This window comes from Sphingomonas sp. DC1600-2, assembly GCF_049897605.1.
GTDB lineage: Bacteria > Pseudomonadota > Alphaproteobacteria > Sphingomonadales > Sphingomonadaceae > Sphingomonas.
Genome location: NZ_JAFCWO010000002.1, coordinates 433,858 through 488,486, shown reverse-complemented (window position 1 = coordinate 488,486; position 54,629 = coordinate 433,858). Strand labels below are relative to the sequence as shown.

60 protein-coding genes (2 of these 60 only partly in view) are annotated in these 54,629 nt (G+C 64.8%); 30 read left to right on the top strand and 30 right to left on the bottom strand.

The features are described from left to right. On the top strand, positions 1–847 hold the 3' portion of the coding sequence (gene leuB, locus ACP7BL_RS05860) for a 3-isopropylmalate dehydrogenase (protein WP_426257841.1). It extends 206 nt beyond the left edge of the window; the window shows 847 of its 1,053 coding nt (coding positions 207–1,053); its start codon lies beyond the left edge, outside the window; it ends in the stop codon at positions 845–847. Beyond that, positions 844–1,944 (top strand): glycosyltransferase, encoded by a 1,101-nt coding sequence (locus ACP7BL_RS05855; RefSeq protein WP_426257840.1) that lies wholly within the window; start codon positions 844–846, stop codon positions 1,942–1,944. Before leuB ends, ACP7BL_RS05855 begins: the two co-directional genes overlap by 4 nt. Before the next feature lie 135 nt (positions 1,945–2,079). Here the strand turns inward: ACP7BL_RS05855 and ACP7BL_RS05850 are convergent, their stop codons facing one another. After that, positions 2,080–3,375, bottom strand: a complete 1,296-nt coding sequence (locus ACP7BL_RS05850) for a phospholipid carrier-dependent glycosyltransferase (protein WP_426257839.1) — start codon at positions 3,373–3,375, stop codon at positions 2,080–2,082. A 107-nt stretch (positions 3,376–3,482) separates the two neighbouring features. Between ACP7BL_RS05850 and ACP7BL_RS05845 the strand changes: the two genes are divergently transcribed. From ACP7BL_RS05845 to ACP7BL_RS05825, 5 genes are read left to right on the top strand one after another with little or no spacing between them, the layout of a single operon-like run. After that, entirely contained in the window at positions 3,483–4,688 is a 1,206-nt protein-coding gene (locus tag ACP7BL_RS05845) for a trans-sulfuration enzyme family protein (RefSeq protein ID WP_426257838.1), read from the top strand. Positions 4,689–4,701: 13 nt separating this feature from the next. Further along, positions 4,702–5,100, top strand: coding sequence for a Co2+/Mg2+ efflux protein ApaG (gene apaG, locus ACP7BL_RS05840; protein ID WP_209611409.1), 399 nt, complete (start codon positions 4,702–4,704; stop codon positions 5,098–5,100). Further along, a complete protein-coding gene (locus ACP7BL_RS05835) occupies positions 5,097–5,903 on the top strand; it encodes a LysR family transcriptional regulator (protein WP_426257837.1) in 807 nt (268 codons plus the stop codon). The genes apaG and ACP7BL_RS05835 overlap by 4 nt, the downstream gene beginning before the upstream one ends. Next, a complete protein-coding gene (locus ACP7BL_RS05830; protein WP_426257836.1) occupies positions 5,900–6,436 on the top strand; it encodes a GNAT family N-acetyltransferase in 537 nt (178 codons plus the stop codon). Before ACP7BL_RS05835 ends, ACP7BL_RS05830 begins: the two co-directional genes overlap by 4 nt. After that, the gene (locus ACP7BL_RS05825; RefSeq protein ID WP_426257835.1) at positions 6,433–6,699 is read left to right on the top strand and encodes a hypothetical protein; all 267 of its coding nucleotides are present in this window, start codon (positions 6,433–6,435) and stop codon (positions 6,697–6,699) included. The genes ACP7BL_RS05830 and ACP7BL_RS05825 overlap by 4 nt, the downstream gene beginning before the upstream one ends. Positions 6,700–6,703: 4 nt before the next feature. On the opposite strand, the gene ACP7BL_RS05820 is transcribed toward ACP7BL_RS05825, so the two are convergent. The 3 genes from ACP7BL_RS05820 to ACP7BL_RS05810 all read right to left on the bottom strand — a co-directional run bounded on the left by ACP7BL_RS05820 (position 6,704) and on the right by ACP7BL_RS05810 (position 10,761). Continuing rightward, complete coding sequence (locus ACP7BL_RS05820) at positions 6,704–7,792, bottom strand: tetratricopeptide repeat protein (protein ID WP_426257834.1); 1,089 nt, start codon at positions 7,790–7,792, stop codon at positions 6,704–6,706. Between the two features lie 143 nt (positions 7,793–7,935). Then, entirely contained in the window at positions 7,936–9,915 is a 1,980-nt protein-coding gene (gene parE / locus ACP7BL_RS05815) for a DNA topoisomerase IV subunit B (RefSeq protein WP_426257942.1), read from the bottom strand. A 135-nt stretch (positions 9,916–10,050) separates the two neighbouring features. After that, entirely contained in the window at positions 10,051–10,761 is a 711-nt protein-coding gene (locus ACP7BL_RS05810) for a GcrA family cell cycle regulator (RefSeq protein ID WP_426257833.1), read from the bottom strand. Positions 10,762–10,838: 77 nt separating this feature from the next. Between ACP7BL_RS05810 and ACP7BL_RS05805 the strand changes: the two genes are divergently transcribed. The 8 genes from ACP7BL_RS05805 to queE all read left to right on the top strand — a co-directional run bounded on the left by ACP7BL_RS05805 (position 10,839) and on the right by queE (position 17,729). After that, positions 10,839–11,687, top strand: a complete 849-nt coding sequence (locus ACP7BL_RS05805; protein ID WP_209611398.1) for an ABC transporter permease — start codon at positions 10,839–10,841, stop codon at positions 11,685–11,687. Then, a complete protein-coding gene (locus ACP7BL_RS05800) occupies positions 11,684–12,382 on the top strand; it encodes an efflux RND transporter periplasmic adaptor subunit (RefSeq protein ID WP_426257832.1) in 699 nt (232 codons plus the stop codon). The genes ACP7BL_RS05805 and ACP7BL_RS05800 overlap by 4 nt, the downstream gene beginning before the upstream one ends. A 109-nt stretch (positions 12,383–12,491) precedes the next feature. Beyond that, entirely contained in the window at positions 12,492–13,685 is a 1,194-nt protein-coding gene (locus ACP7BL_RS05795) for an aspartate aminotransferase family protein (RefSeq protein ID WP_126847026.1), read from the top strand. A 48-nt stretch (positions 13,686–13,733) separates the two neighbouring features. Next, positions 13,734–14,651 carry an ornithine carbamoyltransferase gene (gene argF, locus ACP7BL_RS05790; protein ID WP_426257831.1) on the top strand — a complete coding sequence of 306 codons (918 nt, stop codon included), beginning with the start codon at positions 13,734–13,736 and terminating at the stop codon, positions 14,649–14,651. 137 nt (positions 14,652–14,788) lie between these two features. Continuing rightward, the gene (locus ACP7BL_RS05785) at positions 14,789–15,712 is read left to right on the top strand and encodes an Hsp33 family molecular chaperone HslO (RefSeq protein WP_033964456.1); all 924 of its coding nucleotides are present in this window, start codon (positions 14,789–14,791) and stop codon (positions 15,710–15,712) included. Positions 15,713–15,804: 92 nt separating this feature from the next. Next, positions 15,805–16,233 carry a DUF3617 domain-containing protein gene (locus ACP7BL_RS05780; protein WP_033964457.1) on the top strand — a complete coding sequence of 143 codons (429 nt, stop codon included), beginning with the start codon at positions 15,805–15,807 and terminating at the stop codon, positions 16,231–16,233. 160 nt (positions 16,234–16,393) lie between these two features. Continuing rightward, complete coding sequence (queC, locus tag ACP7BL_RS05775) at positions 16,394–17,092, top strand: 7-cyano-7-deazaguanine synthase QueC (RefSeq protein ID WP_033964458.1); 699 nt, start codon at positions 16,394–16,396, stop codon at positions 17,090–17,092. A gap of 4 nt (positions 17,093–17,096) precedes the next feature. Beyond that, a complete protein-coding gene (queE, locus tag ACP7BL_RS05770) occupies positions 17,097–17,729 on the top strand; it encodes a 7-carboxy-7-deazaguanine synthase (RefSeq protein ID WP_033964459.1) in 633 nt (210 codons plus the stop codon). 19 nt (positions 17,730–17,748) lie between these two features. Here queE and ACP7BL_RS05765 read toward each other — a convergent pair whose 3' ends face one another. The 3 genes from ACP7BL_RS05765 to lipB all read right to left on the bottom strand — a co-directional run bounded on the left by ACP7BL_RS05765 (position 17,749) and on the right by lipB (position 19,634). Further along, positions 17,749–18,423: a hypothetical protein gene (locus ACP7BL_RS05765; protein ID WP_126847034.1), complete on the bottom strand. Its 675-nt coding sequence runs from the start codon at positions 18,421–18,423 to the stop codon at positions 17,749–17,751. 177 nt (positions 18,424–18,600) lie between these two features. Further along, positions 18,601–18,858 (bottom strand): hypothetical protein, encoded by a 258-nt coding sequence (locus tag ACP7BL_RS05760; protein ID WP_033964460.1) that lies wholly within the window; start codon positions 18,856–18,858, stop codon positions 18,601–18,603. Positions 18,859–18,947: 89 nt separating this feature from the next. After that, positions 18,948–19,634 carry a lipoyl(octanoyl) transferase LipB gene (lipB, locus tag ACP7BL_RS05755; RefSeq protein WP_426257830.1) on the bottom strand — a complete coding sequence of 229 codons (687 nt, stop codon included), beginning with the start codon at positions 19,632–19,634 and terminating at the stop codon, positions 18,948–18,950. A gap of 128 nt (positions 19,635–19,762) precedes the next feature. Here lipB and ACP7BL_RS05750 point away from each other — a divergent pair, with 128 nt between their 5' ends. Then, the gene (locus ACP7BL_RS05750; protein WP_171010582.1) at positions 19,763–20,602 is read left to right on the top strand and encodes a hypothetical protein; all 840 of its coding nucleotides are present in this window, start codon (positions 19,763–19,765) and stop codon (positions 20,600–20,602) included. Next, entirely contained in the window at positions 20,599–21,336 is a 738-nt protein-coding gene (locus ACP7BL_RS05745; RefSeq protein ID WP_137903117.1) for a hypothetical protein, read from the top strand. The genes ACP7BL_RS05750 and ACP7BL_RS05745 overlap by 4 nt, the downstream gene beginning before the upstream one ends. On the opposite strand, the gene ACP7BL_RS05740 is transcribed toward ACP7BL_RS05745, so the two are convergent. From ACP7BL_RS05740 to ACP7BL_RS05730, 3 genes are all read right to left on the bottom strand, one after another. Further along, a complete protein-coding gene (locus ACP7BL_RS05740; RefSeq protein WP_426257829.1) occupies positions 21,309–21,899 on the bottom strand; it encodes a GNAT family N-acetyltransferase in 591 nt (196 codons plus the stop codon). The two genes, ACP7BL_RS05745 and ACP7BL_RS05740, sit on opposite strands and share 28 nt — an antisense overlap. A gap of 16 nt (positions 21,900–21,915) precedes the next feature. Next, entirely contained in the window at positions 21,916–22,755 is an 840-nt protein-coding gene (gene hemF / locus ACP7BL_RS05735) for an oxygen-dependent coproporphyrinogen oxidase (RefSeq protein ID WP_126847042.1), read from the bottom strand. A 67-nt stretch (positions 22,756–22,822) separates the two neighbouring features. After that, entirely contained in the window at positions 22,823–23,272 is a 450-nt protein-coding gene (locus ACP7BL_RS05730; protein WP_126847044.1) for a tRNA (cytidine(34)-2'-O)-methyltransferase, read from the bottom strand. Positions 23,273–23,461: 189 nt separating this feature from the next. Between ACP7BL_RS05730 and petA the strand changes: the two genes are divergently transcribed. The 5 genes from petA (at position 23,462) to ACP7BL_RS05705 (ending at position 27,305) form a co-directional block, all read left to right on the top strand. Further along, positions 23,462–24,034 (top strand): ubiquinol-cytochrome c reductase iron-sulfur subunit, encoded by a 573-nt coding sequence (gene petA / locus ACP7BL_RS05725; RefSeq protein ID WP_126847046.1) that lies wholly within the window; start codon positions 23,462–23,464, stop codon positions 24,032–24,034. A 10-nt stretch (positions 24,035–24,044) separates the two neighbouring features. Next, positions 24,045–25,352: a cytochrome b gene (locus ACP7BL_RS05720; RefSeq protein ID WP_126847049.1), complete on the top strand. Its 1,308-nt coding sequence runs from the start codon at positions 24,045–24,047 to the stop codon at positions 25,350–25,352. A gap of 15 nt (positions 25,353–25,367) precedes the next feature. Then, positions 25,368–26,186, top strand: a complete 819-nt coding sequence (locus ACP7BL_RS05715) for a cytochrome c1 (protein WP_033964469.1) — start codon at positions 25,368–25,370, stop codon at positions 26,184–26,186. 100 nt (positions 26,187–26,286) lie between these two features. Beyond that, positions 26,287–26,823, top strand: a complete 537-nt coding sequence (locus ACP7BL_RS05710; protein WP_033964470.1) for an adenine phosphoribosyltransferase — start codon at positions 26,287–26,289, stop codon at positions 26,821–26,823. Positions 26,824–26,918: 95 nt separating this feature from the next. Then, entirely contained in the window at positions 26,919–27,305 is a 387-nt protein-coding gene (locus tag ACP7BL_RS05705; RefSeq protein ID WP_033964477.1) for a hypothetical protein, read from the top strand. Here ACP7BL_RS05705 and ACP7BL_RS05700 read toward each other — a convergent pair. Both ACP7BL_RS05700 and ACP7BL_RS05695 read right to left on the bottom strand, forming a co-directional pair. Continuing rightward, the gene (locus ACP7BL_RS05700; protein ID WP_033964471.1) at positions 27,302–27,763 is read right to left on the bottom strand and encodes a MaoC family dehydratase; all 462 of its coding nucleotides are present in this window, start codon (positions 27,761–27,763) and stop codon (positions 27,302–27,304) included. The genes ACP7BL_RS05705 and ACP7BL_RS05700 overlap by 4 nt on opposite strands. 38 nt (positions 27,764–27,801) lie before the next feature. Beyond that, positions 27,802–29,094 (bottom strand): ectonucleotide pyrophosphatase/phosphodiesterase, encoded by a 1,293-nt coding sequence (locus tag ACP7BL_RS05695; protein WP_426257828.1) that lies wholly within the window; start codon positions 29,092–29,094, stop codon positions 27,802–27,804. A 179-nt stretch (positions 29,095–29,273) separates the two neighbouring features. Here ACP7BL_RS05695 and ACP7BL_RS05690 point away from each other — a divergent pair, with 179 nt between their 5' ends. After that, a complete protein-coding gene (locus tag ACP7BL_RS05690) occupies positions 29,274–29,546 on the top strand; it encodes a hypothetical protein (RefSeq protein WP_126847061.1) in 273 nt (90 codons plus the stop codon). A 69-nt stretch (positions 29,547–29,615) separates the two neighbouring features. Here the strand turns inward: ACP7BL_RS05690 and ACP7BL_RS05685 are convergent, their stop codons facing one another. The 10 genes from ACP7BL_RS05685 to ACP7BL_RS05640 all read right to left on the bottom strand — a co-directional run bounded on the left by ACP7BL_RS05685 (position 29,616) and on the right by ACP7BL_RS05640 (position 37,342). Beyond that, positions 29,616–31,166 carry a hypothetical protein gene (locus tag ACP7BL_RS05685; protein ID WP_426257827.1) on the bottom strand — a complete coding sequence of 517 codons (1,551 nt, stop codon included), beginning with the start codon at positions 31,164–31,166 and terminating at the stop codon, positions 29,616–29,618. Between the two features lie 52 nt (positions 31,167–31,218). After that, entirely contained in the window at positions 31,219–31,530 is a 312-nt protein-coding gene (locus ACP7BL_RS05680) for a hypothetical protein (RefSeq protein WP_299105277.1), read from the bottom strand. A 38-nt stretch (positions 31,531–31,568) separates the two neighbouring features. Then, positions 31,569–32,669 (bottom strand): redox-regulated ATPase YchF, encoded by a 1,101-nt coding sequence (ychF, locus tag ACP7BL_RS05675; protein ID WP_137903119.1) that lies wholly within the window; start codon positions 32,667–32,669, stop codon positions 31,569–31,571. A gap of 75 nt (positions 32,670–32,744) precedes the next feature. Next, positions 32,745–33,350: a TIGR02466 family protein gene (locus ACP7BL_RS05670; protein WP_010403813.1), complete on the bottom strand. Its 606-nt coding sequence runs from the start codon at positions 33,348–33,350 to the stop codon at positions 32,745–32,747. After that, positions 33,347–33,922, bottom strand: coding sequence for an aminoacyl-tRNA hydrolase (gene pth, locus ACP7BL_RS05665; RefSeq protein ID WP_299105294.1), 576 nt, complete (start codon positions 33,920–33,922; stop codon positions 33,347–33,349). Before pth ends, ACP7BL_RS05670 begins: the two co-directional genes overlap by 4 nt. 122 nt (positions 33,923–34,044) lie before the next feature. Next, complete coding sequence (locus tag ACP7BL_RS05660; protein WP_033966177.1) at positions 34,045–34,689, bottom strand: 50S ribosomal protein L25/general stress protein Ctc; 645 nt, start codon at positions 34,687–34,689, stop codon at positions 34,045–34,047. Between the two features lie 244 nt (positions 34,690–34,933). Next, positions 34,934–35,797, bottom strand: a complete 864-nt coding sequence (locus ACP7BL_RS05655) for a TraB/GumN family protein (RefSeq protein WP_426257826.1) — start codon at positions 35,795–35,797, stop codon at positions 34,934–34,936. Next, positions 35,794–36,705 (bottom strand): TraB/GumN family protein, encoded by a 912-nt coding sequence (locus tag ACP7BL_RS05650; RefSeq protein ID WP_426257825.1) that lies wholly within the window; start codon positions 36,703–36,705, stop codon positions 35,794–35,796. The genes ACP7BL_RS05655 and ACP7BL_RS05650 overlap by 4 nt, the downstream gene beginning before the upstream one ends. Before the next feature lie 21 nt (positions 36,706–36,726). Beyond that, positions 36,727–37,161: a hypothetical protein gene (locus ACP7BL_RS05645; RefSeq protein ID WP_426257824.1), complete on the bottom strand. Its 435-nt coding sequence runs from the start codon at positions 37,159–37,161 to the stop codon at positions 36,727–36,729. Continuing rightward, complete coding sequence (locus ACP7BL_RS05640; RefSeq protein WP_426257823.1) at positions 37,136–37,342, bottom strand: helix-turn-helix transcriptional regulator; 207 nt, start codon at positions 37,340–37,342, stop codon at positions 37,136–37,138. Before ACP7BL_RS05640 ends, ACP7BL_RS05645 begins: the two co-directional genes overlap by 26 nt. Before the next feature lie 217 nt (positions 37,343–37,559). Here ACP7BL_RS05640 and ACP7BL_RS05635 point away from each other — a divergent pair, with 217 nt between their 5' ends. From ACP7BL_RS05635 to ACP7BL_RS05615, 5 genes are all read left to right on the top strand, one after another. Then, positions 37,560–38,426: a glycine--tRNA ligase subunit alpha gene (locus ACP7BL_RS05635; protein WP_372888706.1), complete on the top strand. Its 867-nt coding sequence runs from the start codon at positions 37,560–37,562 to the stop codon at positions 38,424–38,426. A gap of 157 nt (positions 38,427–38,583) precedes the next feature. Further along, the gene (gene glyS, locus ACP7BL_RS05630; protein WP_426257822.1) at positions 38,584–41,007 is read left to right on the top strand and encodes a glycine--tRNA ligase subunit beta; all 2,424 of its coding nucleotides are present in this window, start codon (positions 38,584–38,586) and stop codon (positions 41,005–41,007) included. An 81-nt stretch (positions 41,008–41,088) separates the two neighbouring features. Further along, positions 41,089–43,773 (top strand): pyruvate, phosphate dikinase, encoded by a 2,685-nt coding sequence (gene ppdK / locus ACP7BL_RS05625; protein WP_426257821.1) that lies wholly within the window; start codon positions 41,089–41,091, stop codon positions 43,771–43,773. A 16-nt stretch (positions 43,774–43,789) separates the two neighbouring features. Beyond that, entirely contained in the window at positions 43,790–44,374 is a 585-nt protein-coding gene (locus ACP7BL_RS05620; protein ID WP_033967329.1) for a DUF1214 domain-containing protein, read from the top strand. Continuing rightward, positions 44,374–44,889, top strand: a complete 516-nt coding sequence (locus ACP7BL_RS05615) for a DUF1254 domain-containing protein (protein ID WP_033967325.1) — start codon at positions 44,374–44,376, stop codon at positions 44,887–44,889. Before ACP7BL_RS05620 ends, ACP7BL_RS05615 begins: the two co-directional genes overlap by 1 nt. Here the strand turns inward: ACP7BL_RS05615 and ACP7BL_RS05610 are convergent. From ACP7BL_RS05610 to ACP7BL_RS05575, 8 genes are all read right to left on the bottom strand, one after another. Further along, positions 44,886–45,716, bottom strand: coding sequence for a hypothetical protein (locus ACP7BL_RS05610; RefSeq protein WP_209515340.1), 831 nt, complete (start codon positions 45,714–45,716; stop codon positions 44,886–44,888). The genes ACP7BL_RS05615 and ACP7BL_RS05610 overlap by 4 nt on opposite strands. A gap of 87 nt (positions 45,717–45,803) precedes the next feature. Next, positions 45,804–46,799, bottom strand: a complete 996-nt coding sequence (locus tag ACP7BL_RS05605; protein WP_341203095.1) for a type II secretion system F family protein — start codon at positions 46,797–46,799, stop codon at positions 45,804–45,806. A 4-nt stretch (positions 46,800–46,803) separates the two neighbouring features. Beyond that, positions 46,804–47,778: a type II secretion system F family protein gene (locus ACP7BL_RS05600; RefSeq protein ID WP_033964967.1), complete on the bottom strand. Its 975-nt coding sequence runs from the start codon at positions 47,776–47,778 to the stop codon at positions 46,804–46,806. A 73-nt stretch (positions 47,779–47,851) separates the two neighbouring features. Continuing rightward, on the bottom strand, positions 47,852–49,141 hold the full coding sequence (locus tag ACP7BL_RS05595; RefSeq protein ID WP_426257820.1) for an AAA family ATPase: 1,290 nt from the start codon (positions 49,139–49,141) through the stop codon (positions 47,852–47,854). Beyond that, positions 49,141–49,788, bottom strand: a complete 648-nt coding sequence (locus tag ACP7BL_RS05590) for a CpaD family pilus assembly protein (protein ID WP_052192346.1) — start codon at positions 49,786–49,788, stop codon at positions 49,141–49,143. The genes ACP7BL_RS05595 and ACP7BL_RS05590 overlap by 1 nt, the downstream gene beginning before the upstream one ends. A gap of 12 nt (positions 49,789–49,800) precedes the next feature. Then, positions 49,801–51,501, bottom strand: a complete 1,701-nt coding sequence (locus ACP7BL_RS05585) for a type II and III secretion system protein family protein (RefSeq protein ID WP_426257819.1) — start codon at positions 51,499–51,501, stop codon at positions 49,801–49,803. After that, complete coding sequence (cpaB, locus tag ACP7BL_RS05580) at positions 51,501–52,514, bottom strand: Flp pilus assembly protein CpaB (RefSeq protein WP_033964963.1); 1,014 nt, start codon at positions 52,512–52,514, stop codon at positions 51,501–51,503. Before cpaB ends, ACP7BL_RS05585 begins: the two co-directional genes overlap by 1 nt. Positions 52,515–52,549: 35 nt before the next feature. Next, positions 52,550–53,032 carry an A24 family peptidase gene (locus ACP7BL_RS05575; protein WP_426257818.1) on the bottom strand — a complete coding sequence of 161 codons (483 nt, stop codon included), beginning with the start codon at positions 53,030–53,032 and terminating at the stop codon, positions 52,550–52,552. A gap of 47 nt (positions 53,033–53,079) precedes the next feature. Here ACP7BL_RS05575 and ACP7BL_RS05570 point away from each other — a divergent pair, with 47 nt between their 5' ends. Together ACP7BL_RS05570 and ACP7BL_RS05565 are read left to right on the top strand one after the other, a co-directional pair. Beyond that, the gene (locus ACP7BL_RS05570) at positions 53,080–54,033 is read left to right on the top strand and encodes an alpha/beta fold hydrolase (RefSeq protein ID WP_033964962.1); all 954 of its coding nucleotides are present in this window, start codon (positions 53,080–53,082) and stop codon (positions 54,031–54,033) included. A gap of 4 nt (positions 54,034–54,037) precedes the next feature. Then, positions 54,038–54,629: the 5' portion of an NAD(P)/FAD-dependent oxidoreductase gene (locus ACP7BL_RS05565; RefSeq protein WP_426257817.1), read on the top strand. Its footprint extends 503 nt past the window's final position; 592 of the gene's 1,095 nt are visible here — the first part of the coding sequence; its start codon is at positions 54,038–54,040; its stop codon lies beyond the right edge, outside the window.

Genomic DNA, 54,629 nt, shown 5'->3' with positions numbered 1-54,629 from the left:
CGGCGATCCCGAGATGGACGGGCTGGAGCGCGCGCTTCGGCCCGAACAGGCGATCCTGGGCCTGCGCAAGGCGCTCGGCCTGTTCGCCAATTTGCGCCCGGCCAAGATGTTTCCGGGGCTGGAGGACGCCTCTGCACTCCGCCCGGAAGTGGCGCGTGCGATCGATCTGGTGATTGTGCGCGAGCTGACCGGCGACGTCTATTTCGGCGATAAGGGCCGCAGCATCACGCATACCGGCCTGCGCGAAGGCCATGACCTGATGCGCTATGACGAGGTCGAGGTCGCCCGCATCGTCCGCGTCGGTTTCGAGATGGCGCAGCGCCGCAAGCGCATCCTCACTTCGGTCGACAAGGCCAATGTGCTGGAAACTTCGCAACTGTGGCGCGAAGTCGTCAATGAGATCGCGCTCGATTATCCCGATGTGAAGCTGACGCACATGTATGTCGACAATGCCGCGATGCAGCTGGTGCGCAACCCCGGCGCGTTCGACGTGATCGTGACGGGCAATCTGTTCGGCGACATCCTGTCCGACCAGGCGAGCATGTGCGTCGGCTCGATCGGGATGCTGCCCTCGGCCTCGCTCAATGAGTGGCAGGGGACGTGCGGGCTGTATGAGCCGATCCACGGCTCGGCACCCGACATTGCGGGGCAGGGCAAGGCCAATCCGTGCGCGGCGATCCTGTCGGCGGCGATGCTGCTGCGGCACTCGCTGGCGGATGAAGCCTCGGCGCAGCGGATCGAGGCGGCGGTGATCGCGGCGATCGCGGACGGTGCGCGCACGCCCGATCTGGGCGGAACGCATTCGACGGCGGCGATGGGCGACGCGGTACTGGCTGCGCTCAAATGAGCGAAGCGCTGGAACTCGCAGTGGTCATCCCGACCTTCAACGAACTGCGCAATGTTCCAGTGTTGATCGCCAAGCTCGACGCGGCGCTGGCCGGTCGACGCTGGGAAGCGATTTTCGTCGATGACGACAGCCCCGATGGCACCGCGCAGGCGGCGCGCGATCTTGCCCTGCGCGATGCGCGGGTACGCGTGATCCAGCGGATCGGGCGGCGCGGCCTGTCCTCGGCGTGCATCGAGGGGATTTGCGCGACTGCGGCACCGGCGGTCGCGGTGATCGATGGCGATTTGCAGCATGACGAGACGCTGCTGCCGCAGATGCTCGATGCCTTGCAGGCGGATGGCGCGCTCGATCTGGTCATCGGATCGCGCTTCGTCGCGGGCGGGGGTACGGGCGATTGGGATCAGGATCGCGTGGCCAAATCGGCGCTGGCGACGCGGCTGTCCCGCTATGTGCTGAAGGCCGACCTTAGCGATCCGATGAGCGGTTTCTTCATGATCCGCACCGCTGTGGCGCGCGCGCTGGTGCCGGGCCTGTCGGCGATCGGCTTCAAGATCCTGCTCGACATCATGACCGCGAGCCCGCGTCCGCTGAAATTCCTCGAATTGCCTTATACTTTCCGCCTGCGCAGCGAGGGGGAGAGCAAGCTCGACCATGTCGTGGCGATGGAGTTTCTGATCGCTTTGTACGATCGGCTGTTCGGGCGGATCGTGCCGGTGCGGTTCGTGATGTTTTCAGGGATTGGAGCGCTGGGCGCGCTGGTCCACCTGACGGTGTTATGGGCGCTGTTCCGCGCGGAGGGGCTGAACTTCCTGGCCGCGACGATCGTCGCGACGGGCGTTGCGATGACCTTCAACTTCTTCCTCAACAATGCGCTGACCTATCGCGAGCGGCGGCTGAAGGGCGTGCGGCAATTGTTCGATGGCTGGGTGTCGTTCTGCCTCGTCTGCGCGGTTGGCGCGGCGGCCAATGTCGGGGTCGCGGCGTTCCTGTTCAGCGTGCAGCACGGAGCGTGGGCGGCCCCCGCGCTGGCGGGAATCGTGGTGGCGGCGGTGTGGAATTATGCGCTGTCGTCGCGCTTCGTGTGGGGGCGGTATTAAAGTCGTTTTCGCCCAAGCACGATCATCCATGGTCCGTTCGGGCTGAGCTCGTCGAAGCCCCGCCGCACAAGCAACGGTGCCCCTGCGGAGGCGGCCCTTCGACAGGCTCAGGGCGAACGGGGAAAGGGACAGCCTCTAAACCCAGCTCGGAAACCACGTCCAGAAATGGAAGGCGTTGGGCCCCCATAACGGCATTGCCGATAACACCGGATAGAAGAGCGCGAACAGCGCGACGACCAGCAGCAGGAAGCGCGCATCCCAGCGCTTGCCGCGCGCGAAATGATCGAGTGACACCGCCAGCGCGACGCACAGGAAGATGCTCGGCAGATAGTAATAATAGAAGAAGCCAAGCGATTTCGGGATGATCGCCCAGATCACATAGCTGCCCAGCCATAGCCCCGTCGCCGCCAGTAGCGCGGGCGCGCGTGTCCGCCACCAGCCGTACAGGCACGCCGCGACCGCAACCAGCCCGCCCCACAGCACCGCCGGATTGCCGACCAGCAGCACCCCGCGCTGCGCGCTATCCACGCGTTCGTACAGATACCAGATCGGCCGCACCATCACTGGCCACGTCCACCAGGCCGATTGATAGGGGTGGTGCGGCAGGACTTGCGTTTGCTGGCCGTACATTTGCATTTGAAAGGGCAGCAGCTTGGCGACCGTCATCGGCTGCACCGTGTAGAAAAAGGCAGGGGCGAAGGTCGCGAAATAGGTCGCGATGCTGACCGTCCCCAGCACCAGAATCGCCGGGATCGCCGCCATGCCCGGCCAATGTCGGTGTACTCCCCCGATTGGGCGGGCGTTGAGCGCGGCATAGACCGAGCGCCCCTTACGCCGCGCATCGTTCAGCCGCACCGCGATAAAGGCAATCGCGGCATAAGCGACGAAGGGCGCGGCGATCCATTTCGCGGCGACTGCGAGACCCAGCAGCACGCTTCCCAGCACCCAGCGCGACCAGGCCGACCCGCTCGACTCGGCGCGCATCGCCCACAGCAAGGCGGCGATGCCCAGCACGGTGAACGCGGCCATATAGCCATCGAGCATCGCGATCCGCGCCTGGATGAACACCGTGCCGTTGAACAAGGCGAACAACGCCCCGAACAGCGCCGGGCGTACTCGCCCCAGCATCAGCCATACGATCGCGAATATGCCGAGCACCGTGGCCGTACCCGCCAACGTCGAGAAGAAGCGCCAGCCGAGGCTATTATCGCCGAGCAGCAGGATCCCGCCCGCGATGATCTCCTTGGCGAACAGGGGGTGTTCGATATTGACCGGCCCGCTCAGCGCGATCAGGTGCCGTGCGGCGGGGACGTAATGCACCTCGTCGAACATAACTTTGGTCGGCACGGTCAGGCGAAAACAGAACAGCGCTTGCGACAGGACCGCCAGCAACGCGGCGGCACGATAGGGACTGGGTTGGGTGGCGTTCACGCGCGCCTCTATCCGTCTTCGCTACGGGGCTTTCAAGGGAGCGTGGATCGCCCTCACGCGAATCGCCCCATTGACGCGCGCCCCCCGCGCCCGGCAAAGCGTGCCCCATGAAACGTCGCACCGGCCAGGACCAAAGCATCACGCGCCAGTGGCGCCCCGCAACGCAAGCCGTGCGTGGCGGCACCGCGCGGAGCGAATGGGGGGAAACCTCCGAGGCGCTGTTCCTCACCTCGGGCTATGCCTATGATTGCGCGGCCGATGCGGCGGCGCGCTTTGCCGGTGATCAGATCGGCATGACCTATTCGCGGCTGCAGAACCCGACGGTCGAGATGCTCGAAGCGCGCATCGCCTTGCTCGAAGGGGCCGAGGCGTGCCGCACGATGGCGACGGGCATGGCGGCGATGACCGCGGTGCTGCTGTGCCAGCTCCAGACCGGCGACCATGTCGTGGCCGGGCGCGCGGCGTTCGGATCGTGCCGCTGGCTGGTCGACACGCTGCTGCCCAAATTCGGCATCGAGACGACTGTGGTCGATGCGCGCGATCCGCAGGCATTTGAAGATGCGGCCAAGGCCAACACCAAGGTGTTCTTCTTCGAAACCCCCGCCAACCCGACGATGGACATTGCCGATTTGAGCGCGATTTGTGGCATCGCGCGCGCGCGCGGCATCACCAGCGTGGTCGACAATGCCTTCGCCACGCCCGCGCTGCAGCGGCCGATGGAGTTTGGGGCAGACGTCACCGCGTACAGCGCGACCAAGATGATGGACGGGCAGGGGCGCGTGCTGGCGGGCGCGGTGTGCGGCACCGAGGATTTCATCACCAACACGCTGCTGCCCTTCACGCGCAACACCGGGCCGACGCTCAGTGCGTTCAACGCCTGGGTGGTGTTGAAGGGGCTGGAGACGCTCGACCTGCGCATCCGCCGCCAATCGGAAAATGCGCTGAAGGTCGGTCGCTTCCTGGAGCCGCGCGTGCCGCGCATCCTGCATCCGGGCTTGCCGAGCCACCCGCAGCACAATCTCGCCATGCGCCAGATGGACGCGTGCGGTCCGATCTTCGCGTTCGAGGTCGAAGGGCGCGCGCAGGCGCACGGCCTGCTCGACGCGCTGCAACTGGTGGATATTTCCAACAATATCGGCGATTCGCGCTCGCTGATGACGCACCCGTCTTCCACCACGCATTCCGGCGTCGCCGAAGACAAGCGCCTGGAAATGGGGGTGACCGAGGGGATGTTGCGGCTGAACGTCGGTCTCGAAGACGCTGACGACGTGATCGAGGATCTCGATCGCGCGCTGACGGCAGTCGGCCTATGACGGGGCGGCGGTCGTGAAGGCGCTGTTCCCGTACGTCGCGGAGACGCGCGGGGTGATCGTGCGCGTCGCGGTCAGCTTCCTGCCCGAACAGTCCGAGCCCGAGCGTGGCCGGTGGTTCTGGGCTTATCATATCCGGCTGGAAAATGCCGGCCCGCAAGCGGTGCAATTGCTGACGCGGCACTGGGTCATCACCGATGGTCGCGGTGCGCGTCATTCGGTCGAGGGTGAGGGCGTGATCGGCGAACAGCCCTTGCTCGCCCCCGGCGAAAGCTTCGATTACGTCTCGGGCTGCCCGCTCTCGACCTCGACCGGGTCGATGCTGGGGAGCTATCACATGATGGGCGAGGACGGCTCGGGCTTTGACGTCGAAATCCCGCGATTCGCGCTGATCGCGCCGGCGGTGGGGGCATGAAGCGGACGCACCTCCCGCTTAACGGGATGCGCGTGCTCGATGCCGCCGCGCGGCACCTGAGCTTTACGCGCGCCGCCGACGAACTGGCGGTGACGCCGGCTGCCGTGGGCCAGCAGATCCGCGCGCTGGAGGATACGCTGGGCGTGGTGCTGTTCCGCCGGACGACCAAGGGGCTTGAGCTGACCCCCGAGGGCGAAGGCGGGCTCGCCGCGCTGCGCGAGGGCTTTCTGCAATTCGAGGAAGCTGTGCGGGCAATGCAGGCCGGGCAGACGAGCAAGTCGCTGACCATCGCCGCGCCGCGCGACCTTACCCAGAAATGGCTGATGCCGCGCCTGGCCGACATCGCGCGGACCGACGGCGAAATGCGCTTCGTGCTGATCTCGTCCGATACCTTCGGGACCAGCGGCGCGATCGATTTCACCGAGGCCAATCTCGATTTGGCGATTCGCTGGGGCGATGGCCCCGGCGAGCATGAGGGCGAGCCGATTGCCTCGGCCGGGATGGTCACGGTCGAGCGGCCTGGCGGCGGGGCCGATACGCGGATTTCCTGGCCGGGCTGTGTTGATGACGCGTCGGAGTCGCTTGTCCGCGTGGCCGATGCCGGGCTGGCGCTGGATGCCGCAGCACAGGGGCTGGGGCGCGCATCGATCCCGGAACTGCTCGCGGCGACCGATCTGGCGGCCGGGCGCGTGGTCGCGGTGGGCGACGCGCGGCCGTATCGGCTGGGCTATTGGCTGGTTGCGCCATTGCCGCAGTGGCGGCAGAAAAAGGTCAAGGCGTTGGTCGACGCGCTGACGGCATGAGGCCGATTCCGACGCTGAAAACGGCAAGCCTGCGCCTGCGTGAGCGGACGCCCGACGATGCCGGGGCGCTGTTTCCGATTTTCGCCGATGCCGAATTGATGACCTATTGGTCGAGCGGGCCGCATCAGTCGATCGAGGAGACTCGCGCCAAACTCACCAAATCGCCTGACATTCAACGGGTGTTTCGCGGGTGGGCGATCACGCTCTCAGGCGATGACACTGCCATCGGCTTCGTCACGGTGCGCGAGAAGCGGCCCGGCGTTTCCGAGATCGGCTATATGGTCGCGCGCCCACATTGGGGCCGTGGCATCGCACGCGAAGCGGTGAGCGCTGTGCTCGATCAGGTGTTGCGCGTCGAAGGTCAACGCCGCGTCATTGCCGACACCGACCCCGAAAATGCGGCTTCGAACGGTCTGCTGAAAGCGCTTGGCTTCACGCTCGAAGGGCGGCTGCGCGAGGAGTGGGAAACGCATCTCGGCGTGCGCGATACCTTTTTGTGGGGCTTGCTCGCCAGCGAATGGAATGCGCGATGACCCCGGCTTTGCCACCCCCCAACCTCAACGACCCCGCCGAGCGCGCCGCCTATCAAAAGGAACTGCGCATGGTTACGCGACCGATCCGCTGGATGGGTGTCGCGCTGGCGATTGCCGGCGCGGTGCTGGCGGGCCTGCGCGCGCGGTACTGGCCGCAAATGCCGATGATATTGCCGCTATTTCTGATCGGCATGGCGGTGCTGCATGTACTGGCGGGGGTGGTGGTTCGGATGAAATACCACCGCGCAAGGATGGGTGAGTAGGGCGTCAGCCGCCGACCGCCTGATCGCGCGATAGATCGACCATTTCGATTTTGGGGACGGGCGAGCGCACCCGCATGCGCGAGCCGGTTTGTGTGGTCCAGGCCGCCGTGAAGGAATACCGTTCCACTCGGAAGAAGCCCGGATTGTCGGGTGCTAGCGGAGCATAACGTCGTCCCGCTATCGCGGTGAGGATCGGCTTGACCCAATCGCCCGAGAGTGTCGCAGACTTGCGCAGGACCTCTGTCTCGCTCACTTTCCCGTCGGCACCGATCAGGAAACTTACGTCAACCCACTGATTATCGAAGTCATCCACGGCGAGTTGGTTAAGCGCGGTCCCGCTCGCCCCCTCGCGCCCGGAGAGCTGACGCTGTTCGATCTTTGGCGCATAGAGCAAGACGGGGACGGCGGTCCCTTTGGCAGCGTCGCGATATTCTGCGACAAGGCGATCAACCGCTCCTGTATCGCCATGCTTAACCGCCATATTTGCCTTGAGCAGCTTTGCCGCTCGCACGAAGGGGGCAAGCTCGGGCTCGGTTCGCGCGATCAGGCGATTGGCGGCGTTTACCGCATCTGTGTAGTAAGGACTTGATTTTCCTTTTGAAAACGCTGCGTACAGGTGGGCAATTCTGAGGAGCGCAAATCCCTCGCTGCTTGATTGATGAGCGGCATGGGCGTGTTTGGCAACGTCCTGATAGAGGTCGATAGCGTCATTGGTATCGCCAGTCTTGGCGTAGCTGTCGCCTAATTCGAGCTGCGCGTTCAACACGCGCGGATCGGACGGAGCCAGCCCCGCTTTCAGCGCGATCACGACTTCGATCGCGCCGCTGCGATATGCGGTTTGCTCGCCTAGGTGCGCCGCCACTCGGGAATTGGCGCGCAACAGGTCCGATACGGGGACCGGATATTGCTTGGCGAAACGGCGGTTGCGGCCGATCGATGAGAGCATCGTTGCGCGGGACGATTTGTAGTCCCCGGCGACGAACTCCGTCTCCGCCAGTGCCAAGGTTGCCGCAATATCCTTGTCCGGCGGGCAATGCTGGTCAAGGCAGGCGCGCAGGGCCGCTTTCGCATCGCTCAGCGAAACACCGGTCACGACAATGTCGGGTCCCGTGGTGTTCGCTGTCGCTGCGTCCTTTGTCTGCGCGAAGGCAGGGGTGCCTATTACGGCCAATAGCAGGCACAGCGTATTTAGACGGGGCATGAAAAACTCCGACGCAAACCATAGGCCGATGAATCTTAGGCGTCGATCGCGTCTTCGTCCATCCGCGCGGCATTTTCCTGAATGAAGGCAAAGCGGTGCGCGGGATTGGTGCCCATCAAACGATCGACCAGATCCTTCACCACCGCGCGTTCTTCATATTCCTGCGGCAAGGTGATGCGCAGCATCGCCCGCGACTTCGGGTCCATCGTCGTTTCACGCAGCTGCATCGGGTTCATTTCGCCGAGACCCTTGAAGCGCCCGATTTCGACCTTCTTGCCCTTGAACTCGGTCGCCTCCAGATGCGCGCGGTGGGCGTCGTCCATCGCGTACAGGCTCTTGGTGCCTGCGGTCAGGCGGTAGAGCGGCGGTTGCGCCAGATAGACGTGGCCCGCACGCACGATTTCGGGCATTTCCTGGAAGAAGAAGGTCATCAGCAGCGTGGCGATATGCGCGCCGTCCACGTCTGCGTCGGTCATGATGACGACGCGTTCGTAGCGCAGATGCTCCGCCACACAGTCCTTGCGCGTGCCGCAGCCGAGCGCCTGGATCAGATCGGCGATTTCCTGATTGGCATGGATCTTGGCCGAGGTGGCGGAGGCGACGTTGAGGATTTTGCCGCGAATCGGCAGGATCGCCTGCGTCTTGCGGTCGCGCGCCTGCTTGGCCGAGCCGCCGGCCGAATCGCCCTCGACGATGAAGATTTCGGTGCCTTCGGGGCCGTTGGACGAACAATCGGTCAGCTTGCCGGGCAGGCGCAGCTTGCGCGCGCTGGTCGCGGTCTTGCGCTTCACTTCGCGCTCGGCTTTCCGCGCGAGGCGTTCGTCCATGCGCTCGATGACATAAGACAGCAGCGCCTTGCCGCGCTCCATATTGTCGCTGAGGAAATGGTCGAAATGGTCGCGCACCGCGCGCTCGACCAGCGTGGCGGCCTCGGGCGAGGTCAGGCGGTCCTTGGTCTGGCTCTGGAATTGCGGGTCGCGGATGAAGACCGAGAGCATCAGCTCGCTGCCGGTCATGATATCCTCGGGCGAAATGTCCTTGGCTTTTTTCTGGCCGACCAGATCGCCAAAGGCGCGGATGCCCTTCACCAGCGCGGCGCGCAGCCCCGCTTCGTGCGTGCCGCCATCGGGGGTGGGGATGGTGTTGCAATACCAGCTATACGATCCGTCGCTCCACAGCGGCCAGGCAACGGCGCATTCGACGCGGCCCGCTTCGCCGGGGAAATCCTGGCGGGTGACGAAGAAATCGGTGGTCGCGCACTCACGCCCCGCAATCTGTTCGCGCAGATGATCGGCGAGGCCGCCAGGGAATTGGAACACGGCCTCGGGCGGCGTGTCGTCGGTGATGATGCCGGGCGCGCATTTCCAGCGGATTTCGACGCCCGCAAACAGATACGCCTTGGAACGGGCGAGTTTGTACAGCCGCGCGGGCTTGAAGTGCATGTCCGCGCCGAAAATCTCGGCATCGGGCACGAAGCTGACCGAAGTGCCGCGGCGGTTGGGGGCGGCACCGACATGCTCCAGCGGCCCGAGCGTCTCGCCGCGCGCGAAACGCTGGCGATACAGTTCGCGGTTGCGCGCGACCTCGACGATCGTGTCGGACGACAGCGCATTGACCACGCTGACGCCGACGCCGTGCAACCCGCCCGAGGTCGCATAAGCCTTGCCATCGAACTTGCCGCCCGAGTGCAACGTCGAGAGGATCACTTCGAGCGCCGACTTGCCCGGAAATTTCGGGTGCGGATCGACCGGGATGCCGCGGCCATTGTCGATGATCACCAGCCGATTGCCGGGGTGCAGCTCGATTTCGATGCGCGTGGCATGGCCCGCCACGGCCTCGTCCATCGCATTGTCGAGCACTTCGGCGGCGAGGTGGTGATAAGCGCGCTCGTCGGTGCCGCCGATATACATGCCCGGGCGGCGCCGGACAGGCTCCAGCCCCTCCAGCACCTCGATCGACGAGGCATCGTAATCGGTCATCGGCTTGGGTGAGGCGGCGAACAGGTCTTCTGGCATGAGGCGGCTATACGGCGCGGGCGGGGATACTGCCAAGCACCATCGCCGAACTGCGACGCTGTGATCGAAGCGCCCAAACAAAAGGGGCCTCCAACGGTGTGTCGGCGACCCCTTTTCTTTGTCCTGTCGCGCCGATCAGCGGGCGCGGGGGCCGCCGAACGGGAGCGGCGGGGCCGGGCGACGATCGCGGCGCGGCAGCTGTGCCTGATAAGCGTGGCCGCAATGGCCGACGCAATAGGGGAAACCGGGGTTCACCTTCTCGCCGCAGAAATGGAAGTCGGGCTCGCCCGGATGGCCGATCGGCCATTTGCAGATCTTGTCGCTGAGATCGAGCAACGTGGTCTTGCCGACCATGTCTGCCGATGGCTTGGCAGGGACCAAGCGGCGCGGCGGCGCGGGCGTGATCGGTGCCTGTTGCTCGCCGGGGGCCTGACGCAGGAAGCCGCCGGGGCCGACCGAGCGCAGGATCGGCGGGGCGGGGCGCACGACCGCGACGGGCGCTTCGATCTCGTCCTCTGCATCGTCCTCGACATCGAGTTCGACGTCTTCGGCGACTTCAGGCTCGGGCTTGGCAACTGGCGCGGCGACGACAGGGGGCGCGACTCGCTCGACTGGCGGACGCGGCGCGGGCGGCGTCGGCTTGGGCGCGGCGGCCTTTGGTGCGGCCGCAGCGGCGGGTTCGTTGGGCTTGACCGGCGACGGGCGCGATTGCAGCCCCAGGCGATGCGCCTTGCCGATCACGGCGTTGCGGCTGACGCCGCCTAGTTCCTCGGCGATCTGGCTCGCGGTCTGCCCCGCTTCCCACATCTTGCGCAGCGTATCGATGCGTTCGTCGGTCCAGCTCATTCAATCTTCCCAATTGTCATGCCGACCGTTTCCATAACGGGTTGCGGGCGGCGGCGGCAGTCTTTAGCGACAGCACCATGAGCAGCCAGCCCCCAATCGGCGAAATTTCCACAATGATGAACGCTCCGGGCGTTCCGGTCTTCCGGAACGTCAATTGGGGCGGCCTTCGAACGCTCTATATCAAGGAGGTGCGCCGTTTCTTCAAGGTGCAGCTGCAGACGATCTGGGCGCCCGCGATCCAAACCTTGCTGTTTCTGGTGGTTTTCACGGTCGCAACGGGCGCAAAGCGGCCGGTCGCGGTTGGCGGAATCGATATTCCCTTCGGCGACTTTATCGCGCCGGGACTGATCATTAGCCAGGGCATGATGGGCCCGGCCTTCGCCAATGCGAGCTTTTCGCTGATGGTCGGCAAGATTCAGGGCACGATCGTCGATTATCTGCAGCCGCCGCTGTCGACGCTGGAATTGCTGACCGGGCTGGTGGCGGGCGCGATGACGCGCGGTCTGCTGGTCGGGGTCGGCGTGTGGCTGGCGATGCTGCTTTACGGGATCCACCTGATTCCCGTGCATTTCTGGGCGGTTGCCTGGTTCGGGCTGCTCGGCACGATGTTCCTGGCGTTGCTCGGCGTGTTGACCTCGATCTGGGCCGACAAGTTCGACAATGCAGCCGCAGTGTCCAATTTCATCGTGACCCCGCTCGGGCTGTTGTCGGGCACCTTCTATTCGGTCGACAAGCTGGCACCGGCCTTCCGCGCGGTCAGCCATGCCAACCCGTTCTTCTACATCATCTCGGGCTTCCGCTACGGCTTCCTCGGCACCGCCGATTCGCCGATCCTGATCGGCAGCATCGTGGTGCTGGTGATCGACGTGGTGCTGGCGGTGGCGTGTTACGCGCTGCTGCGGTCGGGCTGGAAGATCAAGAATTGACCCGCCGGTGGGTGGTGCTGGCGCTGGGACTGGCGCTGGCGGCCTGCAGCAAACCCGCGTCGCAACCCGTTGCTGCCCGTCAGGCACCCCAGGAGCCCTCCGTCCGGATCGCACAGGCGGGAAGTACGATCGTCGTGCCGACCGTGACCGGCAAGGGCACGGTCGCGCTGCGCGAGCGCCAGCCGGTTTCGCCCGGCACGCGCGTGCGGGCGGGCGCAGCAAGCCATTATCTTCGCCTCGCTTTGCCTGCCGCCGATGCCGCGCGCGTGACGCTGGGCGCGAACGCGAAGATGACTTTCGCCGCGTTCCGCGAGGATATTGTCGTCGGTCGCGTGATTGCGATCGCGGCGCATCCCGATCCGGCGGGCGCGGTAGCGGTCGAGATCGCGCTGCCCGACGATGCGCGGTTGAAGGTGGGCCAGGCTGGCACCGCCAGCATCATCGCGAGCGGGACGAGCACGCGGTTGCTCGCCGTGCCGCCCAGCGCGGTGTGCGCGCGGCAGGGAACGATGGCGCAGGTCTATGTCGTCGATCTTGCCACATCACGCGTGCATCTGCGGCGGATCACGCTCGGGGATGAGACGCCCGCAGGGATCGGCGTGCTCAGCGGATTGGCGCTGGGCGAGTGGGTGGCGCTGTCGCGTGCAGGCACGCTCAAGGACGGCATGAAGATCGCGCCGATCGGCCCGCAATAAACTGTGCCCGCAACCCGAGTCGCGCGGTGTTGCACTCGGGCGTTCAGCACCGTAAAACGCGTTTCGGGCGACCGTGTGGGTCGCCTTTTGCTTTTTAAGGAGAGCGCCTGTGTCGACCCCCGCTTTGATGCCCGTGTACCCGCGTTGCGGCGTGCGCCCGGTGCGCGGCGAGGGCTGCTACCTGATTGGCGAGCAGGGCGAACGCTATCTCGATTTCGCGGCGGGGATCGCGGTCAACGCGCTCGGCCACGGCCATCCCAAATTGGTCCAGGCGATTGCCGACCAGGCGGCGACGCTGATGCACGTGTCGAACCTGTATGGCAGCCCGCAGGGCGAACATCTGGCGCAGCGCATCGTCGACAGCTCCTTTGCCGACACGGTGTTCTTCACCAATTCGGGCACCGAGGCGGTGGAATGCGCGATCAAGACCGCGCGGCGCTATCATTATGCCAATGGCAATCCGCAGCGCACGACGCTGATCACCTTCAACAACGCCTTTCACGGGCGGACGATGGGGGCGATCTCGGCAACCAACCAGCCCAAGATGCGCGACGGGTTCGAGCCGCTTTTGCCCGGCTTCAAATATGCGCCGTTCAACGATCTCGACGCGGCGCTCGCGCTGATCGACGATACGACTGCGGGTTTCATGGTCGAGACGATCCAGGGCGAGGGCGGCGTGTCCGCTGGCACGCAGGCGTTCATCCAGGGTCTGCGCAAGGCGTGCGACGAACACGGCCTGTTGCTGGTGCTGGACGAGGTCCAGTGCGGCTATGGCCGCACCGGCAAGATGTGGGCGTATGAGCATTACGGCATCACGCCTGACATCCTTTCGTCGGCCAAGGGTATTGGCGGAGGCTTCCCGCTGGGCGCGTGCCTGGCGACGGCGGAAGCGGCCAAGGGCATGGTATTCGGCACGCACGGATCGACCTATGGTGGCAACCCGCTGGCCATGGCGGCGGGCGAGGCGGTGCTCGACGTGATGCTCGAACCCGGTTTTTTCGATCACGTAACCGCGATGGGCGACCGGTTGCGCGCCTCGATCGAGCAGATGATCCCCAATCACGACCATCTGTTCGACAGCATTCGCGGCATGGGCCTGATGCTGGGGATCAAGCTGAAGGATGCGGCGGTCGCACGCGATTTCGTCGGGCATCTGCGTGACCATCACGGCCTGCTGACGGTCGCGGCGGGCGAGAATGTGGTACGCGTGCTGCCCCCGCTGGTGATCGAGGAAAGCCACATCGCCGAGTTCGTGCAGAAGCTGAGCGACGGCGCACGCGACTATGCGGTGGCGACGGCATGAGCGGGGTAAATGGGGTGAAGATCCTCCCCGGAACGGGGAGGATCTGAGATGCGCCACTTCCTCTCGCTCTCCGATGCTGGCCCGGATGGTATCGCGGCGATGCTGGCCGATGCGCTCGATCGCAAGGCGGCGCGTGCGGGTTGGCCCAAGGGCAAGCCCGATGCCGATGCCCCGCTCGCCGGGCACACGCTGGCGATGGTGTTCGAAAAGAATTCTACCCGCACACGCGTGTCGTTCGACATGGCGATTCGCCAGCTTGGCGGGTCCAGCGTCGTGCTCGACTCGGGCACGACCCAGCTTGGGCGGGGTGAGACCGTCGCCGACACCGCACGCGTTCTGTCAGGCTATTGCGATGCGATCATGCTGCGCACCGACGACCATGCCAAGGTCGAGGAGATGGCGCAGTATGCGACCGTGCCGGTCATCAACGGCCTGACCGATAATTCGCATCCCTGTCAGATCATGGCGGATCTGCTGACGATCATCGAAGCGGGCAAGCCGTTGCCGGGGCTGAAGGTGGCGTGGCTGGGCGACGGCAATAACGTGCTTGCCTCGATCATGGAGGCGGCCGGGCTGATGCAGTTCGATGTGGTCGCGGCGTGCCCGCAAGGCTTTATGCCACCCGAGAGCGATGTCGCGCTGGGCAAGGGTCGCGCGCGCGTGGTCGGCACTGCGCGCGAAGCGGTGGAGGGTGCCGATATCATCGTCACCGATACCTGGATTTCGATGGGGCAGGCGCATGCCGAGACCAAGTTGCAGGCGATGCTGCCCTATCAGGTCGATGCCGCGCTGATGGCGACCGCCAAGCCCGACGCGAAGTTCCTCCACTGCCTGCCCGCGCATCGCGGCGAGGAAGTGACGGCAGAGGTGATCGACGGCCCGCAATCGCTGATCTGGCCGGAGGCGGAGAACCGGCTGCACGCGCAAAAGTCGGTGCTGCGCTGGTGCTTTGGCCAGATCGGTTGATCGCGGCCGGTTGAGCCTTATGTAAGGCGCTGACACGCAAGTCCGTTCGCCCTGAGCTTGTCGAAGGGCCCTCCTTATCCACGATGGTCGTGCGGGGAGAGCAGGGCTTTGATAGGCTCAGCCCGAACGGATTTTATATGGACGACCTTCGCACCACCGACTCCGACCGCGCCCTCGGCTTCACCATCCCGGCGCGCCACGCGCGCGGTCGGGTCGTGCGACTCGGCCCGGTGCTCGACACGATTCTCGACGCCCACGCTTATCCCGCACCGATCGAGGCGTTGCTGGCGGAGGCGCTGACGCTGGCCGCATTGATTGGCTCGACGCTCAAGGATGCGGAAGGCCAGCTCACCATGCAGGCGCAAACCCAGTCGGGAATCGTAACCCTGCTGGTGTGCGACTACAAAGGCGGCGAACTGCGCGGCTATGTTCAATATGATGCCGAACGGCTGGCATCCGCCCCGGAGAACCCAAGCCTGTTCGCGCTGTTTGGCGCTGGCTATCTCGCGATCACTTTCGATCAGGCGACGACGGGCGAACGCTATCAAGGCATCGTCCCGCTCGACGGCGATTCGCTGAGCGCGGCCGCCGAGCATTATTTCCTGCAGTCCGAACAGATCCCAACGCTCGTCCGCGTCGGCATCGATTGTGGAGGCAAGGGGAAGGACGGCAAGCGATTCGCCGGCGGCCTGCTGCTCCAGCATCTGCCGGAGGGCGAGGTCGGACGGGACCGGCTGCACACCCGGCTCGACCATCCCGAATGGGAGCATGTCGCGATCCTCGGGCAGACCATTCAGGCGGACGAGCTCTCCGACCCCGCAATTCCGCTTGAGACGCTGGTATGGCGGCTGTTCAACGAGGAGGAGACAGTGCGGCTCTATGGCGACACCGCCATCGTTCGCGGTTGCCGCTGCTCGCCCGAATATATCGCGCAAGTGCTCGGCAAGTTTCCGCCCGAGGAACAGCGCGCGATGGCGGACGAAACTGGCACGATCTTTGTCGATTGTGCCTTTTGCGCCCGTAAGTTCCCGGTGCAGGCGGCAGCGGAAATCGTTCCGTAGCCGCATTGAAACTTGCGCGCGGAACCCCAATTACGTGACGATAGCGGCGAACCTGGGTAGGCTCTGCCCGGGGCCGAGCGGGGTTGGATCGAATGGCGATATCGAAGGTCGCGCGCGCAGTGGTTGCGGCGTTGATGGTTGGCGGGCTGATCGCGGCGGCCCCGACCGCCGGGCCAACTCTGACGGCGGTTGCCCGGATCGAGCCCGGCCAATGGCAGATCAAGGAACTGGGAACCGATTCGGCCGCTCGAACGCTGTGCATTGCCGATCCGACGGTTCTGATCCAATATGGACACAGTGCGGGGCAGTGTCAGCGCTTCATCATTGATAACGAGCCGGATCTGGCCACCGTGCATTATACTTGCCCGGGCAATGGTCACGGCCGCACCACGTTCAAGATTTCGACGCCGCGCGCCTTCAATTTGGACACGCAAGGGATCGTCAGCGGCGCGCCATTCGATTATCATTACGAGGCACGCCGCATCGGGGCGTGCCCGCCCGGTGCCAGCACGGCGCGTTAAGCCGGTCTTTAGAGTCTCCCGATATACATCACGCGTGCATTTTATGGCACGCGTTTCTCCCAATTCGCCCCCTTAGGGGAACCCCTGGGTCGCTTTCGGGCGGCCCGTTTTTTATGCGCTGCTTGCGCAATGCGGGGTTGGTGACTAACTCCCTTGCATCATGACATTGGAACAGACCTCTTCGGTCGCCCCGCTGGCAGTCGTGCTGGTGTCGGGTGGCCTCGATTCGATGGTGGCCGCAGCGCTGGCGCGCGAGCAGGGCTATCGTTTGCTCGCGCTTTCGGTTGATTATAATCAGCGCCACCGAATGGAATTGGCATCGGCCCGACGCATCGCCAATGCGCTCGGCGCAGTGCGCCATGTGGTGCTGCCGCTCGATCTCGCGGCATTTGGCGGCTCGGCGCTGACCGACGATATCGCGGTCCCGAAGGACGGCGTACAGCCGGGCATTCCGATCACCTATGTGCCGGCGCGCAATACGATCTTCCTCAGCCTTGCGCTCGGATGGGCGGAGGCGGCGGGCGCGCGCGACCTGTTCATCGGGGTCAATGCGCTGGATTATTCGGGCTACCCCGATTGCCGTCCGGAATTTATTGCCGCGTTCGAAGGCTTGGCCGAACTGGCAACCAAGGCCGGGGTCGAGGGCAGTCCCTTTCGCATTCATGCGCCGCTGCAGCACATGACCAAGGCCGACATCGCGCGCGAGGCGGCGCGGCTCGGGTTGGACGCGGGGATAAGCTGGTCCTGCTATGATCCCGCCCCAGGTGGCCTGCACTGCGGCACCTGCGACAGCTGCCGACTGCGCAAAAAGGGATTTGAGGAAGCCGGCCTGCCGGATCCGACCGGCTACGCGGTCTGACGCGATGTCCTATGCCGTCAAGGAGATGTTCCTGACGCTCCAGGGGGAGGGCGTACAGGCTGGGCGTCGCGCCGTCTTCGTCCGTTTTGCCGGGTGCAATTTGTGGTCGGGACGCGAGCAGGATCGCGCGACCGCAGTGTGCCGCTTCTGTGATACCGATTTCGTCGGAACCGATGGCGCTGGCGGTGGCAAATTCGCCGATGCCGCGGCCTTGGCGGAGGCGGTGCAGCGTTTTTGGGGCCACGGTGCCGACAGCCGCTTCGTCGTGCTGACCGGGGGCGAGCCGATGCTCCAGATCGACGATGCGCTGATCGAGGCGTTGCACGGTGCCGCGTTCGAGATCGCGATCGAGAGCAACGGCACCCTGCCAGTCCATCCGGGAATCGACTGGGTGTGCATCAGCCCCAAGGCGGACAGCATGGTTGTCCAGCAAAGCGGCGATGAGTTGAAGCTGGTCTGGCCCCAGCCAGGAACCGATGTCGCCGCGCTGGAGCAATGGGCGTTTGCGCATCACCTGGTGCAGCCGCTCGATAGCGTCGATGCAGCGTCCAATCACGCCGCCGCGATCGACCTTGTCATGGCGCGGCCCAAATGGCGGCTGACGCTGCAGGCGCACAAGACGCTGGGCCTACGCTGACCCAGCGTCGAAGGCCGCCTTAGCGGTAGGTCAGTTCGAACGGGCCGCACTTCTTGGCAACCCATTCGTTCCGCTTCGACCAGCAAATCGAGTCCAGGCGCGGCATTGCCAGGCGGGTGTCGACGCGTACGCGGCGGGAGAAACGCTCCTCGCCCCACGGCACCAACGCGTTGCGCAACGCGTTCATCTCGGCGATCGCGACTTTGTACAGCGTGCCGCGCGGGGCGTAGGCGGCGTGCGTGGCAATCGCGCTGGCGGTTTGGCAAAAGCCATATTGCGCGGCGACCGTGGTAAAGGCGGAATAGGTGCGGGTGCCGTAACGGTCCATCGCGGAGATGCCGACCTTCGCGCCCTTGTTGGTGCGAACAAAATACTTGTTCACCGTTTCATATGCTTTTTTCAGCTCGTCCTTGTGATTTTCAAGGATGATATTGTAATTTTGGAGCGTCAGCAGCGACGGCTCGAACTTGCACTGCAACGCGGCGACGTTGAGCGCGGAGCGCAGGTTCCAAACCAGATTGGCGCGGACTTCGTCTTCTGTCGCGCCTGGCAACGATGGCAGGCCGGGCTCGTCGCCGCGCGCCGGCGGGCCACTCATGTCATGCGACTGGAAGAAGAATTGGGCCGAGGCGGGGCCAGCAAGTGCGGCACTCGCGACAGCGGCCAGCACGGCAAGGGTACGCAACACAGTCATTCGAAGCCTCTCGTTCACACACTTTGCAATTACGGCGTTTTTTCGCGCGCCCCAACCCTAATCGCGCATCCTGCAGCGCGAGGCTACCCGCAAATGCGGTGTACCGAACGGCGGAATCGAAAAGGCCGCCCGGTCGCCCGGACGGCCTTCGATACAATCTTTCCCGAAAGGGAAGAATTACATCTTGTTCGTGGTCGTGGTCGACGTGGTGTTGGTGGTCATGGTGTCGTTCGAAACCATCGCACCGTCGTTTGCCATCGCGCCGTCGGTCGACGTCATCGTGTCGTTGGTGGTCATCGTGTCGGTCGAGTTCAGATCGGTGACCATCGTGTTGTCGGTCGTCGTCGTTTCGGTCTTCGGGGTGCATGCCGAAATGGCGATCGCAGCAACAGCGATCATCGAACCAGCAGCGACCTTGGAAATGAGTGCACGCATTGGAAAGCTCCCTAGATAATGGATTTGGTTGGCCTCGAGACCTTTAATACCCAAACCGTGGTGGACATTAGTCCGGATCGGCGCGCCCCTCAAGCCCAGTTTTCTGCCGTAGAAGAATGAGTTTGCAGAAACGCTGCGAATCGCAACGCAAGCGCCGCGTCAAAAGTTTCAAAATCGGTCGGAAGTCCCAGCATTTCCATGCTCGTCACCGCATAGTCGGCCAAGCCACAGGGCACAATTCCACTGAAATGTGAAAGGTTTGGCGAAAGGTTGACGGAAAACCCGTGCAGCGTCACCCAGCGCCGCACGCGCACGCCGATCGCACCGATCTTGGCCTCGGCCACACCGCCATCGTTGGCCAGATCGGGGATGTTGGTCCAGATGCCCACGCGTCCTGGTGCGCGAAACGCCGCAACCCCCAGATCTCCCAACGCCGCGATCACCCAGCCTTCCAGAGCGTGGACAAACTGCCGAACGTCGCGTCCGCGCCGGTCGAGGTCGAGCATAACATAGCCGATGCGTTGACCGGGCCCGTGATAGGTGTAGCGGCCGCCGCGCCCGGTCTGCACAACCGGAAAATGCGGGTCGCGCAGCTCGGCCGGGTCGGCGCTGGTGCCGCCGGTGTAGATCGGGGGATGTTCCAGCAACCACACCATTTCGCGCGCTGTGCCCGCGGCGATCGCTGCGGCGCGCGCTTCCATTTCGGCGACCGCCACCTCATAGGGAACCGGGTCTGGCGTTATGCGCCATTCGATGTCGTCAGTCCTGAAAGTCACGCCCCGGAAATGGCGTAGCTGGGCCCGCCGCGCAAGGGAGGGTTTGCAGGGAGTGGCGGGCGGCAGAGCATTGCGCTACCGCCCGATCGCGGCAATATCATGTCGTTGGATCCGGGGAGACTAGAGACGTGATCGCGACGATGAGCACCGTGTGGGACCGTACGGCCGAATTTCTCAGCGACAATCTGGCCGCGCTCACGCCGCTCGTGCTGTTCGGCATTTTCGTGCCGCTCACGCTGATCGGCAGCCTGATGCCGCTGATGGGGACTGGCGGGCAGCCTGCTGATCTTGCGCTTGGCCTGATGGTGTTGGCACTGTCGCTGGTGTCGAGCTGGGCGGGGGTGGCGATCACCGCGCTCGCATTCGATCCGGCGGCGGGGCGTGGCGGGGCGGTGCGCGTGGCCAATCGACGGTTGTTGCCGGTGATCGGAGTTGGGCTTGTCACCTTGCTCGTCGTGCTGCTGCTCGCCGCGCCGATTTTCATCGCGTTTGCGCTGAGCGGCGTCGACATGGCCGCCTTGGCGGCAGGAAAGCCCCCGTCAGGCGAGGTCAATCAGGGCGCGTTGACCTTCGGCTCGCTCTACACCCTGTTGCTGTGCCTGATCTTGTTCTGGGGCTATGCCCGCTTTGTTGTGCTGGCCACGCCGATCATCGTGATGGAGCGGCGCGGGCTCGGCGTTTACGCGCGCTCTTTCGTGCTCACGCGCCGGATCACTTGGAAGGTCATGGGGGTGGTGTTGCTGTATGGCTGCGTATCATGGGTTGCTTCCGCTGCGGCCAAGCTGGTGTTCGGCACGGTCTTCGGGCTGCTGATCGGCGGTGAGGGGCAGTTGAGCGTTGCGACCGTGTTGACCCAAATCGCTGTGGCCGCCGTGTCGACGATCTTTTCGCTGCTGGCGGTCGCGTTCGTCGCCAAACTCTATCTTGCGGCGCGTGATGCGCGTGAGGCGATCGTCGAGGTTTCATGAAACTCAATGTGGCAGGCATCCTTCGCGATGCCTGGGCGATGGCCAAGCGGGATTCCGAACTGCTGCTCGGTATAGCGGGCGTCTTCTTGTTTATTCCCGATCTGGCGGGGGCCATTTATGTCGCTCCCGCGCCCGCTCCACCGGCGGTCGTGGATCAGACGTCGGCGGATCTCTGGCTCAAGCAACTTGGCGTATGGGGCCAGCAATATGAGTTGCTGGTGATCGTGCTCAGCCTGCTGTCGCTGTTCGGGGTGCTGGCGCTGTTCGTCGTGTATATCGACCGAGCGCGCCCGACCGTGAGCGGCGCGCTCGGTCAGGCGGGCGCGTTATTGCCGCACTATCTCTTGCTGGCGCTGGCTGTCAGCGTGCCGGTCAGCATCGGCTCGATCTTGGTCTTTCCAGGGCTGTATCTCAAGGGACGGTTGCTGCCGGTTTCGCCCGTCTTCGTCGGGGAGCGACCGATCGGCGTGTTCGCGGCGTGGCGGCGCAGCTTTGCGCTGACGCGGGGCAATGGCCTGGTGCTGATGGGCCTGGCGTTCGTACCGTTGCTGGGGGGGCGCTTGATCGCGCTGCCCTTCGAGCTGCTTGGCACTGCGCTCGATGGCGCGCCGATGGCCAATCCGGTCGTGGCTGCCGTGCTCGATGCAGGAATCGCCGGGGGGCATACGCTCGGCACCGTTGCGGCGGTGCTGATCGAGATCGCGCTTTATCGGCGGTTGAGCAGCGGAATCTGAGGCGCGCTATCGGGCGGCAGATGCCCAGTGATGCGGGGATCGGGAAAGGTCTCGATCGCCCGCTTGATCGCGACGAATCCTTGCGCGCGATAGAAGTTGAGCGCTGAGGGATGGTCGAGCGTGCAGGTGTGGACCCACACCCGATCGATCCCCTTGCGCCATCCGCGTGCCAGCGCTTCCGCCATCAGCCAGCGACCGAGCCCTTTGCCCGCCAGTTCGGGCACCAGCGCGAAATAGGAAATCTCGCATTGGCCGGCTTCGCGAAAATCGAGTTCGAGCATCCCGACCTCGATTCCGCTGCGGTCGACCACGGCATGGATCGCGACGTTGGGGTCGGCGAGAATCGCGCCGAGCGTCCGATCGTCCATCACCAGCCGCGAGAACCACAGCCATGGTGCCCCGACGCGGCGGAACAGCGTGCGATAGGCGTCTAAGCTCGGCGCTTCCCATGCGACCAGCCGCATCGGGGACGCGGGCAGCGGGCGCAGCGGCGGGCGCTGACGCATCTCAAGCGTGGTGACGATCGTCGCCACCTCGTCATCGCGGACCGGAATCAAGCCCATCGCGCTGCCCCGACCTTCAGGACCATGTCGCGAGCGGCGGCAAGCTCATCAGGATCGCATCGATATTGCCGCCGGTCTTCAGCCCGAACAGCGTGCCGCGATCGTACACCAGGTTGAACTCGGCATAGCGACCGCGCCATTCGAGCATTTGCGCGGTGTCGGCGGCGTTGAAGGGCGTGTTCATCCGGCGTCGCACGATTTGCGGATATACGTCCAGAAAGGCGCGCCCAATGTCCTGGATAAAGGCGAAGTTCGCGGCGAAATCCCCCTCCAGATGGTCGCAGAAAATGCCGCCGACCCCGCGATGCACCTTGCGGTGCGGGATGTAGAAATACTCCTCGGCCCATTTCGAATAGCGCGCATAATAATCGTCGCCATGCGCATCGCACGCCGCGCGCATCGAGGCGTGGAATTCGGCGGTGTCCTCGGCATAGGGAATCGGCGGGTTGAGATCGGCTCCGCCGCCAAACCAGCGCTTGGTCGTGACCAGGAAGCGCGTGTTCATGTGGACGGCGGGCACGTGCGGGTTCGCCATGTGGGCGACCAGGCTGATCCCCGTGGCAAAGAAGCTCGGGTCTTCGGCGGCACCGTGGATCGATTTGGCGAACTCGCCCTCGAATGCTCCGCCCACGGTCGAGACGTTGACGCCGACCTTTTCGAACACCTTGCCCTTCATCACCCCGCGCACGCCGCCACCGCCATCGCCGCCATTGGGGTCGGCGCGGTCCCACTGGGTGTAGTCGAAGCTCGCCTCCGATCCGGCTTCCCGTTCGATCGCGACGAATTCCGCACAGATCAGGTCGCGCAAATGCTCGAACCAGTGGCGGGCGGCGGTTTGTTCTTGGTCCAGGTCCATGGGGGATGTTGTGGCGAGGGATGGCGGCCAAGTCGAGATGCGAAAATCCTCCCCGCGACGGGGAGGATCAAGCAGGCCAGCCGTTGGTCTGCCGTAGTGCCTCGGCCAGCGCGATGCCTGTCGCCACCGCAATGTTGAGCGACCGCATCCCCTCGGCCAAGGGGATGCGGACGGCCATGTCAGCGCGCGCATGCACCGCATCCGGCACGCCGCTGCCTTCGGACCCCATCAGCAAAACGTCGTTCGGCTGAAAAACGGCGGTGTCGAGGCGCACCCCGCCGCGCGTCGTCAGCAGCACGATTCGCCCGGGCACCTGGCGTTCGAACGTCGCCCAGTCGAGGTGGCGGTGGACGTCCACGACCCCGGCATAATCCATGCCCGAGCGGGCGAGGGCCTTCTCGCTCCAGGTAAAGCCGGTTGGCTCGATGACGTCGACCGGCGTTCCCAGACAGGCACCAAGGCGCAGAATGGCACCGACATTTCCGGCGATTTCGGGCTGGTAGAGAGCAATACGCATAACCAGCGCCCCTACTCCTAAAATGCTGTTGGCAAAACACCGTCGCGCCGTCTAACAGAACGCTCAAGCTTCTCCGGCAGAGGGAAGGCGTTCAGGCGTGACCCACACGTCGTTCTTGTGAGGGTGACGTTGTCGGATTTTTCGTCGCGGCGTGTTTCAACACGGCGTGCGAAGTACAAGGGCAAGTGAATGGCAAGCGGAAACACCCTGGAAGTTCCCCGGCAGGATGAACCCCATCATGACGGCGAACCACGCCGCCGCGACTTTCTGAACATCGCGGCCGTTGCGGCTGCGGGTGTCGGCGGGATCGCGATCGTGGTGCCGCTGATCAACCAGATGAACCCCTCGGCCGACGTGCTGGCGCAATCCACCACCGACGTCGATCTGTCGAAGATCGAAGCGGGGCAGGGCATCGTTACCTCCTTCCGCAAGCAGCCGCTGTTCGTCCGCAACCTGACCCCGGCCGAAATCGCCGAGGCCGACAAGGTCGACATCAAGACGCTGCGCGACCCCGAAACGCTCGCACAACGCACGCGCGGCCAGAAGAACTGGCTGATCACGCTGGGCGTTTGCACGCATCTCGGCTGTATTCCGCAGGGCATTACCAGCGGCGAGGATCGCGGCCAGTTCGGTGGCTATTTCTGCCCCTGCCACGGTTCGCAATACGACACGGCGGCGCGCATCCGCAAAGGACCGGCACCGAAGAACCTGTTCGTGCCGGAGTATAAATTCACGTCGCCAACGACGGTTACGGTGGGTTGAGGATAGAGATATGAGCTTCCCCTGGGCCAAGCAGTACGAGCCGAAATCGGGCTTCACCAAGTGGATCGATGAGCGGCTGCCGCTTCCCCGGTTCGTTTATGGCGCGGTCGGCGCGGGCTATCCCGTGCCGCGCAACCTCAATTATTTCTGGAACTTCGGCGTGCTCGCGGGCGCGGCACTCGCCATCCAGATCGTCACCGGCATCGTGCTGGCGATGCACTATGCCGCCAATGGCGGCGTGGCGTTCGACTCGGTCGAACATATCATGCGCGACGTGAATGGCGGCTGGTTCCTGCGTTATGCGCATGCCAACGGCGCCTCGATGTTCTTCGTCGTGGTCTATATCCACATCTTCCGCGGGCTGTTCTACGGATCGTACAAGGCCCCGCGCGAGATGATCTGGTTGCTCGGCGTGGTCATTTTCCTGCTGATGATGGCGACGGCGTTCATGGGTTATGTGCTCCCCTGGGGGCAGATGAGCTTCTGGGGTGCGCAGGTTATCACCGGCTTCTTCTCGGCGATCCCGGTGGTGGGCGACACCATCCGCATCTGGCTTCTGGGGGGATATGCCCCCGATGACGCTGCGCTCAACCGCTTCTTCTCGCTGCATTACCTGCTGCCGTTCGTGATCGCTGCGGTCATCATCCTGCACATCTGGGCGCTGCACATTCCGGGTTCGAACAACCCGACCGGCGTCGACGTGAAGGGCGAACAGGACACCGTTCCGTTCCACCCTTATTACACCGCCAAGGACGGCTTCGGGCTCGGCGTGTTCCTGTTCATCTTTGCCGCACTCCTGTTCTTCGCGCCCAACAGCCTTGGCCACCCGGACAATTATATCCCGGCCAACGCGCTGCAGACCCCGGCGCACATCGTGCCCGAATGGTATTTCTGGCCGTTCTACGCGATCCTGCGCGCCTTCACGGTCGATTTCATCGGCATTCCGGCAAAGCTGCTCGGCGTGCTGGCGATGTTCGGGTCGATCCTGCTGCTGTTCTTCCTGCCCTGGCTGGATTCGTCGCCGGTGCGCTCGGCCAATTATCGTCCGCTCTATCGCATCTTCTTCTGGGTGCTGGTGGCCGATGTGCTGGTGCTCGGCTGGTGTGGCGGTTCGCCTGCGACGCCGCTTTATGTCATCATCAGCCAGATCAGCGCGGCCTATTATTTCGCGCACTTCCTGATCATCATCCCGATCATCTCGCGGGCAGAACGCCCGACGCCGCTGCCAAACTCGATCACCGAGGCGGTGCTGGCGAAGAAGGGTGGCACGTCACCGGCGCATACCGCACTCAGCGGTAGCGCGGTCCCGGCCGAATAAGGGGCATTACGAGCAATGGTTCGCGCAATCGCAATTCTCATCGGTGCCGGCTTCGTTGCCGTACTGTCCTGGGCGCTGTTCTGGTCGATCCAGGGGGTCGTCACCGATCCCCCGGCTCCGACGGCGGTCGACGAATTCCATCTCCACCCCAAGGAGGTCGAGCTCGCATCGAACGGCTTCTTTGGCACCTATGACCAGCGCCAGCTCCAGCGCGGGCTGCAGGTGTATAAGGAAGTCTGCGCCAACTGCCATTCGCTGAAACATGTCGCTTTCCGCGACCTGACTCAGCTCGGCTATACGCCCGCGCAAGTGAAGAAGTTCGCGGCGGACTGGTCGGTCAAGGCCAAGCAGTTCGATCCGAAATCGGGCGACACCACCGAGCGCCCGAACCTGCCATCGGATTATTTCCCGACCGTTTATTATCCCGGCACCGGCAATCCGCCAGATTTGTCGCTGATCACCAAGGCGCGGCATGACGGCCCGGCCTATGTCTATTCATTGCTGACCGGCTATGGACCGCAACCGGCCGCTTTGTTGAAGAAATTCCCCGATGCCAAGGTGCCGGACGGGCTGTACTTCAACCCGTATTTCGCGAACCTCAACATCGCGATGCCGCCGCCGCTGTCGCAGGATGGGCAAGTCACCTATCTCGACGGCACCAAATCGACCGTCGATCAGAATGCCAAGGACGTCGCGGCATTCCTGACCTGGGCTGCCGAGCCAAACCTGCCGACGCGGCACGCTTACGGTCTGGCGGTGCTCGGCTTCCTGCTGTTCTTCTGCATCCTGGCGTACGGCGCGTATCAAAACATCTGGCGCGATATCAAGCACTGAGCCATGGACGTCGCCCCGGCCCTGGTGTCGGGGCGGCTCCGCGCGGTGCGGGGCGGCGGTTCCCACCCGGGCCGAGCGGCTCCGGGGCGACGAGGATGCTATGGCCGAGAATGACGATCTGAAGGCGCTGATCCGCACCATCCCGGATTTCCCAAAGCCCGGCATCCAGTTTCGCGACATCACCACTTTGCTGCTCGATGCTGCGGGTTTTGCCAGCGCGATCACGCGGATGGCAGCGGCCACGCGCGGCCCGGTCGATCTGGTCGCCGGGATCGAGGCACGCGGCTTCATTTTTGCAGCAGCTCTCGCCGCGCCGCTGAACGCCGGCGTGCTGTTGATCCGTAAGGACGGCAAGCTGCCCGGCGCAACCATTGCCGAGGATTATGCGCTCGAATATGGCACCGATCGTATCGCCATGCATCAGGACGCGCTGGTGCCGGGGCAGCGCGTGCTGCTGGTCGACGATCTGATCGCCACCGGCGGCACCGCGCGCGCGGCGGTGCGGCTGCTGCGCAAGGCGGGCGCGGTGGTCGAGCAGACGCAGTTCCTGGTCGATCTGCCCGACCTGGGCGGTGCGGATGCACTGCGCGCCGATGGGATTGCGGTTGATTCGCTGATCGCCTTCCCCGGCCATTGAGCGCGGGCGAGAGGAACCAAAGGCTGGCGAGCGGGGTTGATTGGACAACGCCGCGCCAGCCCAAAGGGCGCGACCTCCTTCAAGGACTCGCCGCCATGTCCGTCATGAAACTCTCGCTCGCCGCTGCCGCCCTCGTTTCGCTGGGGGGGCTTTCCGCCTGTGCCGAGGATTACGGCTATTCGGGCGTGTCGGTCGGCTACGGCGCCAGCGCGTGGGACCCCTATTATGGCGGCTATCGCGCTGACCCCTATTGGGGCTGGTATGGCGATTATTATTATCCGGGCTCGGGCTATTACGTTTACGATCGCTCCAATGTCCGCCACCGCTGGAACCCGGACCAGCGCGGCTATTGGCAAGGCCGCACGCAGCGCTGGCACAATGACCGCCGCGAAATCCGGCCGATGTGGCGCGATTATGGCGTGCAAGGTCGGCCTGGTTCCGGCCGCGCTCCGGGTGGGCGCGGTGGCCGCGGCCACCGCTAAGCGTCGGATCCGTCGGCCGGGCGCGTTCTAATCAGCCCGATCGAGGTGAAGGTCATCACCGCCACGTCGTCCTGGTTGAAGACGGTCACCTTGCTGCGAAAGCTGCCCATTTCCGGGCGGCTCTGCGACGCGCGCTTCTCGATAATCTCGGTTTCGACGCGCAGCGTGTCACCCGGATAAACGGGTTTGAGCCAGCGCAGCTCGTCTACCCCAGGCGAGCCCAGCCCGGCTTGCTCGGTCACCTTGAACTGCTCGACCAGCATCGCCATCGTCATCGCGCAGGTGTGCCAGCCGCTGGCCGACAGCCGCCCGAAATGGGTTTGCGCGGCCGCTTCATCGGATAGATGAAACGGCTGCGGGTCATAGGCCTTGGCGAAGGCGACGACCTCGTCGCGCTTCACCACATAATGGCCGAACGAGGCTTTCTCTCCGACCACGATATCTTCAAAATAGTGCATGCCCCAGTGTCCAGCGCGGTGGCGGCAAAGGCAAGCCCCTAGTTGCGATGGGTTGGCTGCAGCGCCGCCCGGAACGGCGCATCATCACCGTCCAGATTGGCCCCGGCGGGCAGCGCCAGCAGGTCGCGAATCAGCGGTGCGACATCGACATTGTCGAAGGCGGGCAACGTACCCAGCGGCTTGATCGCCGGGCCGTTGGCAATGAACAGCGCCGCCATTTCCGGCGCGGCCGAATCATAGCCATGCGTGCCGCCATCATGCGCATCGGCGGCTGGCGCGGTCTTGTTGAGCAGCCAGCCGGTTTCGGCCAGGCAGAAATAGGGCGGGATGCGCGGGTTGGTGCCGTAATGCAGCCGCGCCGGGATCTCGCTTTTGCGCCAGCAATCATAATGCGCATGATGGCCGAGCAGCGCCTTTTCCAGTGCGACCTCATGGCCGGGCACGGGGTAGAAACTGGCGAACGGACCGGCCTCGAACTGGCGATAATCGGCGGGGTTGGCGACGGTGTCCATCGCGATGGTGCGTCTTGCACTGGTCCCGGCCATGCCATGGTCCGCGACGACGACGATGTGGGCAGGTTGGCCGAGGGTTTTCAGTCCGGAGACCAGCGCGCCGATCTGCGCATCGACCTTTGCGACCGCCGCAGTCGTTTCGGCGGCATCCGGACCATAAGTGTGCCCCGCACTGTCTACAGTATCGAAATAGAGCGTCAGGAAGCGCGGACGCGTTGCTGCGGGACGTCGAAGCCAGTCGAGCACGCCCGCGACGCGCTGCTCGCCAGGCACCGCCATGTCGAACGGCCACCAATCCTCAGGCCGGACGCCGCCGGTCGGGTCGCCATGGCCACCTTTCGTCGTGCCGCCCCAGGCGACGTTCGAACCCGGCCAGAACAGCGTCGCGCTGCGCACTCCGCTGCGCTCGGCTGTGACCCACAAGGGCTCGGCTTCGTTCCACCAGAACGGGTCCTTGGAATTTTCCATCGTGAAGGTCACGCCCGGCCGCGCGACATCCTCCATCGAATTCGACACGATGCCGTTGCGATCGGGCCGCAGCCCGGTGACGAGCGTCCAGTGATTGGGGAAAGTCTTGGACGGGAAGGACGGGCGCATCGCCGCGCTGATGCCGCTTGCCGCCAGCGCATCGAGATTGGGCGTCACCCCGCGCGCACGGTAATCGGGGCGGAAACCGTCGATCGAGATGAGAATGGTGACCGGCGCGCGCGTTTCCGTCTGCGCGACGGTCGCTGGCTTGGGGCCTGAAATGGGGGCCGTGACGCATGCCTGCAGGGCGGCGCACAAGGCGGCGGCGAAGATCCGGGTTGTCCAGCGCATGTGCATCCCCTGCGATAGAATTGCGTCGGCGCTATGACAGCACATAGCGCCTGGGCATAGGGTGGCCCTGCACCCCGCCCACGAGGCCCCGGACATGCTTTGTCACAATGCGGACAGCGGGTGGCAAGGTGGGTTCCCTAAATATTTCCTCATCCGCCTGACGCTTTGAGGAATTTGCCATGTCTTTGCTGAAATATGCCGCGCTTGCGATGACGCTTGCCGCTGCTCCCGCCGCCGCGCAGTCGCTTTCCGATACGCATGAAATGCGTTGGGCACCCGTGGGCAAAATCCCGGCGGTAACCTACCACCCGATCAAGCGCGGGTGCGAGCAGCGCACCGCCCCGATCCATCTCTCGGGCAAGACGCAACTGGCTCCGGCACCAGCGGCCGAAGGCTGCGTCCAGGTGATCGCCAGCGCCGACCGCCGCGACCAGCGCAAGGCGATCGACTGACCCACTTGCCTGCAGCAAGGGCGAAGTGGCGGCACCGGGGAGCAGGGCTCTCCGGTGCCGCTTTCGCATTCAATGCCCGAGCGAGACCTTGGCGAACAGGCTGAAGCTCAGCGGGAAGCGGCCATAAGCCGCGTCCAGAATGGCAGGCTTGTCATAGATGCCGACCGCGCCGCCGAGCGCGAGATCGAACGGCCCCACAAAGCGCAGGCGATAAGCATAGCCGCTCTCGAGCTTGCTCACCCTGACCTTGCGATCGTGCAGCGGATCGAGCGGGTTCGGGAACAGCTCGTCATTCGCCACATTTTCCGCGCGGGCGAACAGCGTGTGGTGGCGGTCAATGTCCCAATTGGCCTCGGCCAGCCATGCCGTCAGCACGCGCCCGGGCAATTTATGCTTGTTGGAGAAAGCGAGCAGGGCGGACACGCCGTGTGCGGCATATTGCACGCTCGCCGTGGTGCGCGCTTCGTTGCGAAAGGCTTCCAACTGTTCGGGGCTTTTCAGCCAGCCATGGCTGACTTGCACCGCCCAGGCGGGAGAGGGTGTCCAGGTCGCGCGCACGCTCCACGAATCGAGACCCGGCTGCTCGATATTCCAGCGATATTGGTCGGGCTCACGCCCCCGAAAGCCTGACGCCTCGATCTGCCAGCGCGCCGTGCCATAGCCCGCCGTCACCACGCCGTAGCTGATATGCGTGCTGTCGAACCAATGGTGCGTGATCGGGCTGAGCGGCTGATATTGCGCGGAGGTGCGGTGCATGAAGGCCGATGGCCCGAGCGCCGGCTCGGCCACAGGGCCGCCATAGAGGAACAGGCTGCCGCGCGCGGTATCGACATCGAGCCGCGCCGCCAGTTCCATGAACAGATCGTGCGGGTGCTGGCGATCGGTCAATTGCGTGGTGCCGTTGGCGGTTTCGCCGGTGGCGAAGAGGTTGGGATAGCCCTTCGCCCCCATTGCGGGCTCCAGACTCATCATCGACCGCAATTGCAACCGCACGCCGCCGAAATCGCGTGTGCCGGTGAGCATCGCCATCGAACCGACGAACGTCTCCTGATCGCCGCGCGGGCCACCCTGGTTGGTGTAAACGCTGGTCGCATAGCCGTGGAGCATCACCATCCAGTCGCCGGTGGCGAGGTGCAGCCCCTTCATCGCGCCGTCATTGCCGGGGTTGCGCGAGGTGCCGGACCCGTCGCCATAGGCATGGTCGGCTGGGCCCATGGCCATGCCGGGCATGTCGGGCATGGAATGATCGTGATCGCCTTGGGGCTGCGGGGCGGGGGGCATGGCCATCGGGGATGCTGGAACGCTGTCGTCCGTCTTCCCCGGCGCAGGCCGGGGCCCAGTCTCGGAGGTGGTCATAGGAGAGGGCCGCGCTTCTTTATCGGCCGCCCGCTCCTGGGCCCCGGCCTGCGCCGGGGAAGGTAGTGGGGGAGAAGGGGGCGTGGATTGTGCGGCATGCGGGTGCGCTGCGGGGGGCGCGTGTTTCACTACCGGCTTGGGTTTCGCCTTGGGCTTAGCGGGCATCGGCATGTCCATCTTCATGCCGGGCATCATTTGCGCAAAGGCGGGCGCGGGCAGCAGCGCGGACAGCGCGCAGCCCGCGATCAACATCGATCGGGTCATCGGAAAATCCTCAACGGGGAAAGCATGCGGGCGGGCGCGATGGCCCGCCGGATCACACGGTCCGGCGCGGAGGAGGGACGATCGGTGGTGGGGCCGTGCCCGGATCAAACGCGGTCGCGACGATGCGACGCGGCACTGCCGCCGTCACGCCCGGCGCATCCACCCCGCGTGCGGCGAGGCTGGCCGGGGGAATGCAGCCGATGCAGATATGCGGCACGGTCGCCTGATCGTGCTGACGCGGCATGTGGTGCGCGCCATGCGCCATCGGCGCGGCGATTGGCATTTCATGGCACGACTGCCCATGCGCTATCGCCGGGATGGCAAAGGCTGCCAGCAGCAGCGCAAGGATCAGGCGGGCGAACATCGCGGAAACCCTAGGCCGCGCGTCGCCCGCCGACAAGATTAGACGTTGAAGCGGAAATTCAGCACGTCGCCGTCATGGACGACATACTCTTTGCCCTCCTGGCGCAGCTTGCCGGCATCGCGCGCACCGGTTTCGCCGCCGAGCGCGACATAATCGTCATAGGCAATCGTCTCGGCGCGGATGAAACCGCGCTCGAAATCGGTGTGGATCTCGCCCGCTGCCTGCGGGGCCTTAGCCCCGGCATGGACGGTCCAGGCGCGTGCTTCCTTGGGGCCGACGGTGAAGAAGGTCAGCAGCTTGAGCAGCCGATACCCGGCGACGATCACGCGCGACAGGCCGGTTTCGGTCAGGCCCAGTTCGGCGAGAAATTCACCGCGCTCTTCCGGCTCCATCGTGGCGATCTCGGCCTCGATCGCGGCGGAGACGACGACGGCTTCGGCCCCCTCGGCCTTGGCCTTCTCGAACACGCGCGCCGATTGCGCATTGCCGTTGGCGGCACTCGCTTCCTCGACATTGCAGACATAGAGCACCGGCTTGGCGGTCAGCAATTGCGCCTGTTTGAAGGCGCGGGCTTCGTCTTCATCCTTGGGTACGGTCAGCCGCGCGGGCTTGCCTTCGCGCAGCAGGTCGAGCGCCTGGCCCAGCACCGAGGCGGCGACCTTGGCCTCCTTGTCGCCCTGCGTCGCCTTTTTCAGCAAATTGGGGACGCGCTTTTCGAGGCTCTCCAGATCGGACAGCATCAATTCGGTTTCGACCGTCTCGGCATCGGCGATCGGGTCGACCTTGCCCTCGACATGGGTGACGTCGTCATCCTCGAAGCAGCGCAGCACATGCACGATCGCATCGACTTCGCGGATGTTGCCGAGGAACTGGTTGCCGAGGCCCTCGCCCTTGGAGGCGCCGCGCACCAGCCCGGCAATGTCGACAAAGCCCAATTGCGTTTCGATGATCTTCTGCGATCCCGCGACCGCGGCGAGCTTGTCGAGCCGGGGGTCGGGCACCGCGACGTTGCCGACGTTCGGCTCGATCGTGCAGAACGGATAGTTCGCCGCCTGCGCCGCCGCGGTCTGCGTCAGCGCATTGAACAGGGTGGACTTGCCGACATTGGGCAGCCCGACGATTCCACAGCGAAAACCCATGATGATCCTTGAAGCACGATATGTGTGATGCGCCGCCGATACGGCGTCCGGCGCCGGAATGCCAGAGCGACGCCCTTACCAGCGATAGTTGAAGCTGACGCTCACCCGCTCGCTCTTGGCGGTGCCTGGCGCGACTTCGTGGCGCAGCCAGCTTTCCCACAGGAACACGCTGCCCGCCTGCGGCTCGACATAGACGAAGGGTTTCAGCATTTCGGGCGCATCGTCGCGCCGCGTTGGGGCCGCCATCATCATCGGCAGACGCGGGTCTTCCAGTTTGAGCGCACCCGCGCCCTCCGGCACGACGATATAGACCGTGCCCGAAATCACGCTGTGCGGGTGGACATGCCCCGAATGCATCCCGCCTGGTTTCAGGACGTTCACCCACAAGCTGTCGAGTTTCAATTTGCGGTCGTTCAGGTCGAACGCGCAGTCTTCGGCGAACTTGGCGACATGCTTGTTGAGCAGCTTGACCAGATCGGCAAAGGCCGGGTCGCGCATCGGCAAATCGTTGAGCGAGGCGTAGGAGGTGTAGCCGCGATAGCCATGCGCCTTGGACCAGGCGCGCCCGGCGCGGTCATCCTCGGCCAGCGCCTGGCACGAGCGGTCGAGATCGGCGACCAGAGCGGCGTTCTTCAACTTGCCTTCGTAGAACGGCGTCGCGAACAGCGTGCGCACGGTCATTTCGTCTCTCCCAGTCGCAGCGCGACATCGCTCATGAAACGGCCATCATCGCCCTTGGCCAGCCACGGGGCCTCCGCCCCGATCGCGCCGAGCAGATCGGCCAGCGGCTCCATCTCGGCCTTGGCATAATTGCCGAGCACATAGGGACTGACTTTGTCTTTGTGGCCGGGGTGGCCGATGCCGATGCGCACGCGGCGAAAGGCGTTGCCGATATGCGCCTCGGTCGAGCGCAAGCCGTTATGCCCGGCAGTGCCGCCGCCGGTCTTCACTTTCACGCGGAACGGGTCGAGGTCGAGGTCGTCATGGAAGACGGTGACGTCGCCGGTATCGAGCTTGTAGAAGCGCATCGCTTCGCCGACGCTGCGGCCGCTCTCGTTCATGAAGGTCGCGGGTTTGAGCAGCAGGATTTTCTCGGAGCCGATCCGGCCCTCCTGCGTCCAGCCCTGAAACGCCTTTTTGACGGGGCCGAAGCTGTGCAGTTCGGCGATGATATCCACCGCCATGAAGCCGACATTGTGGCGGTTGAGCGCATATTGCGCGCCGGGATTGCCCAGGCCGACCCAGATTTGCATTCAAGACTCCCTCTCCCCTCCGGGGAGAGGGTAGGGGAGAGGGGCCGTCATCCGCGCTTGCGCGCGGTTCAGCCCCTCTCCCAACCCTCTCCCCGCCAGCGGGGAGAGGGCTTTGTCCTCCATTACTCGGCGGTGTCGCTCTCGGCGGCCTGCGCCTCGGCAACAGCTGCGTCCGCTTCTTCGTCGGCAACCGTCGGCACCGTCGGCGGGACGATCGTCGCGATGGTGAAGTCGCGGTCGGTGATCGCCGGGGTCACGCCCTTGGGCAGCGTCACGTTCGAGATGTGGATCGAATCGCCGATTTCACGGCCAGCCAGCGAGATGGTGATGTCGTCCGGGATCTCGGCTGCGTCGCACACCAGTTCCAGCTCGTGCTGGATGATGTTGAGCACGCCCTTGCCGGTCTTGATGCCGGGGGCTTCGTCTTCATCGGTGAACACGACAGGCACGTTGACATGCACGGTGGTGTGCGCGCCGATGCGCAGGAAGTCGGCATGGACCGGACGCTCGGTGACGGCGTCGAACGACACGTCCTTCGGCAGGGTGCGAACCTTCTTGCCACCGACCTCGATCATGACGACCGAATTCATGAAGTGACCCGTCATCAGGAGACGCATCAGCGCCTTTTCCTCGACGTGGATCGACTCGGGATCTTGCTTGTTGCCGTAGATCACGGCGGGGACGCGGCCTTCGCGACGAAGCAAACGGGAGGCTCCCTTGCCAACCTGTTCGCGCGTCTCGGCTGCGAGCTCCAATTGGTCGCTCATTGCATTACTCCGATATGCGTGTGTGTGGTCTCCGGCCAGGCCTCCAGGGATGACCCTGACCGAAGCGCGGCGCTATAGGGGAGGGCGGGGTAAAGCGCAATATGCTGGATAGCATCTCCCTCTCCCACCGGGAGAGGGAAGGGGCCCGCGCCGAAGGCGTGGGAAGAGTGAGGATGAGGCGCGCGTTCGCCCAAGTCACCCCCATCCGGCGCTACGCGCCACCTTCTCCCAACGGCAGAAGGATTTACTCCACCCGCTCGACCTTCAGCCCGCGCTTGCGCAGCAATTCCACCACCGATCCCGGCCCGACCAGATGCCCGGCGCCGACGGCCACGAACACGCGCCCCGGCCGCGCCATCCGCCGCACGATCACGCTCGCCCAGCGCGCGTTGCGGTCGGCGAGCAGCGCCTTGCCAATCGCCGGATCGCGCCGCAACGGGGCGATGGTCGCGGCGAGCGCGGCGTCATCGCCCGCCGACCACGCCTTGAACAACTGCGCATAGCCGCGCGCGGCATCCTGCGCATCGATCGCCGCCTGCACCAGCAGCACGCGCTGCGCCGCGCCCGGCAAACGGTCGAACAGCCGCAACTGCCCGTCGCGCGTCTCCAGCGCGCCGATCGCCTTGCCGGTGAAACGCCGGGTGAGCACGGGCTCGACACCCTCGGCTGCGCTGGCTTGCTCGGCATGCCCCGCGCCGGCGGTGATCGTGAGGGCTGCCGCCCAGGTCTTGAGCCCGTCCAGATCCGCCGCCGATTGCCCCGCCACCGCCATGCCGCGCGCCAGCGTCGGACGATCCCCAACGGCCACGCGCGCGGAAATCGGCGGCAAGCCCGGCTGCTCGGCCAACGCAACGAAGTGCGCGCGCGCCGCCGCCGGATCGGCAGGCGGCACTTCCAGGATCAGCGTATCCGCCGCATCGATCGCCCGCGCGACCGTGGGCGTTTGCCAGTCGACGCCGGGCGGCAGCGCGTGGATCGTCCCGAACAGCCAGATCGTGGTATCGGCATCGCCCACGCGCCACAGCGCCGGATGCGCCTTGGTCTCGGGCGCTCGCGCGCAGGTGCAAAGCCCCAGCGCCAGCCCGAGACCAAGCCATCGCCGCTTCAATAGCGGACTCGCTCGGCCACCAGATGATGCTTGGCGAGATAGGCCTGCACGCTGTCCTTACCCGCCAAATGCCCCGCGCCGACCGCGATGAACACGGTACCCGGCGTCTTCAGCCGGTTGTCGATCCAGTCGGCCCAGCGCGCGTTGCGATCCGCAAGCAGCACTTTGTAGAGATTGGGCTGGCTGCTCAAATCCTCGTTCATCAGCGCGCTCAAGCCCTCGGCATCGCCCGCCTTCCAGCGATCGAGCATGGCGTTGATCGTCGCATCGAACTTGTCGATTTCCTTGGCGCTCGAGATGAGGAAGGCGATCTGGTCGGCTTGCGGCAGATTGTGGAAAAAGCCGAGCTGCTGCTCCAGCGTCTCCAGCCCCGAGACCGGCTTGCCCGATGCCGTAGCTGCAGCATTCAGCGCGACTTCCACCCCCTCGGCGGCGTTGAAACCGGCCTTTTGCAACTCGATCTGCGCCAGCGTGACCCCGGCGAACCACGGCTCGAACGTGTCGAAGGCGGTTTCGGGGATGCCGAGCTTGGCCATCGCCGCGGCATAAACCTTACGGTCCTCCGTGCTCAGTTTCTGGGTCAGCGGCTTGCCCGTCGCGTCCATCGCCAGCGGCACGATCACCGCTTTGGCTTGTTCCTGGGTCGGCAGCGGAATTTCGAGCACCAATTGCCCGCTCGCATCGAACGCCTTGCGCACCGCCGAATCGAACCAGCTAAGCTGCGGTTTCAGCGCGTGGATCGTGCCGAACAGATAGATCGTCGTGTCTTGGTCCTTCACCACCCACAAAGCCGGGTCGGCGGGGATGGTGGCGGCAGCCGGTGTCGGGGCGGGGGGCGTCGTCTGCGCAGCCAGCGGTGGTGACAGCAACAGCGCGACGGTGCTCAGAAGATAGCGCATTTTCATCATCAATATCCTTGTGCAAGCGCCTTAGCGAAACCGGCGATAGAGAAATGCCGCGCACGCCACCAGCATCGTGATCCCGAAGATCACGTCGCCATTGGCGTTGGCCGTGACCCCGGACCAAGCCAGAAACCGCCAGCCGACATAGAGCAGGAAATAGGCGTTGATACCCGCCAGGCCGGCCCATTTGTTCGCCTCCAGCTCCAGCTCATCGACGGCGCGAAAATAGTGATAGGAGCCAAGCCCCGCAGCAATCACGAACAGCGCCACGCCGATGATCGCCGCGGCCTGCGCCAATGTGGTGCCTTCCCCCGCTGCGGTCACCGCGCCGACGACGCCGCCAATCAGCCCGCCGGCGATCATCAACCGGACCATGATCCCGGTATAGCGGCGGTGGTAGGCCTTGAGCCGGGCCTCGCCCGACGGCGTTTCCGGCTCAGCCGACATTGTTTTCCCCATCATCGAAAATCTCCTCGATTGCCATGTTGAACAGTCGCCCGATGCGGAATGCGAGGGGGAGCGAGGGATCATATTTGCCCGTTTCGATGGCGTTGATCGCCTGACGCGAAACGTCGAGCCGTCCGGCGAGTTCTGCCTGGCTCCAGTCGCGTTCGGCGCGCAGCACTTTCAGGCGATTCTTCATGATATCCTTCGCAAATGCCCTTTGCATGGTCGTTATCCCCTTACTAAAAGTCAGGTGACCCTTACTTTATGGGCATAGCGCATAGCGATTGTCAACAACACCTGACAAAAAGTCATGTGAGCGTGGCATGGCGTTCGCGCGGCGCAACGCTTGGTTGAATTTCCCGCCGCGCTGCGCCAAAGCCCGCGGCGTGACCCAGCCGCTCAGCTTCCAACGCATGATCCTTACGCTCCATGATTATTGGAGCCAGCACGGCTGCCTGATCCTGCAGCCTTATGATATGGAGATGGGGGCGGGGACCTTTCACCCGGCGACCACGCTCCGCGCGCTCGGCCCCGAGACGTGGAACGCCGCCTTCGTCCAGCCGTGCCGCCGCCCGACCGACGGCCGCTATGGCGAGAACCCCAACCGGCTGCAGCATTATTACCAATATCAGGTGATCCTGAAGCCGAGCCCGCCCGATCTGCAGGCGCTCTATCTCGGCAGCCTCGCCGCGATCGGCATCGATCCGCTCGTCCACGACATCCGCTTTGTCGAGGATGATTGGGAGAGCCCCACGCTTGGTGCCTGGGGGCTGGGCTGGGAAGTGTGGTGCGACGGCATGGAAGTGACGCAGTTCACCTATTTCCAGCAAATGGGCGGCTATGACATGAAGCCCGTCGCGGGCGAGCTGACCTACGGGCTGGAACGCCTAGCCATGTATATCCAGAACAAGGACAGCGTGTACGATCTGGCGTTCAACGACGCCGGCGTCAGCTATGGCGACGTATTCCACGAGAATGAGGTCGAGATGTCGACCTGGAATTTCGAAGTGGCCGATACCGACAGCCTGTTCGACCAGTTCAAGAAGCACGTCGCCGAATGCGAGAATTGCCTCGGCAAGCAGCTTCCGATCCCGGCTTATGAGCAGGCGATCAAGGCCAGCCACATCTTCAACCTGTTGCAGGCGCGCGGCGTCATCTCGGTGGCGGAGCGCCAGGCCTATATGGGCCGCGTCCGCGATCTGGCGAAGGGCGCATGCGGCGCGTGGATCGCGCACAACACCGCCAAATGGGAAGCGCGCTTCCCGGGATGGGCAGCATGAGCAGCGTAGTGCATTTCTCCCTCCTCCCGTGGGAGAGGGAAGGGGCCCGGTCGGCGCAGCCGAGTGGGAAGGGTGAGGGCGAGAGCGCTCACCGTATCACCCTCACCCTCCCACCGCTGCGCGGCGGGCCCCTCCCTCTCCCGATGGGAGAGGGACGATGACCGACTTTTTGCTTGAGCTGCGCTCCGAGGAAATTCCTGCGCGGATGCAGGATCGTGCGCGCGAGGATCTCGCCAAGCTGTTCACCGCCGAGATCGCCAAGAGCGGCCTCACTGCCAGCGAGATCGTCACCTACGCTACGCCCCGCCGCCTGACGCTGATCGCGCGCGGCTTGCCGCTCGAGACGGCGGCGGTGTCGGAAGAGACCAAGGGCCCCAAGGCCTCCGCCCCGCCGCAAGCGCTCGAAGGTTTCCTGCGCAAGACCGGCCTCACGCGCGAACAACTGGTCGAGCGCGACGGCGTGCTGTTCGCGATTGTCGACAAGCCCGGCCGTGCGACCAGCGCGGTGCTGGCCGAGGCGATCCCGGCGATCATCCGCGCCTTCCCATGGCCCAAGGCGATGCGCTGGGGTGCCAGTTCGACCACGATGGAATCGCTGCGCTGGGTGCGCCCGCTGCAAGGCATTGTCGCTTTGTTCGGCGAGGATATCGTGCCGGTCGAGGTCGCTGGCGTGCAGGCAGGCGCCGCCACCGTCGGCCATCGCTTCCACCATCCCGGCGTCATCACGATCGGGTCGGCTGACGATTATGTCGAGAAGCTGCGCGCGTGCCATGTCCTCGTCGACCAGGCCGAACGCCGCCAGATCATCGCGCTCGGCGCGACGATGGCCGCGCGTAAGGCGGGTCTGGAACTGGTGCAGGACGAGGGCCTGCTGACCGAGAATGCCGGCCTCACCGAATGGCCAGTGCCGCTGCTCGGCCGCTTCGACGAAGCCTTCCTCAGCGTGCCCCCCGAAGTCATTCAGCTCACCGCGCGCGTGAACCAGAAATATTTCGTGTGCCGCGATGCGTCGGGCGCGCTGGCGAATGCGTTCGTCTGCACCGCCAATATCGATGCGGCGGATGGCGGCGCGAAGATCGTCGAGGGCAACCGCAAGGTGCTGGCCGCGCGCCTGTCCGACGCGAAATTCTTCTACGAAACCGATTTGAAGGTGCCGCTGGAAGAGCAAGCGGCCAAGCTCGACCGGATCGTGTTCCACGAGAAATTGGGCACGGTCGCGGACAAGGTCGCGCGTGTTGCGAAGCTGGCGCGGTGGCTGGTGGAAGAGGGAATCATTTCTTCTCCCTCTCCCCGCTCGCGGGGAGAGGGCCGGGGAGAGGGGGAGTCTGCTTCTAGCGCCGCCCTCGATATTCCAGCACGACCCCTCTCCCCGGCCCTCTCCCCTGAAGGGGAGAGGGAGAACTTGGCCGCGCTCGCCTATCGCGCAGCGCAGCTCTGCAAGGCCGATCTCGTCACCGGCATGGTCGGCGAGTTTCCCGAATTGCAGGGCCTGATGGGCGGCTATTACGCCGCCGCGCAAGGTGAAGACCCCCGCGTCGCCGCCGCGATCCGCGATCATTACAAACCGGTCGGGCAGGGCGATGACGTGCCGACCGATCCGGTGACGGTGGCGGTGTCGTTGGCGGATAAGCTGGATACGATTGCTCAGTTTTTCTCGATCGATTTGCCACCGACCGGATCTAAAGATCCATTTGCGCTTCGACGCGCTGCGTTAGGAATCATCGCCCTTCTAAAGTCCTCGGACATTCGGCTCAGCGTCGTCTTGGCTGCTGTCCATTTGGTAACCGCTCGATTGGTCCCGCTGAAGCTGGAGGCTGATCGTCAGCCGCTTCTTCAGGCGGTCAAGGCTATTACCGACCTCATTACGAAAAATAACGCGCCTCACTTCCTGAAGGCGGTCGTCGCGACCGTCGAGGATATGCCTGACCCTAGAGGGTTCGATACCGATCAGTTCAAATCGATCCTGAAAATAAGCGCAGCGGTGCGAGACTTTCTGCTTGATCGTCTTGAGTATGCTGAGCGGGAGGCTGGGATACGGCCAGACATAATTCGAGCAGCACAAATCATTGATGGTGACGTAGGCAAAGAGGATGATCTCGTCCGCTTGCTCGCGCGCGTCCATGCGCTGCAGGCGTTTATCGGGACCGAGGATGGGGTGAACCTCCTCGCCGGGTACAAGCGCGCGGCGAATATTTTGAAGAAAGAGGATTTCACACCCGCCGGTGCTCCGGCGAAGGCCGGAGCCTTGGCATCCGAGCACGACGCCAGCGATCCAGCGCTCCGGCCTTCGCCGGAGCACGGCGCGCAGAAGGCGCTGTCCTACACGCCTGAACCGGCAGAGGCTGCGCTCGCGCTGGCGCTCGATTCGGCCGAGCCCGCCGCCGCGGCCGCCGTCGCGCGCGAGGATTTCGAAGCGGCGATGGCAGCCCTCGCCACGCTGCGCGCCCCGATCGATGCGTTTTTCGAGGGCGTGATCGTCAACGATCCCGTTCCCGAAAAGCGCGCCGCCCGGCTTGCGTTGCTTGATCGGGTCCGTGCTGCGGTGCACAATGTCGCAGATTTTTCCAAGATCGAGGGCTGAACGGACGCGCACTTTGCCCTAACTTTAGCCTCACCTTCCAAACGCCTCCCCAGCGAATACAGGTACTTAGAGGGAAGACCCATGACGCAATACGTGTATCGGTTCGGCGGCGGTGTTTCGGACGGGGGCAAGGGGGACCGCAACCTCCTGGGGGGCAAGGGCGCGAACCTTGCCGAGATGGCCGCGATCGGCCTGCCGGTGCCGCCCGGCTTCACCATCTCGACCGAGTTCTGCGCGGTCTATTATGATGAAGGCGGCCAATTCCCGCAAAGCCTGCGCGACGAAGTCGCGACCGGCATCGCCCATATCGAAGGCGTGACCGGCAAGCGCTTCGGCAACCCGGCGGACCCGCTGCTCGTCTCGGTCCGCTCCGGCGCGCGCGCGTCGATGCCGGGCATGATGGATACGGTGCTCAACCTCGGCCTCAACGACCAGACCGTCGAGGGCCTCGCCGCCACCAGCGGCGACGCGCGCTTCGCGTGGGACAGCTATCGCCGCTTCATCCAGATGTATTCGGACGTCGTCCTCGAACTCGATCACGACGCGTTCGAGGAAGCGCTGGAAATCGCCAAGGAAGATCGCGGCTATTTCCTCGATACCGATCTCACCGCCGATGACCTGCGCGGCCTGGTTGCCGAATATAAGGGCCTGGTCGAGAAATTGTGGGGCAAGCCCTTCCCGCAGGACGTGCGCGACCAATTATGGGGCGCGGTCGGCGCGGTGTTCGGATCGTGGCAGTCGGAACGCGCCAAGGTCTATCGTCGCCTTAACGACATTCCGGCAAGCTGGGGCACCGCCGTCAACGTGCAGGCGATGGTGTTCGGCAATATGGGCGACACTTCGGCCACGGGCGTTGCGTTCACGCGCGATCCGGCGATCGGCGCACGCGCCTATTATGGCGAATTCCTGATCAATGCGCAGGGCGAGGACGTCGTCGCCGGCATCCGCACCCCGCAATATCTCACCACCGCCGCACGCGAGGCGGCAGGCGCCAAGCCGCTGTCGATGGAAGAGGCGATGCCGGTGGTGTTCGCCGAACTCGCCAAGGTGTTCGACCTGCTCGAAACGCATTACCGCGACATGCAGGACATCGAATTCACCGTGCAGCAGGGCAAGCTGTGGATGCTGCAGACCCGCAACGGCAAGCGCACCGCCAAGGCCGCGCTCAAGATCGCGGTCGACATGGCCGAGGAAGGGCTGATCACGCGCGAGGAGGCCGTCGAGCGCGTCGATCCGGCAGCGCTCGACCAGTTGCTGCACCCGACGCTCGACCCCAAGGCGGTGCGCGACGTGCTGACCAAGGGCCTGCCGGCCTCGCCCGGCGCGGCCTCGGGCTTTGCCGTGTTCGACAGCGACACCGCCGAGAAGCGTGCGGCAGCAGGCGAGGCGGTGATCCTGATCCGCACCGAAACCAGCCCGGAAGACATTCACGGCATGCACGCCGCCAAGGGCATCCTCACCGCGCGCGGCGGCATGACCAGCCACGCCGCGGTGGTGGCGCGCGGCATGGGGCGTCCGTGCGTTTCCGGTGCCGGCGGCATTGCGATCGATGCCAAGGCCGGCGTGATGCGTGTCGGTCTCGGGGCCGACGCGCGCGTGGTCAATGCGGGCGACACCATCACCATCGACGGCACCACCGGCGAAGTGATGGCGGGCGAAGTGCCGACCGTGCAGCCCGAGCTTTCGGGCGATTTCGCGACGCTGATGGTGTGGGCCGATGGCGTGCGCCGCCTGCGCGTGCGCGCCAATGCCGAGACCCCGCTCGACGCCAAGGTCGCGCGCGACTTCGGTGCCGAGGGCATCGGCCTGTGCCGCACCGAACATATGTTCTTCGATGCCGAGCGCATCACCAATGTCCGCCAGATGATCCTGGCCGAGGATGAAGCGGGCCGCCGCGCCGCGCTCGACAAATTGCTGCCCGAACAGCGCAGCGACTTCGTGCAATTGTTCGAGGTGATGGCAGGCCTGCCGGTGACGATCCGCCTGCTCGATCCGCCGCTACACGAATTCCTGCCGCATGAGGAAAGCGAATTCGCCGATGTCGCGGCGGCGGCGGGTGTCGCGGTCGACGAGCTCAAGCGGCGCGCGGCCGACCTGCACGAATTCAACCCGATGCTGGGGCATCGCGGCTGCCGTTTGGGCGTCACCTATCCCGAAATCTACGAGATGCAGGCGCGCGCCATCTTCGAGGCGGCGGTGCTGGTTGCGCAGAAATCGGGCGCGGCACCGATCCCCGAAGTGATGATCCCGCTGGTTGGCACGCGCCGCGAGCTGGAATTGATGAAGACGGTGGTCGACAAGGCGGCGCAAGCGGTGTTCTCCGATACCGGCACGACGATCACCTATCATGTCGGCACGATGATCGAACTGCCGCGCGCCTGCCTGATGGCGGGCGAGATTGCCGAAGTGGGCGAATTCTTCTCCTTCGGCACCAACGACCTGACGCAGACCACGTTGGGCGTCAGCCGCGACGACGCCGCGCGCTTCCTGACGACCTATGTCGAGCGCGGCATCTATGCGCGCGATCCGTTCGTCAGCCTCGATGTCGAGGGCGTTGGGCAGTTGATCGGCATGGCGGCAGAGCGTGGTCGCGCGACGCGGCCCGACATCAAGCTCGGCATTTGCGGCGAACATGGCGGCGATCCGGCGTCGATCGCGTTCTGCGAGACGGTGGGGCTCGATTATGTCAGCGCCTCGCCGTATCGTGTGCCGATCGCACGACTGGCAGCGGCGCAGGCCGCGCTTGCGGCAAAGCCAGCGGCATGAGGTGGGGGGCATCCGCATGAGGGCTTGGGCGCGGTATCTTATCGGCACGGTGGCCGGGGTCGCGCTCGGGCTCGGCGGTGCGGTCTATGCCCTGCGCAGCGCGGCGCTCGGCAACAATGTGGCGATCGGGCCGTGGACGACCGGGCAGACCTTCGGCTCGGCGGCGGCCGACCCCTATACCCGCGCGGTGGTCGCGTTGAAGGGCCTGCTCGCTTTGCCCGCGCAGGAGGCGCGCTATTACACCGCCGCCCGCGACAGCGCGGGCGCGCGGATCGAGGGGCGGTGTCGCTACCGCATCACCGGCGCGGCGCTGCCCGCAGCGTGGTGGAGCCTGACGGCGTATGACCCGGACGGCTATCTCGTCCCCAATGCCGCCGGACGGTATTCGGTTGCGGGGGCGGCGTTCCCCGATGGCGGCAAAGCGGGCTGGACGATCCTGCTCGCCCCGACCGCGCCGCCGCCAACCGAAACCGCGAAATGGTTGCCAAGCGGCGGGATCGCGCGCGTCGAACTGACCCTGCGCACTTATTTGCCGAGCGATGGGGGCCGAGGGAATCCCGGCGCGGACATCCTGCCCAAGATCACGCGGGAGGCCTGCTGATGGCGCGCTGGACCGGCCCCCTTGTCGCCGGGGCACTCGTCGCGGCGCTCACCGGCTATGGCGCGATCGCCTATGCGCCCGATCTGTTGATGGCGACGGCGATCCGGCGGGTCGCGGTTGGCGGCTTCAACCGCTTCGCGCACAGCCCGCTCGCTACGGCGGCAAGCCGCCAGATCGTGCGGCCCAGCCCGGACCTGGCCTATTCGGCCTGTCCCTATGACATCTCGCGAGGGTCTTTGCTGATCCACGCGGTGCCGGTGGCGGCACCCTATTGGTCGCTGTCGATCTTCGATTCGCGGACCAATGCGGTGTTCGTGCGCAATGGTGGGCAGGCGGGGGGGAAGCCGTTTGCGGTTGCCATCACCCACGCTGGGCGTTCGGTGCCGACAGGCTATCAGCGCGTCGATGTCGCTGGGGACCGCGGGATCGCGTTGATCCGGATTCTGGTCGCCGATCGTGCGGCCTTTCCCCGGCTGGATGCGGCGCGCCGGGCGACGGTGTGCGAACTGCGTTAAAGCGGCGCTGGCTCGGTTGCGGCGAAATGCGCCGCGTGATCGGCATTTTGGCCCGCGCGCAGCAAGGCTGCCTGCGGCCGCCATTGCTCGCGCGCGACATAGCCAACGGGCAAGGAGAGCCGTTGCTCCAGCGCCATCTCGTCCTGCGCGGACAGCTTTTCCAGATCCTCGAAGCGGACGATTCCCAGATCGGACAAGCGCGCCTGCAGCGCGTCATCAATGCCGCGGATTCTCGTCAGCGAATCGCGCGGGCTCGGGACGAAACGGTCGGTAGGGGCGGGGTCCGGGGCTGCCGTCGCGATTTCGGTCGGCTCGGCTTCCAGTTCTGGCTGATGAACCGGTGACGGCTCGACGGCGATCGCGGCGGGGGCTTCCGTAACGGTGGAGGGGGGCGCTGCCACTGGTGGCGTGTCGGTGTGGTCAATCGCCGCTGACGGTTCCTCCGGCACTGCGGCCGCGATGACCGGCTCGGGTGACGGGAGCGGTGCCGCAGGGGGCGGGGTCACGGGCAGCGGGACAGCGATCACCGGAGCGGCGGCTGGCGGCGTGGCGGCCGCCGCAGCGCTGCGGAGCCCGACGATCGTCCGTTCCGCCTCGGCATGGTCAGCGCGTAGCGCTTCGAGATCGGCGGTCAGGTTCGCGGCGCGGCTATGCGATGCCCGCAACTGGTCCTGCGCCTGCTCATGATAAGCGGTGAAGCTTTCCGATTGCTCCCGCACCCGGCGCTTCCACTTTTTCGGGCTCGGCGCGCTGACATACCCCAGCAACCACCCGCCGAGGAGCACTGCCGCAAGTACGATGAACTGTTCCGGTGTCGTGAACAGCATGACCTTTGCATCCCCCGCCCAAGATTCGCTTCCGCAACGATCCTGCCGTTAACCACGGCTGGGGGCAAGCGTGCTGACCCGCGGGCCTTAGTGCTTGAACGCGTCCGAGATCGAGCAGGCGGCGGGGCCCAGAATCACCACGAACAACGTCGGCAGAATGAACAGGATCAGCGGGATCGTCATGATCGCGGGCAGGCGTGCGGCCTTTTCTTCCGCCCGCATCATGCGTTCGTTACGGAACTCGGCCGAAAGCACACGCAGGGCGGATGCCAGCGGAGTCCCGTATTTCTCGGTCTGGACCATGGTGGTGACCACCCCCTTCACGGCATCGAGTTTCACGCGTTGCGCGAGGTTTTCGAAGGCCTGCCGTCGTTCGGAAAGGAAGCCGAGTTCGATCGCCGTCAGCGTGAATTCGTCGCCAAGCTCGGGATAGGCTTTCCCCAATTCGCGCGCGACGCGGTTGAAGGCGGCGTCGACGGTCAGTCCCGCTTCGGCACAGATGACGAGCAGATCGAGCGCGTCGGGCAAGCCCTTCTGGATCGCCAACGACCGTTTGCTGATCTTGTTATTGAGGTAGAGGTCGGGCGCTTTGTACGACAGGATGAAGTTGGCCGCGACCAGGCCATAGGCTTTGATCGGCGTCCAATTCGCGAACATCTCGGTGCCGTAAACCACGTACAGTCCAAACACGCCCCAGGTCAGCGGCAGGACGAGGCGGCCGAAAATCACCGCCACCGCATATTCCTTGGAGCGGATGCCGGCTTGCATCAGCTTGATCTGCGCGGCCTTGACCTGGCTGTCCTGCAGCACTTTGAGCGAGGAGAGCAGCGCCTTGATGCGGTCGGTCGTCTCATTCTTGGTGACCAGCTTGGCGCGGCGCTTGGTCGAGGCGGTAATGCCCGCCTTCAACTGTTCGCGCCGGTCGTTGAGTGCCTTGACGCGCTTGGTCATCGGGTCGTGCGAGGTGGTCACCGCGTAGATGGCCAGCAGCACCATGAACGCAGCGAGGCCGGCCAACAGCGTCGCGACGGTATAGACGTCGACGCCGAGGATAACCGGACCGGTGGGGGTGGTGGGATTCATCGCATCAGATCTCGAAATTGACCATGCGGCTCATGATGAACGCGCCGATCCCCATCCAGATCAGCCCGCCGCCGCCAGCGACCATTAGGCGTTGGTCGACGAAGAAGTTCTGCATGTAGCTGGCGTTGATCATCCAGATCAGGCCGAACACGATGAAGGGCAGCGACCCGACGATATAGGCGGACGCCTTGGATTCGGACGACATCGCCTTGATCTTCAGCTTCATCTGGCCGCGCATACGCAGCACGGTCGCGAGATTGGACAGCGTTTCGGCCAGGTTGCCGCCGGTTTCGCGCTGGATCGCGATGGTAATGCAGAAGAACTGAAATTCGGGCGTTCCCAGTCGGTCGGCGGTATCTTGAAGCGCCGCGTCCATCGTCCGCCCGATCTTCATCTTGTCGGTGATGTTCTTGAACTCGACGCCGACGGGCCCATCGACCTCCTGCGCGACGACGGCGATGGTCTCCGTGATGGGCAGGCCCGAGCGCAAGCCACGCACCAGCAGCTCAATGGCGTCGGGAAACTTGGCGGTGAATTTCGCGATCCGTCGCTTGATGAAATAGCCGACTACCATGTGCGGCAGGCCTGCGCCGACAACCAGCCCGAGCAGCAACGCGAGCAGGATCGGCAAGCCAAGAATGATCAGTGCCAACGCGACGGCGAGGATGATGCCCAAGGTGGCGATGCCATATTGCCCGACCGTCCAGGTCTTCCCCGTCATCGCCAAACGCTGTTTCAGCAGCGCCGGGCGCGGGATGAAGCGCATTGCCGCTGCATCCATCCGGTTGTTCCGCGCCGTCGCGATGCGGCGCATTTGCGCGTCGACCAGCACGTTGGCGGCATCGCTATGGCGCGCGCGCAGGGCGGCCATGCGTCGTGTGCGGGCACGCTCCGCATTGGGGCCCGCAAAGGCGAAAGCCATCAGCGCGAGTACGACCAGCGCACCTGCACCCAGCGAAAGGACCGGCATCAGTTCCATGAGGCCTATCAAGCGCTCCGCTTCGTTACCACGGCGTTTACGCCGCAGATTTTTGCCACGAGTTTTTTGGGGCTCACTTCTTCTTCGCGGGTCGGGAAATCAGCGATTTGAAATCGAATTTCCCCATCAGCGAAGGCCCCTTGGCCCCAACCTTCTTTTTGGTCGCGCTGTCGATCGGTTCGGCCGAGTCTCCAACCGCCATCAATTTCGTCGCAAGATCGACGATCGGGACAATCGTCTTCGAGCCCTTGCCGGCTTCGGTTAGCGGCTTGCCCAATTTGGCCGATTGCGCAGCCAGCTTCTGGTCGAAGGGCACCAGGAAATCGATCTTGCGTTCGATCGACCCTTCAAAGTCCTTGCGGCTGATTTCCAGTTGCGCGGTCGGCTGGACGCGATTGGCGACCACCACCACCTGCGTCTGTGGCGCGTTGGACTTCATCCAGGACAGGATACGGATCGTGTCGCGCGCGGCGGCGAGCGTTAGCTCGGTCACGACCACTGCCACCTGGATGTCCGTCATCAAATGCGGATGCAGCACGAGCATGTTGCGCGGCAGGTCGACCACCGTGCATTCGAACGCCGAGCGCATCTCTTCCTGCAACTGATAAAACGCGCCCCCGTCGGTAAGGATCGGGGAGTTGATCGGTGCTTCTGCCGACAGCACGGATAGCATTTCGCTCGACTTGACCATCGCGCGTTCGATGAACAAGCCGTCGATGCGGCTGGGATTTTCGATCGCGTCGGTCAAGCCGCGCCCCGGCTCGAGGTCGAGCGACAACGCGCCGGTGCCGAAATGCACATCAAGGTCGAGCAGGGCCGTCGTCCGTGCGCCCTTTTCGCTCAACACCCAGGCGACACCGGTGGCGAGGCTCGAAGCGCCGACGCCGCCGCGCGCGCCGATGAACGCGGTGGAGATGTGCGGACGTTCGGTGCCCGTGTCCGAAACCTTGGGCGCGTTCAGCACGGTCTGGGCATGGGTGAACGCATCCCGCAGCATGTCGGGATTGAGCGGCTTGAGCAGATAGTCCTGGATTCCGCTCACGATGAGATCGCGATACAGCCGCACGTCGTTGACCTGGCCTGCGGCGATGACAACGGTGCCCGGCTCGCACACTTCGGCCAGCGCATTGATATCGTTGAGCGGATCGCCGCTTTCGGAAAGATCGACAAACAGGATTTGCGGGCTCGCGGACACGGACAGCGACTGTACCGCGTTGCGCAGGCCGCCTTTGTTCACTTTCTCGGGTGCCCAGCCCATTTCCACCGCGATCGGGCGCAGCGTCTCGGCGGCGGTTTCGTCGCAGACATAGGCGGCAAAGGGATCGCGCAAGCCGATGCGAGCTGGGTTGAAGGGCGCATTCATTACTTGCCTCCGGTGCTTTCCGTCTTGACCGTCGTGCCGCCGGCTCCGGTCGGTGCCGCCTTGCGGTAGCTTTCGATTGCCTTGGCCGAGGCCAATTGGTCGGCGACCGCGCTGCCGCCTTGCCCGCGCACCAGGTCTGCCGGGTTGGCGACCATCGCGGCGAGGTTGGCGTTCATCGCGCAGCCGTGGTTGGAGGAAGTATTGGCCTCATATTCGGTCGAGGTGTCGCGGCTGTAATCGGGACAGCCCGGAACCGTCGCCTTTGTGCGGCTGACGATGACGCGTGCCATTCCCGGCGTAACGGCCGCACCGACCAGCGGGGCCTCGTCGGACACCAGCAGGCCATAACGCGACGCTTCGCGGGCGATATCGTCCTTTACGCCGCCGCTCGAAGGCGTGGGATTCTCGACCGCGACCTTGTCGCCATAGCCGACCCGCAACGACGCCATCCACCCGGCGAGGCGCTGCGCTTCGCCCGGGGCCAGGCCGTCGCCGCTCGTCGCGACATCAATGGCATAATCGGCGCGGCTGACCACCGGCTGATGCACCGATTCGAGTCCGCGGTTTTCCGTGCCCGCGCACGCAGACAGCGCCAACGCCGGAAGTAGGCCGGTCGTGATCGCACGCACATATTTGTTCATGATCATGTCCCTCGGCCCTTAATTGATGTCAAAACCGGGTGCGGCACTCGCGCCCTTTTTGGTTTGGCTGGATGATGGCGTGATGGCGGCCGGCGCATCGCGACGGCGATCGACCGGCGACCCCGGTATGGGGTCCGGCGCGACCGGTCCAGGAGCCGCCGCCCCAAGCGAAGGCTGCGCACTGCCAGCCGGAGCCATGGTCGGCTTCGGGCGGTCGCCGCCAGTGGTGCCGCCGCCAAGCTGACCCATGAAGACACGACCAAGGTCGGTCGGGGCCTTATAGCCGTCGGTTGGCAGGACGATGTCGTTGGCGTTGACCGGCTTTACGAGATACGGCGTGATCACGATCACCAGCTCGGTCTCGTTGCGCTGGAACGCATTGGAGCGGAACAACGCGCCGACAATGGGCATGTCGCCAAGCGCGGGTGCCTTGTCGATCGAGTTGTTGTGATTGTTTTGCAGCAGGCCTGCGATCATCATGCTTTGACCCGAGCCGAGCTCGACGGTCGTTTCGGCCCGCCGTGTCGTCAGCGCCGGAATGCTGACGCCGGAAAGCGTCACCGAACCCTGCGAAGACAGCTGCGACACTTCGGGACGGACATGGAGCGAAATGCGCCCATCGGCCAACACCGTCGGAGTATAGGACAGGCTCACGCCATATTGCTTGTAATCGACCGAGACCGCGCCCAGCCCCTGCGAAATCGGGATCGGGAACTCGCCGCCCGCGAGGAACGAGCCGGTTTCGCCGGAAATGACCGTGATGTTCGGATTGGCGAGCGTCGAAACCTGACCGTCGCGCTCGCCCAGATCGAGCGAGGACAGCAGGTCCATCCCCAATGCGTGGCCGGCCAGGCCAAGCGTCGTGCCCATGCCGGTCGCGGCAGGCTGGGTGAAGACGGTTTGTCCCGGAAGCGAACCGTCGGCATTGATGATGCCGCTGCCGATCGTTCCCGGTGCCGTGGCAATCGTGCCCTGGCGCCCTTGGGTAATGCCGAACAGCGTGCTGCCGGAGCCACGGCTGGTGAGGTTTACCCCGATGTTCTTGACGAAGCTGCGGCTGACCTCGGCGATGCGCACCTGCAAATTGACCTGCAAGGGCGTTGCCGCGCGCAAGCGGTTGATCACGCCGACCTTAAGCGCGGCATCGGGGCCGATAGCCACGCCAGGATTGAGCAGCGCGGTGACGAGGCGCTGCGCTGCCGCGCTGTCCTCGGGGGAGGACACCGTGCCGGTCAGCACCGCGATCTGCCCGACGGTCGTCACCTTGATGTCGCTGTCGGGCATGGCGAGCTTCACCATCCGGTCGATCGAGGACAGGTTCTGGCTGACGCGGATGTTGGCGGCGTAAATCACCGTGCCGCTCGCCGAGGTGGCGAAGATCGTCGATTCGCCGGAATCCTTGCCGAACAGGTGGATCTGATGGGGATTGTTCACATAAACGTCGGCCACGCCGGGGTTCGAAACCCACACGTCGCTGACGTTGGCGGGCAGGTTGATCAGTTCGCCTTGCCCGGTCGACAGCACCACCTCGGTCGTCGGACGCACAGTGCCAGCAGGTGCGGCACCAACATGGGTGACCGGACGTTGCCCGCCGCGCGCAGGCGCTGGCTTTGCTTGAAGTTTGGGACCTGCAGCCATGGCGGTGACCGGCGCACTGCCGACCAGCGCGGTGATGACCGTCGCCGACAGGACGCGGTGCAGAGCGGTTGCGCTACGCATTATTTCTTCCCCCCAAGGGCGACATCGGTCACCGCATTGCCGCGTGCGACGCGGATCACGGGGCCGGTGCCAGCCCCCGGAAACGTCCCGGTACCCGGTGCGCCACCGGAGCCCGAGGTATCAGCAGGCTTGCCGGGAACCGTGCTGCGTTGAAAACGCGAGACGTCGGCTCCGGTCACCATCGTCCCGCCCCCGGTCGCGGGCGTGCTGGCGATGCGGGTCAGCATCGCCTTTTCGGCCTTGGGGTCGTCGGGCATGGAGACATCGCCGCTGGCGATGGCCTGTTCGAGTTCGCTGCTATTGTCGGCGATCGAGCGCAGCGACAGCGAGAGCGACCCCAGCGTTTGAGCCACGGCAATCTGTTCGGCAATCTTCGGGGTCGCTTCGATCGTCACGTTGGAAAAGGTACGGACGACGGCCTTTCCGTCTTCGCCGACACCGTTGTCGGTACGCTGGTCGGTGGCGAGCACGCGCAAGTTGCGCATGATCGTCTCTGCGGCCTTGAGCGGCGGGCCATCGCCGCCACCGGGGACGGTCTGCGTCAGGATCAGGTCGATGCGGTCGCCCGGGAAGACGAAGCCGGCCACGCTGGTCTGCGTCTGCACCGGCACGGTCACGGCGCGCATGCCCGGGCCGAGGGCGGCGGCGAGGAAGCCACGGTCGCCCGGCTTGACCAGCGCGCCCTGCGTAATCGGCTGCCCGGCGGTGATCGCATTGCGCACGACCGTGCCCATCAGCGAGCGCGGATCGAAGCCGCCCTTCTTGATGTAATAGGCGTTCTCGACCAGTTCCTTCGGCCACGGCTGGTATTTCAGCGAGGTCGCGTCGAGGATGGTCCCGACAGGGAGCGCCTTGGTTGCGACCAGCACTTCCGGGCCGTTTGCGACCGGTGCCATCGCTACCGCATTCGCTTGCGGTGCCGGGCTGCCAATGATCAACGATCGTGCCATGAACGCCGAGATCGCGGCAACGATCAGCGCACCCAACAGCAAAATGACCTTGCGACTATCCATCTTAGACCTTTCGGACGCGGGCAGTTGAGCCCGCGTTAAGCATTCACACCAAAGTGGTTAAAAAGCGGTTCACGCAGTACGATCAGCGCGGCGATTGCGATCGCCACGCCGTAGGGGACCTCGATTTGCGTCGTGCGATGGCGCAACGCGCGTTCCATCAGCAGCACCACGGTGAGCGCACCGCCGACCAGCGACATGACGATCAACATCCAGGTCAAAGCGACGGGATCGAGCAGCCACAGCGCCAGCGCGCCGATCATCTTGACGTCGCCGCCGCCCATCCAGCCGAAATGAAATGCGGCGACGAAAACCGCGAACACCAGCAGCGCAATGCCAACCTGCTCCGCAATCGCCATCCAGCCCAGGGCATTCGCCCACCACCATAAGGGCGCGAGCAGCGCGATCGCGGCGTTTTTCCAATTGGCGATCTCGCGCGTGCGTGCATCCTGGATCCCGGCCGAAACCAGGAGCGCCGCCAGCACCAGCAGCAACATCGTCGACAGATTGATCCCACCCATGAGGAAAGGTGTAGACGGCGGGCCTTTCAAAACCGTAACCATCGTCCATGGTTTCCCCTCAGCTTTATCGTCGCGCGATTCCTGCGGCTGCGCGGATCACACAATGGTCCGCTCCCGATGGCTGGGCGCTGCGGCGCTTCGACTGGGGCGTCGAAGGACGACCGCGCGGTCGGATGCTGTTTCAGGGCGGCCGCGGCGATATCTTCGAGAAGTATCTCGAGGCGTTTGCGCACTGGCATGCGCTCGGCTGGTCGATCACGTCGTTCGACTGGCGCGGGCAGGGCGGGTCGGGGCGGCTGTCGCCCGATCCGCATGTTGGCCATGTCGACGATTTTCAGCAGTATATCGACGATTTTCGCGCCTTTTGGGCGGATTGGGTTGCGGAAGATGCCGGGCGCGACGGCGGACCGCATGTTGCGCTTGGCCATTCGATGGGCGGCCATCTGTTGCTGCGGGCGCTGGTCGAAGGCGCGGCGCGACCCGATGCCGCTGTCCTGATCGCGCCGATGCTGGGGTTGCACAGTCCGCTTGGCGCGACGCTCGGCGAACGGCTCGCGCGGGTGCTAGGCGGCGTCGGCAATGCAGCACGGCCAGCGTGGCGCGGGAATGAGCGGCCCGCCACCACCGAAACGCGCCAGGCACTGCTCACCAAGGATACGGATCGCTATGAAGACGAGATCTTCTGGCAATCGAGCAAGCCCGAATTGCTGCTGGGGCCGCCGAGCTGGCGCTGGGTGATCGAGGCGTTTGCGTCGACGCGGCGGTTGAGCGTCGATCCGCGTTTGAAAACGCTCGACGTGCCGTTGCTGTTCGTCGTTGCCGATGACGATAAATTGGTCGACCCCAAGGCCGCGCTGAAGATCGCGGCAAAGGTGCCGGATGCGCGGGTGGTGCGCTTCGGCAAGGAATCCGCGCACGAGATCCTGCGCGAGGCAGATCCGGTGCGCAATCGCGCGATTGGCGAGATCGACATCTTCCTGTCGTCGCGGGCGCAGAGGTAGAGCCGTGACGCACTATGACGTGGCGATTGTCGGGGCCGGGATTGCGGGCGCAAGCCTTGCCGCCGCGATTGCGCCTTATGCTTCGGTGGTGATGCTCGAGGCGGAGGATTTGCCCGGTTACCATGCGACCGGGCGGTCGGCGGCTTTCTGGTCGGAAACCTATGGCGGCCCTGGCGTGCAGCCGCTGACCACCGCTTCGGGCGCTGCGTTGCGGGGCGGTGGGTTTCTGGCCGATCTTGGCTCACTCCATATCGGGCGCGCCGCCGATGCGGACAAAATCGACAGCTTTCTGGCAGAGTTTGCGGGCAGCAGTGTGGCACTGCAGCGGGTCGATCCGCGCGCGTATATTCCGGGTTTGCGCGCCGATTGGACGCTGGGCGTGCTGGAGGCGAGCAGCACCTATATCGATGTCGCGGCGCTCCACGCGCATTATCTGGCACAGGCTCGGCAAGGCGGCGTGAAGCTGTTGCTGTCCGCGCCGCTGCAACGCGCGGTCCGTGCGGACGGTCGCTGGCAAATGGAGACGGGCGCAGGGCCGGTGTCGGCCACGATCCTCGTCAACGCGGCGGGTGCCTGGGCCGATGCGGTGGCGGAAA

Bases quoted from the DNA above. Each gene is read 5' to 3' on its own strand.
- ACP7BL_RS05710 (WP_033964470.1), top strand. From the start codon at position 26,287: ATGGCCGAGAATGACGATCTGAAGGCGCTGATCCGCACCATCCCGGAT.
- ACP7BL_RS05825 (WP_426257835.1), top strand. From the start codon at position 6,433: ATGACCCCGGCTTTGCCACCCCCCAACCTCAACGACCCCGCCGAGCGC.
- ACP7BL_RS05700 (WP_033964471.1), bottom strand. From the start codon at position 27,763: ATGCACTATTTTGAAGATATCGTGGTCGGAGAGAAAGCCTCGTTCGGC.
- ACP7BL_RS05740 (WP_426257829.1), bottom strand. From the start codon at position 21,899: ATGGGCTTGATTCCGGTCCGCGATGACGAGGTGGCGACGATCGTCACC.
- ACP7BL_RS05765 (WP_126847034.1), bottom strand. From the start codon at position 18,423: ATGACTGTGTTGCGTACCCTTGCCGTGCTGGCCGCTGTCGCGAGTGCC.
- ACP7BL_RS05645 (WP_426257824.1), bottom strand. From the start codon at position 37,161: ATGATGGGGAAAACAATGTCGGCTGAGCCGGAAACGCCGTCGGGCGAG.
- ACP7BL_RS05720 (WP_126847049.1), top strand. From the start codon at position 24,045: ATGAGCTTCCCCTGGGCCAAGCAGTACGAGCCGAAATCGGGCTTCACC.
- ACP7BL_RS05830 (WP_426257836.1), top strand. From the start codon at position 5,900: ATGAGGCCGATTCCGACGCTGAAAACGGCAAGCCTGCGCCTGCGTGAG.
- ACP7BL_RS05705 (WP_033964477.1), top strand. From the start codon at position 26,919: ATGTCCGTCATGAAACTCTCGCTCGCCGCTGCCGCCCTCGTTTCGCTG.
- ACP7BL_RS05600 (WP_033964967.1), bottom strand. From the start codon at position 47,778: ATGGAACTGATGCCGGTCCTTTCGCTGGGTGCAGGTGCGCTGGTCGTA.
- ACP7BL_RS05595 (WP_426257820.1), bottom strand. From the start codon at position 49,141: ATGAATGCGCCCTTCAACCCAGCTCGCATCGGCTTGCGCGATCCCTTT.
- ACP7BL_RS05760 (WP_033964460.1), bottom strand. From the start codon at position 18,858: ATGCGTGCACTCATTTCCAAGGTCGCTGCTGGTTCGATGATCGCTGTT.
- ychF (WP_137903119.1), bottom strand. From the start codon at position 32,669: ATGGGTTTTCGCTGTGGAATCGTCGGGCTGCCCAATGTCGGCAAGTCC.
- ACP7BL_RS05585 (WP_426257819.1), bottom strand. From the start codon at position 51,501: ATGCGTAGCGCAACCGCTCTGCACCGCGTCCTGTCGGCGACGGTCATC.
- ACP7BL_RS05855 (WP_426257840.1), top strand. From the start codon at position 844: ATGAGCGAAGCGCTGGAACTCGCAGTGGTCATCCCGACCTTCAACGAA.
- ACP7BL_RS05575 (WP_426257818.1), bottom strand. From the start codon at position 53,032: ATGGGTGGGATCAATCTGTCGACGATGTTGCTGCTGGTGCTGGCGGCG.
- ACP7BL_RS05660 (WP_033966177.1), bottom strand. From the start codon at position 34,689: ATGAGCGACCAATTGGAGCTCGCAGCCGAGACGCGCGAACAGGTTGGC.
- ACP7BL_RS05835 (WP_426257837.1), top strand. From the start codon at position 5,097: ATGAAGCGGACGCACCTCCCGCTTAACGGGATGCGCGTGCTCGATGCC.
- ACP7BL_RS05730 (WP_126847044.1), bottom strand. From the start codon at position 23,272: ATGCGTATTGCTCTCTACCAGCCCGAAATCGCCGGAAATGTCGGTGCC.
- ACP7BL_RS05845 (WP_426257838.1), top strand. From the start codon at position 3,483: ATGAAACGTCGCACCGGCCAGGACCAAAGCATCACGCGCCAGTGGCGC.
- hemF (WP_126847042.1), bottom strand. From the start codon at position 22,755: ATGGACCTGGACCAAGAACAAACCGCCGCCCGCCACTGGTTCGAGCAT.
- petA (WP_126847046.1), top strand. From the start codon at position 23,462: ATGGCAAGCGGAAACACCCTGGAAGTTCCCCGGCAGGATGAACCCCAT.
- ACP7BL_RS05680 (WP_299105277.1), bottom strand. From the start codon at position 31,530: ATGTTCGCCCGCCTGATCCTTGCGCTGCTGCTGGCAGCCTTTGCCATC.
- ACP7BL_RS05640 (WP_426257823.1), bottom strand. From the start codon at position 37,342: ATGAAGAATCGCCTGAAAGTGCTGCGCGCCGAACGCGACTGGAGCCAG.
- ACP7BL_RS05620 (WP_033967329.1), top strand. From the start codon at position 43,790: ATGAGGGCTTGGGCGCGGTATCTTATCGGCACGGTGGCCGGGGTCGCG.
- ACP7BL_RS05685 (WP_426257827.1), bottom strand. From the start codon at position 31,166: ATGACCCGATCGATGTTGATCGCGGGCTGCGCGCTGTCCGCGCTGCTG.
- ACP7BL_RS05805 (WP_209611398.1), top strand. From the start codon at position 10,839: ATGAGCAGCCAGCCCCCAATCGGCGAAATTTCCACAATGATGAACGCT.
- ACP7BL_RS05590 (WP_052192346.1), bottom strand. From the start codon at position 49,788: ATGATCATGAACAAATATGTGCGTGCGATCACGACCGGCCTACTTCCG.
- ACP7BL_RS05650 (WP_426257825.1), bottom strand. From the start codon at position 36,705: ATGATGAAAATGCGCTATCTTCTGAGCACCGTCGCGCTGTTGCTGTCA.
- ACP7BL_RS05610 (WP_209515340.1), bottom strand. From the start codon at position 45,716: ATGCTGTTCACGACACCGGAACAGTTCATCGTACTTGCGGCAGTGCTC.
- ACP7BL_RS05810 (WP_426257833.1), bottom strand. From the start codon at position 10,761: ATGAGCTGGACCGACGAACGCATCGATACGCTGCGCAAGATGTGGGAA.
- ppdK (WP_426257821.1), top strand. From the start codon at position 41,089: ATGACGCAATACGTGTATCGGTTCGGCGGCGGTGTTTCGGACGGGGGC.
- ACP7BL_RS05785 (WP_033964456.1), top strand. From the start codon at position 14,789: ATGGACGACCTTCGCACCACCGACTCCGACCGCGCCCTCGGCTTCACC.
- glyS (WP_426257822.1), top strand. From the start codon at position 38,584: ATGACCGACTTTTTGCTTGAGCTGCGCTCCGAGGAAATTCCTGCGCGG.
- ACP7BL_RS05635 (WP_372888706.1), top strand. From the start codon at position 37,560: ATGATCCTTACGCTCCATGATTATTGGAGCCAGCACGGCTGCCTGATC.
- parE (WP_426257942.1), bottom strand. From the start codon at position 9,915: ATGCCAGAAGACCTGTTCGCCGCCTCACCCAAGCCGATGACCGATTAC.
- ACP7BL_RS05605 (WP_341203095.1), bottom strand. From the start codon at position 46,799: ATGAATCCCACCACCCCCACCGGTCCGGTTATCCTCGGCGTCGACGTC.
- ACP7BL_RS05670 (WP_010403813.1), bottom strand. From the start codon at position 33,350: ATGACCGTGCGCACGCTGTTCGCGACGCCGTTCTACGAAGGCAAGTTG.
- ACP7BL_RS05615 (WP_033967325.1), top strand. From the start codon at position 44,374: ATGGCGCGCTGGACCGGCCCCCTTGTCGCCGGGGCACTCGTCGCGGCG.
- queE (WP_033964459.1), top strand. From the start codon at position 17,097: ATGTCCTATGCCGTCAAGGAGATGTTCCTGACGCTCCAGGGGGAGGGC.
- pth (WP_299105294.1), bottom strand. From the start codon at position 33,922: ATGCAAATCTGGGTCGGCCTGGGCAATCCCGGCGCGCAATATGCGCTC.
- ACP7BL_RS05715 (WP_033964469.1), top strand. From the start codon at position 25,368: ATGGTTCGCGCAATCGCAATTCTCATCGGTGCCGGCTTCGTTGCCGTA.
- ACP7BL_RS05745 (WP_137903117.1), top strand. From the start codon at position 20,599: ATGAAACTCAATGTGGCAGGCATCCTTCGCGATGCCTGGGCGATGGCC.
- ACP7BL_RS05780 (WP_033964457.1), top strand. From the start codon at position 15,805: ATGGCGATATCGAAGGTCGCGCGCGCAGTGGTTGCGGCGTTGATGGTT.
- ACP7BL_RS05690 (WP_126847061.1), top strand. From the start codon at position 29,274: ATGTCTTTGCTGAAATATGCCGCGCTTGCGATGACGCTTGCCGCTGCT.
- ACP7BL_RS05695 (WP_426257828.1), bottom strand. From the start codon at position 29,094: ATGCGCTGGACAACCCGGATCTTCGCCGCCGCCTTGTGCGCCGCCCTG.
- queC (WP_033964458.1), top strand. From the start codon at position 16,394: ATGACATTGGAACAGACCTCTTCGGTCGCCCCGCTGGCAGTCGTGCTG.
- ACP7BL_RS05570 (WP_033964962.1), top strand. From the start codon at position 53,080: ATGGTTTCCCCTCAGCTTTATCGTCGCGCGATTCCTGCGGCTGCGCGG.
- cpaB (WP_033964963.1), bottom strand. From the start codon at position 52,514: ATGGATAGTCGCAAGGTCATTTTGCTGTTGGGTGCGCTGATCGTTGCC.
- argF (WP_426257831.1), top strand. From the start codon at position 13,734: ATGCGCCACTTCCTCTCGCTCTCCGATGCTGGCCCGGATGGTATCGCG.